Here is a 57297-nt window from a genome sequence, read left to right on the forward strand (position 1 = left end):
ACCACGTCGACATCGAGGATGGCGCCACCAATCCAGCACCGCGAGCACCGACCAGGGGGTCCTCAGCACCCCAGCAACGTTCGTGGCCAACGCACTAGGTCACTTTGGATCCCATGCGGATCCGTTCCGAGCGAGCGATCGCTCCCGCCGATGGTCAGACCTCATGGGTCCTGGTTGATGAGCACTACGAGCTCCATCCAGAGGGATGTGCGTTCCTAGCGGGCCTTCGTGGGCTCGATCGTTCGATCAACACCGAACGTGTCTACGCCGGTCGTGTGGCGCTGTACCTGTCGTGGTGTGACGAGGGTGGGGTCGATTGGCGGCGAGCAGGGGTTCTCGACCTGGCTAGATTCCTGCGGTGGCTGGTGAACGAGCCGTTGCCCGCGAGAGGGAGAGTGCCCTCGGAGCCGCGGTTTCGGTCGAAGAAGACCGCGAACGCAGTGATGACAGCGGTTATCGAGTTCCTGCGCTTCGGTGCGAAGCATGGCTGGGTGGATCCCATCGCAGTGGCTCGGCTGTCGGAGCCGAAGTACCTGAGGTGGATGCCGGCAGGTATGGAAGCTGGCGAGGATGGCGAGTTCAGGCAGGTGCGGAGCCGGCTGATCAAGTTCGGAGTAGGGGAGGACTCGCTCGAATGGCTACGGCCTGATGAGATCGACCAGCTCATCGAGGCGGCAACGCATGACCGGGACCAGCAAGACCCTGATCCGCACCGATTCCGGCGGCGGCACCCACGAGTTCGTGGCCTGGCTCGCCGCCCGCGGCCGGTGGCTGTCGTACTCGGTCGGCATGACCATCACCGAGCAGATTCACCAGGCCGTACTCAAGGTGCCGGCCCCGGCCTGGACACCGGCCGTCGAACCAGGCGGCGAGATCCGCGACGGCGCCTGGATCGCCGAACTCACCGGGAACATCCTGACCGGCTGGCCGAAGGGGATGCGGCTGATAGTCCGCAGGGAACGACCGCACCCCGGTGCCCAGTTGCGCATCACCGACGCCGACGGCATGCGCCTGACCTGTTTTGCCACCAACACCGCCGACGCTCCGATCGCCGCCTTGGAACTGCGGCACCGCCGGCGGGCACGCGCCGAAGACCGCATCCGTGCCGCACGGGCCACCGGCCTGCGCAACCTCCCCCTCCACGACACCGCCCAGAACCAGATCTGGCTGGAGATCGTCCAGATCGCCCTGGACCTGCTCGCCTGGATGCCGATGCTCGCCCTCACCGGGCCCACCCGGCTCTGGGAACCCCGCCGACTGCGGCTCCGGCTGTTCTCCACCGCCGCACAGCTCGTCACCACCGGTCGCCGCCGCATCCTCCGCCTCGCGGCCCACTGGCCCTGGAGAGACCTGATCAACCAAGCCCTACAACGGCTCGCCGCCCTGCCGAACCCAGGCTGACCAGCAAATTCCCGCCCCTACGAACAGCACCACCGCCTCGAACCGTGGAACCCGGCGCCCACCCGCCGCGACAGCCGGGCCCACACCGTCTGCCGCAATCAAGCCCGAACACGGAAACGGCCCGCCAGAAGAACCGACGGACCGTCACGAAACATCGAGGTTAGAGCCGACCAGGGCGGACTAACTTCGATGAGGCGGCCCCGGGTGGACGACACTGCTCATCGAGGGTCGCCGACCTGCGACGACTGGATTCGTTGAGATGAACCGGCAACGACTCGGTTCGTTGAGACAGGACACTGGCCGGTCGCAACAGGGCGGGAGGTGGTCGATGCCGGGTCAATTTTCACGGCGGGATAATCGGCGGAGGGCATCGGCGCGTAGTCCCCCGTGGTTACGGATTGCGCCATCCACCGCTCACATAGCCTCACAGGCCGGGTCCCTGCCCCATCGCAGGTGCTGCGGTGACTGAGTCCCCGGGGGCGCAGGCGAGGCGGCCAGCACCCGGTTGCGGCCCACAGATGGTGGTGCTTCGCTTGTTGTGTACGCGCGCGCATCCGGGTTTGGGATGCGTGCCTGACAGTCGCCCGCTGCCACCTTCACGGCACGGCGCCCCGGGGGATTCTCTTTGCCGTGTCTGGACCTTGACGCGCGGGCCAGAGAAGAAAAGCAGATGATCACCATGGTGGAGCTCGTGCAAAATTCCCTCAAAATACATGGTGGCTCCAACGAAGGCGACCCCACGTACCACTTCAACATCACGTACACGGCATCGTTCGACTCCGCGGAGATGACTGACACCTTCACAGAGTTCTCGAGGCTTCTAGAGCAAGACGGCGGGCTCACCCTGGACGACGACAACCTCACGGTGGTGAATCCCGACTCTGGACCCACCTTCATACCGAACAACGTCCCCGGCCGCCGCCCCGACAACCGGCCCGGCCACGAGGGGATGACCTTGCTCGACAGGACCATCCCCATCAACCTCCCGAGGGAAGTAGCGGACACTGAGGGCGGAATCCACGACGCGGGCCACGAAGAGATATACGGGCAAGTCTGGCTGCGTTCCTCCGGGAATCTCGCCAGTACCGCTCCGGACGGCTCGGACAGCGGACTGGGGACGACGAACATCGGCGACTTCGACCCCTGAACCAGATCGCAGATCACGTGAGCGGCATCGGCCGAAGTACCGGCCCCGGCACAGGCGTGGACCCACTGGGACTGGTGGCGCTTCCCCCTCTCATGGCTCGGACTTCAGGCCTGCGCTCCACACGGGTCGGGCTCATCGACGGACACGTCCTGCCCACTCACCCAGGCCTCGCCGACGCACACCTGGAGTTCCTCGCCCCGCCGGACGACCCCGCCCCGCCGCCGGACGACCCCGCATCCCGTCACGCGACGTCCGTGGCCGGCATCCTGGTGGCCCGCCGCGGATCGGGCGCACCGGCCATCTGCCCCGACGCCACCCTGGTGGTGCGCCCCATCTTCCCTTCCGCGTCGCCGCACCACGGTGACACCGCCCCGCCCGGGGCACTCGCCTCCGCGATCGTGGAAGCGGCCGACGCTGGCGTGCGCATCCTGAATCTGAGCCTGACGCTGACCCCACACAGCTACGACGCCGACAACACACTCCAAAGGGCGCTGGACTACGCGGCGCACCGCGGCGTGATCGTCGTGGCTGCCGCAGGCAACCATGGGGCGGTCGGCGGCTCGGTCCTCACTTGCCACCGGTCGGTCATTCCCGTCGTCGCCTACGACCTCAACGGTCACCCCTCGGGGGTTTCGAACCTCGGACCCACGATCGGCCGACGCGGCGTCGGCGCGACGGGCGCGGGAATCCTCAGCCTGGAGGCGGGAGAGGGCTTGCGCCCCTTCGGCGGCACCAGCGCCGCGGCGGCCCTGGTGACAGGGGCCATCGCCCTGCTGTGGTCGGAGTTCCCCCAGGCGGCTCCTGCCGATCTCATGTTCGCTGTCACCCGGTCCCCAGCGCGCCGCGCATCCGTGGTGCCGCCCCTGATTGACGCCTGGAGGGCATACGAGACGGTGCGCGCGGCGCGCTACGGATGACCCCGCCACGGAGAGGGAGGCACAAGCCATGCCCGACGAGCGCAGATCCCGGGACCCGGGCGCCGAAGCCAACGGGAAGCCGGCCACACCGCCCAACCCGCCGCAGCCGTCGCGCGTCCGTCTCCCGGGGTTCGTCACCGACGACGACATCGGGCTGGGTGACGTGGCCAAGCGGGTAACCGGCGCCGCCGGTATCCGGCCCTGCCGGAAGTGCGAACGGCGCGCCGCGGCGCTCAACCGCTGGCTCGTGTTCTCCGGCAGGAGCAACCGGTGGCGGTAGCGACGCGACGTTCAGTACGCCAGTACGCGCCAGAAAGGAGCACAGACCTCATGGAGGAGAACGGGCTGTCCCCGCAGGACGCAATGGAATCACCGTCCCTCGACGCGATTCCCGACCCCCCACCGGTGGCGGAGAACGAGGTCCACCACCCGTGCACGACATGCGGCCACGGCGCCGTCATGTCCGAGGCGGTGAGCCATGGCGGCGAGGTGTACCCGTCATTCGTGTACATGGTGGGCCGGATCGAACCGCGCATGCCGAGCCTGGGGGTGGAGAAGGAGTTCGCCCAGGCGACGGGCCGCGCCGAAACCGCCAACCTGACCGACCGGCAGGCACTGCTCGCCGTGCTGTCCGAACCGCAGAACCGTTACCTCGCCCGGCAGTTGTGCTACGTGGTGACGATTCAGGGGCTCGACACGTACTTGCTGCGCCCGCGCGACCCGGGAGACTTCCCGCAGCTCATCGAGGCCCTCCACGAGGCGCCTCGGTCGACGGACCTCCATGTCGTCATCGGGCTCCGAGGCCCGATGGCTCCGCCCGACTACTGCAACGGTCTGATGCTGCCGCTGGTGGCCTTCGAGCAGATCTACACCTTCAGCCCCACCACGTTCATCGAGTCCTTGCCCAGCCCGGAGAACATCGGAGAGGAGCAGTTCCGGGCGACGGCCGGGGAACTCTTCGATCGGGTGATCCAGATCGCCGACAACGCGGGTTCCTCCGATGAGCACCGCGCGGTCAACTACCTGGCGGTGCGCTATCCCAGCATCTACGCGAAGTGTGCCGAGGCCCATGCAGCCGGTGCCACGCTGACGGCCATCGAAACCCGCCCATCCCGTCTGAGCGGGGTGCGCAGGGTTCTGGACGTCATCTTCTCGTTCACCGACCGGAAGACCGACGTCACGGAGAAGTTCTTCGTCCGGGTGGACGTCGAGGAGGTGTTCCCCCACCTGATCACCAAACTGTCTCCCTACTACGATCGGTAGCACGGCCGGGAGAGTGAGGCGCGCGATGTTCGTGCCGGTGGCTACGGCGGAGAGTGCGCTGTACCAAACCACGAAGCAATACCGAGCGGGCGCGGGCGGTACCGGCATGGGGTTTGGGGTCCGGCTCGCGGACTGCGAATCCGAATGCATGGCCGAGTGTATGGGCGGCGAAGGAGGTGGGCTGCGCTACGAATGCGAGCCGATGTGCCGGCACCGGTGCAGCTCGCCGCCCCTTCCACGGTGCGAACCCTTCATGGTGGACGGGAAGGAGTACTGCTGCTACGAGGGCACCGAGCGGTGCATCGGTCCCGTGCGTCCGGACGGAGGCCGCAACGTTAGCTGCCTTCACCCCGGAATGCGCTGCTGCGAAGGCATCTCGTACTGGACGGACATAGAGGTGTGCGTCAACGGCACCGTCGAACGCTGCTGGCCCAGGCCGACCTGCCCGCCCTTCGGGTGCTGCAAGATGGACGAGGTGTGCACCGACGAGGGGTGCGTTCCGCAGGATCAGATCTGCCCCCGGTCGAACCGGCGCTGCAAGGCGCACGAGGAATGCACCCACGACGAGGGCTGCCTTCCTCGGGATCAGGTCTGCGGACCGTCGAACCGGCGCTGCAAGCCGCCTGACGAAGTGTGTACAGGACAGGGCTGCTGCGACCAGGACAAGGCCACGGCCTCCCGTTCGCGCTGCTGCACGGGAGGGAAGACCGCGTGCGGCGATGACTGCTGTGACCAATGCTGCCCGGGTGGCATCTGCTGCAACTACCCCGGGAAGTGCACGCAAAGCGTTCTCGAACGCGGCAAGCCCAGTGTATGGGGGTGCTACTAGCCTCGGGCTTTCACGAGGCGGGGCGTCCGGTGGGTGATCAGAAACGCGGAGAGTGCTCCTGACCTGCAACGATGGGACTTGTCTAGGGTCCAGGTCGCATGAAAGAAGCACTCACCGTCGGTGAAGAAGCGTATCGGGTCCTACCCGCGTGTCCGAACCGAAGGCGGTGGTCGCGCGGTGGTCTCCCAGGCCGGCGGTGTGCTGCTGGTGGAGACGATCCGCAAGACCGGCCTGGATGAGGCGATATCGACGGCGCTGGCGCCGTGGCGCAAGCCTCGGGCGGTGCACGACCCGGGCAAGGTCTTGCTGGATGTGGCGCTTGCGGTCGCGCTGGGTGGGGACTGTCTGGCAGACGTCGGGATGTTGCGGGCCGAACCGGCCGTGTTTGGGCCGGTGGCCTCCGATCCGACGGTGTCCCGGCTGATCGACACGCTGGCGTCGGGCGGGAAGCGGGCGCTGACCGCACTGCGCCAGGCCCGCGCTCACGTCCGTGAACATGTATGGACGTTGGCCGGCGACGCGGCGCCGAACCCTGCCGGGCAGGTGACCGTGGACCTGGACGGAGTGCTGGTGATCGCGCATTCCGACAAGCAGGACGCGGCGCCGACGTGGAAGAAGACCTTCGGCCACCACCCGCTGATGGGGTTCGTCGACCACGGCCCGGGCGGATCCGGCGAGCCAGTCGCCGCCCTGCTGCGGCCCGGGAACGCGGGCAGCAACACCGCCGCCGACCACATCGAAACCGCCCGGCTCGCCCTGGCCCAACTGCCGAAGAAGCATCGGCGAGGACGGCGGACGCTGATCCGCACCGACTCGGGCGGGGGCACCCACGAGTTCCTCGACTGGCTGTCCGCCCGAGGCCGGTGGCTGTCGTACTCGGTCGGCATGACCATCACCGACGCCATCCACCAAGCGGTCCTAAAGATCCCTGCATCGGCCTGGACGCCGGCCGTCGAACCGGGCGGCCAGATCCGCGAGGGCGCCTGGGTCGCCGAACTCGACGGCGACTTCCTCAAGGGATGGCCGACAGGGATGCGGCTGATCGTTCGGAAGGAACGGCCGCACCCAGGCGCCCAGTTGCGGTTCACCGACTCCGATGGGATGCGGCTGACCGCCTTTGCCACCAACACCGCCGGCACCCCGATCTCCGAACTGGAACTGCGGCACCGCCGACGGGCACGGGCCGAGGAACGCATCCGCGCGGCGCGGGCCACCGGCCTGCGTAATCTCCCTTTCCACGACGCCGCACAGAATCAGATCTGGCTGGAGATCGTCCAGATCGCCCTCGACCTGCTCGCGTGGATGCCGATGCTCGCCCTGACCGGCGACGTCCGTCGATGGGAACCCCGGCGGCTCCGGCTCCGGCTGTTCTCCACCGCCGCCCAACTCGTCACCACCGGACGACGCCGCATCCTCCGCCTCGCGGCGCATTGCCCCTGGACAGGCGTCATCACCGACGCCCTGGAACGGCTCGCAGCCCTGCCGAACCCAGGATGACCAGCAGCTTCCCGTCCCTACGAGCAGCACCACCCACCGGAAACGTGGAACCCGGCGCCCACCCGCCGCGACAGCCGGGCCATCACCATGCCCGAACCCGCCCACCACGCGAATCAGCCGCCAGCTCGCACCGCCGGCCGATCACGAAAGATCGAGGCTAGTCGCTAACCTGAGACGAGGTGCTCTTTCCGGAGGCGACGGGGTCCGTCAGGGCATCCTCAAGTGCATCAAAACTGGCGTCGCTGCCACGGAGGAAGGCGGCCACCAATCGGCGCATCCGCGCGGAACCAGCACGCTCAAGTCCCATACGAGTAACGGCAGCACTGCTGAGGTCTCGCTGATGCACTAGCCTCTCGAAAAGTAGGAGATCCATCTGCCGCGGCAAAGCGCGTGCCACGGGGGCATCGCTCTTGAGCCGCCAACAAATCTCCGCAAGCGAATCCGCGTAATCTGGCGGTTCAGGAAGAAAAGCCCCGATCGCATCTGTTCGGATCTCAGGTGACACCTTGGCGGCGGCCAGGATACCCGCCACGAACTTATCGATCGAATCCGAGAGCTTACGCATCTGGTGCATAGGAACTGTGCCTTCCGCTGAGCGCTCAGACACCAGAGCATCCCAGTCTCCACGGCTCAGCGACAAGGCGGCACCTGCGGCCGCAACGAGATGAAGCGTCAGCAGGCTTGCCGCTTCCGCCGCCAACCACCTAACTGCCAGCGCTTCCTCGTCCTGAAGTCGAGGCGTCCAAAGCTGGCCGATTCGGCGTAGCAGCTCGATAAGTTGCTTGATGGCCAAGAACGGTTCGAGGAAGAACACTTCTCCACGCAAGAACCAAAAGGCTCGCTCCAGGTCTGGCTGCCGGCGGCAGACTGCCTTAACCTGACGCTCCAGAACGAGGGCCTGAACGCCTTGAGACCCAAGATCCATAAGCGAGCCAACTGCATCCGCCTCACGCCGTTCGAAGTCCGCCACGTTCTGGGCCGATACGTCCAGACTTTGCCCCAGCGCGCGAATTCGATCGTTCACTCCAGTGGCGATCGTGAGTTCAGCCGAATCCGCCCCAACGAGTTCCCGAATGCCACGGAGCCAGATAATTCGGTCGAGAGGCTTGGGCGCTGCCTTCCCGGTGCCTGACTTCACTTCTCCGATGTACTTCGTCATACCAAGTTGCGGATTGAAGTCGAAGGCAAAAAGATCAAGGTCGGTGATCGTCAGCGGCTCTTGATAGTGGCGCTGGAGGTTTACTCCATGTCGAGAATAGAACCCCTCCCAGAACCACAGCTGTGAGACTCGTGCCTCCAACTGCTCCCCTGCAGTGGGCGCCTTGGGGGCGCTTGTCGCACTACCTGCCGAATGGGCTCTGGTGCCTGACTGCACGCTGGGCCTCCTTCCTCAACTCCAGGACTGCAGAACTCACGATCTCATGACTTGCCGCATCATCGGGCAATTGGGAACGGTCCCGCTCGGGATTGACGAAAATTCCCGGCACATGCTCAAGCTTGGGTACGTCTGTGCTTCCCTCGGGCGCATTGCCAAGGCTGGCGTTGAGCCAATCCAGGCCATCGCGCACAATGTCCTCTTTGATCAGCTTCAGGAAGGCTTTGCCGCTTCCTGTTTCCTCGACACGCACGACTCCATGCGCTTCGAGCATGTGGTAGTCCGTTGCAATGTTGGTAGCCGGCCCAACTGCACCTGTGTTGAGAAGCTTCCGAACGATGGCTACTGGGCTGTGGATCCTGCCGAAACCGAGTTGCGCCATCTCCTGCCCGAAGAGGATATGGGCCAGAAAGAGCTTTCGCAGGTGGAGAGCTTCGGTCGTAGTTGCCTGGTCGTCCTCAGTTTGGATCAGGGGCGAGAAAACGTACGTCTGGCTGAGGTTGCGTCCAGACGCGCTGGACTTGACCGTTGCCGCTTGAATCAAGCCCACTTTGCGAGCGCTGGCCACAAGCGCCGAATCGCCGCCCACGCGTTCGAGCGTCGCACCCGGCCGCTTCGTGGCCACTTCGCAGATCCCGAGGAGAGAGTCCCGCTCGTTGGGAGGCAAAGCGCGAAGGAACGAGGCAATCTGCACCTGCCCAGTCCCCCACACGTGAGGATTGAAGATCACTTGCTCGTTCAGGTCACGGGAGTAGATGCGACGGTTGATCCCAACAGCGAGTGAATAGTTGACGCCCTTCTCAGCCTCCGCTTCCGAGAGTCCCCGCCTTACGATCTGATCCAAGTGTTGGGTCATCGCGAGTGGGGCCCAAGATGCGATCTCGATGCTCTGGAGCAGGGCCAGTTCCTCGTTGGTCGGGCCAAGAACGTCCAGTACCCGAAAGGTCTGCGCGATGACGTTTCCCGTTAGGCCTACGAACTCTTCGAGGTGAGCCAGACGGCGATCGCTGTCGAGCGAGTAGTCGATCACATCGGCCTGCTTGAGCACAGGAAGAACATGGCTGATGAGGTCACGCTCAGAAACGCCTGACTGTAGCGCAAACTGACGCAGCAGTTCAGCGCTGCTGATCCTTTGGAATCCCTTGAGTCGCGAAGCCAAGTCCATTGCCTGGCCGGCGAGAAGCAAGGTTCCGATGGAAGCCCTGACCACCGCGTCCGTGATCATCGGCGCCTGCTGCTGCAGAAACAGGACAGCACGACCAAGGCGTCGCTGTGCTGGATCCGGGCTCGCGTAACCAGACTTCGCCATCGTTAGACAGCCCCCTCAACGTCAGGTGTGACGGATCATCGTAATGTATGCGAGGCGTCGCGTTTCGTAATAATTGGATGATCAACCGCACACTGTGGGGCAGCTTCTGGTCTCGTTGACGCGGTCGCTACTGGCCGTCGCCCGGCTCAGTCCAAGCTGGGTAGTTGGGCCCAACGACCCCAGAGTTGCCAGGCCCCGTCGCTCCGCTCCTGCCAACCATCCGGCTCAGGCCCGTGCTCCAGGAAGCGCTGCAAGCGAGACTCGGCCCACTCGGCGAATGCGGTACGCGCTTCGCCGACGAGCCCCGGCCGGACAACGATGTTGGCTCGGATGCCGTCCTCCACCGACTCTGCCAGCAGGCAGCCTCCGATGTCGGGCTCGTCCTCACGCCCGAAGTCGGTCTCTTCAAGGGCCACGCCAGCAGCAGCGAGGCGTTCCTCGGCGTCCATGGCGGCCATCTTAAGCGTGTACGGGAGTCACGTGCCTTATATGGCTAAAGGCGTGGAAGCCGGCCTAGCTGCGGAAAGGCTCAGAAACCCGAGATAATGATCGCGCCGAGCACTGTCACGTGATAGATCACGCGCGTGGTGCCCTCGGTGTACTCCGGCAGCAGCACGTGGCCCACGCGGGTGGACCGCTCGGCTCCGATCATCGGGTCGGTGGGCGAAAAGGGCCGCTCAAGGGGGCTTCTACGGTGCTCAGGGTGTGAGGCCCTCGATCGTCACGGGGAGGTGGCGGGGGCCGCGGAGGACGGCGTTGGCGCGGTACGGCGGCGGGTCTTCGAGCAGCCCGGAGAACGTGACCCGGCGGAACAATTCAGGCACGGCCAGATGTAGTTCTATACGGGCGAGCGGGGCGCCGAAGCAGTAGTGGATGCCGGTGTAGAAGCCGAGGTGTTCGTTGTCCTTGCGGTCGGGATCGAACCGGTCGGGGTTCTCGAAGCGGTTGGGGTCGCGGTTGGCTGCGGCCAGCATGAGCCAGACCGGGGAGCCCTTGGGGATGGTGGTGCCGGCGGCGTCGATGTCGGCGAGGGCGGTGGTCCACGGGACGAACTGGACGGGGGGCTCGTAGCGCAGCACTTCTTCGATGAGCGGGACGGCCAGGTCGGGCTCCTTCTGGAACCGCTGGAGGACGTCGGGGTGGCGCAGGAGGGTGAGGGTCGTATTGGTGATCGCGTTGACGGTGGTTTCGTGGCCGGCGACCAGGAGCAGCAGCGCGGTTGCCTCCAGGTCTGCCGGTGTCATGTCGGGGGCCAGCGCGCTGAGCATCCCGGGGCCGGGGTGGCGGCGTTTGGTCTCGATCAGTTCGGCCAGGTAGCCGCCCAGCTCCTGGCGTGCCTGCTGTCCCTTTGCCTGGCCGGCCTCGCCGGCCTGGGGATCGAGTGACGACGCCAGGGCATCGGCCCAGCCGTGGAAGCGCGATTCGTCGTCGCGCGGGACGCCGAGGACCTTGCAGATGGCGGTGACGGGAAGGGGATAGGCGAAGTCCTCGACGATGTCGACCTGGTCCTTACCTTCGAAGGCGTCGAGCAGCTCGGTGACGACTTTGGTCAGGTCTCCGCGCAGGCTGTCAAGGAACCTGGGGCTGTGCGGTGGACCGAACGGCCGGTTGATGGTGTCGCGCAGCCGGTCGTGCACCGGTGGGTCGGTGAAGATGAAGCTGGGCGGCAGGTTCGTGTCGCCTGCGGACGCCGTGCGGGCGTAGCCAGCAGGCCGGTTGCGCGTGTCGTTGCTCAGCCGAGGGTCGTTGGCCAGGCTCCGCACCTCGTAGTACGTGCTGACCACATAGGTGCCGTCGTCCTCCCGCCTGACCGGTGTCTTGCGTAGTTCCTCGTAGAGCGGGTAAGGATCGGCCCGGTTGGCGTAGTCGGTGATCTGCTCGATGATGGTGCCGGGCGTCATGGCGTCTCCTAGGGGCTCCGGGCGGCTCAGGGCCGATCAGGCACGCGACGGAGTGAACGCGACACGCCGATCGCTCGGAGAGTGACCCGTCAGCGTGACCGTGGCCCCGTGGGTGGGCAGATGGGGATCCGGGAAGGCCGGGTCGACCGGCCGCGAGGTCTCGGAGCGACAGTCGACCGCGCGATACTGCGGCGGGAAGGGTGCGCCAGCCGCGATCTGCTGCTCGTAGAACCCCAGCCACTTGGCTCCGTCGAAGGACACCGCGGCGATGACGCGGCCGCGGTAGCCGTACACCGCGACGAACCGATCCTCGGCGAGGGCCCCCTGGGCAACGACCAACTGGTCGCCCAGCGGGGGCACACCCACGGACTTGATGTTGATTCCGAACTGGGAGGACCAGAACATCGGCAGCCACAGGTGGGGCCGGCGCTCGGGCCCCGCGCAGATCATGTTGTGGGCGGCGATCTCGGCCTGCTCGACCGCGTTGCCCCAGTGTTCCAGCGACAGGAACTGGTAGTCGAACAGCGGGTGAGGGCTGCGGGCGACGTCGCCGGCGGCGTAGATGTCGTCGGTGACGATGCCGTTGACGTCGAATACCCGGCATCCGGCGTCGCAGGCGATGCCCCGGGGACCCGCGGCCACCCCCGAGCCGGCGAGCCAGTCCGTGTTTCGGACGGCGCCCAGCGAGACGACCGCCACCTCCACGTCGATCGCCGTGCCATCGGACAGATGGGCGCGCCTGAGCCGCCCCACGTCGTCGCCCTCCAGTGCGGTGATGCTGATGCCGCAGCGCAGGTCGACTCCCCTCCTGCGCTGCATGCGGTCCGCGACGGCGCCGATCACACCGCCGAGCGCGCCCACCAGCGGTGCCGGGCCGCGCTCGGCGACCGTGACCTCGATGCCGAGCTCGCGGCAGGCGGAGGCGACCTCGGAGCCCGTGAAACCAGCGCCTATCACCAGCACCCGGGACACGCCCCCGGTCAGCTTCCGGTGCAGGCGTACGGAGTCGTCGCGGGTTCGCAGCACGAACACCCCGTCCAGCTCCGCCTCTTCCGGGTGGATCCAGGGGCGCGCTCTGGTCCCGGTGGTGATCAGCAGGCGGTCGTAGGGGACGGCGTCGCCGTTCGCCAGGCGTACCTGCTTGGCGTCCCGGTCCAGGCCCTCGGCGGCGACGCCCAGACGCCATTCCGCGTCGATGTCGCGCCGCCGCGGCAGCGCGGTGTCCTCGGGCCGGGCCCGCCCCAGCAGCGCCTGCTTGGACAGCGGCGGGCGGTCGTAGGGCTCGTAAGACTCGTCACCGATCATAGTCAGCGATCCGGTGAAGCCCTGCTCGCGCAAGGTCTCCGCCGCGCGCAGACCGGCCAGCGAGGCCCCAACGACGACGATGCGGCCTTGGCGCCGCAGGACCTCGACGTCCGTGTCAGCCGACACGAGGCTCCACTCCCCTCGTCGGCTCGTCGGAGTAGTCGACAAGGATGGCCTGGACCGGGCAGGCGGCAGCAGCCTTCTCCACCCGGTCACGGTGTGCCTCGTCGAAGCGAGGGGAGAACAGCAGCGCTTCGTCCCCGTGCAAGGAGAAGACGTCTGGGGCGAGGAAGACGCACTGCGCGAATCCCTGGCACCGGTTGAGATCGACGACAAGCCTCATCTGGAACCCGCTCCGTAATCAGGCGCGCTCGCCGCAAGCTCCGCTGACCTCGCGCTCAGTCCACGATCGGTTGGCATGCCTCTCCTTCAGCATCGACTCTTTCGGAGCGGCTCGCAATCAGGGAGCGGAAGTCCGAGAAGGGGATCGGTTGCCAGCGGGAAGGCTAGGTCAGGCGGTGTTACCGCTTCGGGTAGGCCAACCCGTACGTCGGCGGTCGCCCACATGAGCGGCGACTAGCTCGCCGTCGAGGTGTTCGGCGTGCCGAATCGCCGTTCGCCGTACGGCGACGATGGCGGCATCGTCGCCGAGGGACCCGCCAGTGTGGGCGAGGAGGTCTCGTCGGACGAGTTCGATGAGTTCCTCGGGACCGTACTTGGTCCATCGGGCGAGTCGCTCTTGCAGGGGGTGGAAGGCGCCGCTGCTGTCGCGGGCCTCTACAGCGGCCGGGCTACGCCGTGGGCACGTGGTCAGGCCGAGGCCCGAACGTGCGTGTGCAGCGCGGGTGGGAGATCGGCCACGCCGCGGCGTCCTCGACGGTGCGCAGGTTGCTGGTGGCCTTGTCGGGGTCCTTGTGGCTGGTCCAGCCACATCCGGCGCCGTCGAAGACCTGCATCCACTGCACGCCGGCCTCACGGGCCCGGTTAAGGGCGCCCGCGTTGTACGCCACTGCACTCTTGGCGAGCGTCGCCGCCTCCGCCCACGCCTGCACCGGGTACCGGGCACCGTTGCGGTAGATCACGTAGGCCAGCTGGTGCTCGGCGGCGAGCCAATCGGCGAGGGCCTTCGCGGCCTGCAGCACCGTGGTATTCCCTGCGGCCAACAGCGGCACCTCGCGGCGTGCCGCCTCACGTACGGCCCGGTAGAACGCGGCCGCCATGCGCTGCTCCTCCTGGGAGCGGCGCAGGAAGTCGGCGTAGGAGTCAGCAGCCAGCGAGTGCAGGGCCTCGGTGTGGATGAGGGTCCACGTGAACCGGCCCCCCACCGCCTCGGCTGCGGCCTGGGCGCCCTGCTCGTACAGGTGGGGCAGCTGGCGGCCGACGAACGCTCTGGCCTCGGCGTCCACGCGCTGCTGGAAGTCGGTGATGGCCGCCTGGAACTCCGCTGTACGGGCGACGATGTGCGGGACCCGGCCCTGCTCGACGAGCGCGGCCAGGACGGCGGCCTGCTGGTCGGCGAGGCGCTGCCAGGCGTCCTGCAGCACCGCGGCGACCCGGCGGGCCACCAGGCCGGCGTCGCCGGGCACCAGCGGCGGAAACTCGTAGGCCACGACTACATCCGTCCCCAGCAGCCACGGTGCGCGGGCTGCAGAGGCGCGATGACCACCTCGTTGCCGCCGCCGATGTCGTCGGGAGCCTGTGCGGCCTGCACGGCGTCGATCTGCCGCTCCAGGCCGGTTAGGTTGTTGGACTGGTCGAGGGTGACGACGCCGTTGACGGTCAGCTGCAGCGGCTCGGCGAGCAGCTTGGCACGCCGCTCGGACAGTACCTCCAGGGCGACAGCCCTCGCGCTGCCCAGGCGGCCGTAGCGGGTCTGCAGGTCGCTCTGGTCGGTGGCGGGGCCGAGCTGCGCCAGGAGCCAGGCCAGGACTGCGGGGTCCACGGGCGGGTCCTTCCGGATAGCGGCACGACCCGGCACCCCGCAGCGGGTGCCGGGCCGTACCGGGCTTGGTTACTTCTCGTCGGCTGGCTTGCGCGCCCGGGTCCGGGGCTTCGCCTCGGGCTCGGGCGCGGCCTTGGCCTCGGGGGGCTCGGGCGCCGACTCGAGCTCCGGTGCGGGCGTCGGCCCCGGGTCGTCGAACGTCGGCGTGTCCGGCTGCTCCCCGATCAGTGCCGGGTCGTCGAGCGTGGGCGTCTCCGGCTGCTCCCACGCGTCCGGGTTGGTGATGGCCTCGGCCACCACCGGGTCGACGTCCTCGCCGGGCAGGAGGATCAGCAGCTCATGCGTCTCGGGGTGCTCCACGTGCACCGCCGCAGCCAGGCGCGCCATCACAGCACCTTCGCCACGATGTGACAGTCCGGCGTGAACAGCACAGGCATGGCCACGGCCGCGCCCTTGGTCCACACCTGCGGCGGGTCGTCCTGCGTGCCCTTGGTGATGATCAGACCCGGAGCGTCCTCGCGGGTGATCTCCGGGGTTGGTGCCACGGGACAGCACCAGGGACTCCGCCGTGGTGCCGTACATGGTCTGGCCCCACTTGGTGCGGTCCGGCGGCACCATCACCCACCGGTCGTCGGGCAGCGGCCGCACGTTCGCGCCGTCGACCCGCACCTGCCCCTTGTACAGCTGGATCGGAGGCAGGTTGTAGTTGCCGCGCACCACGTTGACCTGCTGCGGCGTCAGCGTCGCCGTCGGCGTGTTCGACGGGTTCACCGACCCGTAGTACGCGGCCCGGTAGGCGTTGTTCCTCCCCAGGTACGAGTTCGCCCGCCGACTGGTAAGGACCAACTCCGGGAACGGGGCGCTGATGGAGTCGAGGTAGTCCAGCCACCCCAGCTCGTCCTTGATGGGGTCCGACGTCGGGTCGGACCACGCCACCGGCGCGGTCGGCATGTTCGCCGCCGACACCTGGTAGTCGAGGTCCATCGTCAGCCCGTTCTCCCCCGACAGGGAGAACTTGCCGTCGGTGAGAACATCGCCGGCGGCCAGCTCCAGACGGGAGTTGACGGCCTCGACGTGCCGCTCGACGTCGTCGTACAGCAGCTCGATCAGGCGGTCCTGGTCGGCGCCGCGGGAGGCCTCCTGCAGCAGGATCTCCATCTCGCCGACCAGCAGCTTCTGGCCCAGGGCGGGCAGCATGCCCTGCGTGCTCGTCGTCCACGCCTGGCGGTCCGCGAACGGCACGCTGGAGTCGTAGCTGCGGTACTTCGCGGCGTTGACGTAGCGGCCCTGGTTCTTGATCCGCCACATCACGTCGCCGACCTTCACCTTCGGGAAGATCGTCTGCGTGAGCAGGAAGTCGGCCGGGGTGGGGATGGCACGGGCGAACGTCGTGAGGTCCTTGACGGTGACGCCCTTGATCAGGTCCTGGATAGTCATGAGTGTGGGCCTCCTTTCCTTACACGAAGCGGATCTGGCAGGTGGCGGACGGGGCGACCGGCGCGACAGCGACGGGGAGCTTGGCGGTCTTCACCGAGCCGTGCCACAGCATCGCGGCCCCGACCTTCGTCTGCGCGGGCGCGAACAGCACCTCGGCGAAGACGAACCCGGCCAGGGTCTGTCGGCCATCGGCGGCCCCAGTGGCGTACAGCCCGTACAGGCCACTGGCGGTGATCTTGCCGACGGGGATGCCGGACAGGAACCGGCTGTAGGGGATGTTCGTGTCGGTGCTGGCGATGTAGTGCGTGCCAGCCACGAACGTGGACATGTCGAGGGTGATCGAGTCGACGTCGCGCGTTCCGTGAAGGCTGGCGAGCCAGGACCGGTCGGCCGTCAGGCTCTGGGTGGTGGTGACCGGCGGAACGGTCATGAGTCCTCCCGTGGACGATCAGACGAGTGGGGCAGTTCGTCCGCTCACCGACCGGTGGCGTCGTCCACGAAAGGGGTGGGGCGTGGTCCCCGTAGGTCCGGCCTTGACCCGCCGGTGGGAAGTTCAGTCGCTGGTGACGTAGCCGCGCCGGCGGGCCATCGCCTCACCCTGCTGGCCAGGCTTGGGCACGTTGCCGCCACGCGGCGGCGGACCGCCCGCAGGGGAGCCACCGGGCGCAGCAGGAGCCGTCAGGGCTGCGGCCGAGCCATTGAACAGCTCGGGCCTGCGCGCCTGCAGAGCGGCAGCGGCCTCGGTGATGGCGTCCTCGTCGGCGTCGTCCTCGACGGCCAGGAGCCGTTCGGCGTCCTTGAGGTCGTCGCCGGTCGCACCGAGCGCCACCAGCACGGCGCGGCGTACCGCGGCACGCTCACGCGCCACGGCCTGCGCCACGCGCTGCTCTGCGGCGGACGTCGCCGCGGCGGCGGCCTGCTCACGGCGCTCGATCTCCGAGAGCTGCGCAGCCTGCGCGTCACGCTGCGCCTGCACGAACGCCGTCAGGTCGTCGGTCTTGGAGAAGCCCAGCTGCTCGACGAGCTTGCGGACCGCAGCGCGTTCGCCCTGCTGCTTCTCGCGGGCCAGCACCCGGTTCAGCGCCTCCTGGTCGACCGGCTGTCCGACCGCCGGCGGGCCGGCCGGGTCCGTGACCGTGCCAGGCATCTGCTGGCTGGACGGGTCCGTGGGGTCCGCGCCCAGGATCGGGAAGATCGGGCGACCGTCAAGCCGGTAGCCAACGGGCGTACGGGGGGCGGGCAGAAGCCTGTCCATGCGGGATCCAGTCCTCCAGCAGCAGCGCCCCCGCGCCGACGATCAGTGTAGCCACAGCCGCAGCTATCCGACCCGTTGCGGCCTGCCGGGAGCCCCCTACACGGGCGGCCCATGCTCGATCTTTGGCTGCCGCGTTCCGCAGCTGTCCCTTGGGCGTGGATGTCATCCAGTGATGTCAACCACGACGGCGTCGGCGCGTGGCAGGCGCTTCGTGGGCGGCTGGGGGCTACGGGCGAGCCGTTCGACGTCGCCGGATGAGGGTAGGCACCTGCCAGCATCTTCTGAGGGGTGCTTCCCGTCCCGCGGGGTCCGGATCTCGTTCACCGGGTCCGCTCGCCCCGGGCCCTCGCGGCTCTAGAGAGGAATCGTCACTCGGCTCCGTCGGCCACGGTGCCGCCGTACGGCACGACGAGCCTGCCGCGGCAAGGATGATCGCGCCATGTGGGCGCGCACCTGTCCTACGGATGGGGGTGCAACGGCTGCGGCCAGTTGGGCGACGGGGGACGATCGGGCCATGGCCATACAGCTCGGACTCGGGATACCGCAGATGAAGTGGTACGACCTGTCGCGCGATCCGGCGCGGGTGGCACAGGCGGCGGAGCAGATCGGTTATGAGAGCCTATGGGTGTTCGAGCGGGCGCTGTTCCCACTGCAGCCCCAGCAGGGCCTGTACGGAGTGCCCGGGCTGGCCTGGCCGGACTCGTACCGCTCGGTGGCCCACCCTTTGACGGTGCTCCCGCTCGCGGCGGCGGCGACAGAGCGGGCCCGGCTGGGCAGTAGCGTGCTGATCGCGCCGCTCCACGTGCCCTTCCAGCTCGCCCGCACCCTTGCGACGTTGGATGCGGCCAGCGGCGGCCGGGTGATCGCAGGACTGGGCACGGGCTGGTCGCGGGACGAGTTCGCGGCGGCCGGTTTCGCCCCGTTCGAGGAGCGCGGAGCGGTGCTGGATGAGCTGTTGGATGTCTGTACGGCGGTGTGGGGACCGGATCCTGTGTCGTATCAGGGCCACTACACCGTGATCAACGAGGCCGAGGTCGGACCCAAGCCCGCGCGCCCCATCCCGGTCTACTTGGCGGCGACCGGCGGAAAGGCACTGGACCGGGTGGCCCGCCGTGCCGACGGCTGGCTGCCGACCGGCATCCCGGCGGAGCAGGTCGCGTCCCAGTGGCGCGAGATCACTGAGCGGGCCGCCTCGTACGGGCGCGACGCGAGCGCCCTGCGGATGTGCGGGAGGGCTAACATTACTCTCACCGATGCCCCGGTCAGCAGCGCCAAGCGGCAGCCTTTCGTGGGCACCGTCGAGCAGATCGTGGAGGACGTGGGCGGCTACGCGGCCGCGGGCGTCGACGAGCTGCTGCTCGAACTGCAGGCGAACGTCCGTGACAGCGACGAACTCACCGACCTGGCGGCGCGGCTGTACGACGACATCCGCAAAGCGGGGATCTAGGGGCCGCCCTCCCGGCCCGCGGCTTACACGTCGCATCCACCCGCTGACATCGATTCCTCATGCCAGTGAGGCCCTAGGACCACCTCGTGCCTGCCCCCGTTGTCCTCGTCACCGGCGCGCTGACCGGCATCGGCCGCGTAACGGCGCTCGCCTACTCCCGCCAGGGTTCCGACGTCGTGGCCTGCGGACGCCACCAGGACGCCGGCGACGCGCTCGTCGCGGAACTCGAGAACAGCGGCGGACGCGCTCTGTTCGTGAGGACCGACGTGCGCTACGACGCCGAGGTTCGGAACCTGGTCGACCGCGCGGTGGACCGCTTCGGGCGCCTGGACGTCGCCTTAAACAGCGCCGGTACCGAAGGCAAGCTAGCGCCGGTCACCGAGGTGACGGAGGAGGACTACCAGGCCACCTTCGACACCAATGTGAAGGGCACGCTGCTCAGCCTGAAGCACGAGTTCCGTGCCATGCAGGCACAGGGCGGCGGCAGCATCATCAACGTCAGCTCCACCTACGGATTGATGGGCTATCCCGACTACAGTCTCTACGTCGGTAGTAAGCATGCCGTCATCGGAATCACCAAGGCCGCTGCCCTGGAGGGTGCCAGGCACGGTATCCGCGTCAACGCCGTGGCTCCCGGCTACACGCAGACCTCCATGTACGAACGCGCCACCGGCAGCGACGCCAACCGGGACGCGATCAACGCTGTGCTCCCCATGGGCCGGCCCGGCACCCCGGAGGAGATCGCTGCCGCGGTCCAGTTCCTCGGCTCCGACAAGGCGGGGTACGTCACCGGCCAGATCTTCGCCCTGGATGGCGGCCTGATGGCCGGCTGGCCCCTCTTTTTCGACTCCTGATGCCCCCCGCCCATGGGGGACTCTCGGCGGCCTGAACCGCGTCGGTGCCGCAGCCCCCGCCGACCCCCACAGGCAAGCCCCTGAGGCGCAGGGGGTGCCGGGGCGGCTATGCCACACGGATCTTTGCCGCCTGGGGAAAGGTGGAGCTGTCGCGTGGACCGTCGTGTGCCTGGCCTTCGCCTACCTCTCCCTGCAGCGCCGCGACATCACCGGAGGCTGACCCATGAACCGCACTCGTCTGCTCACCGGCAGCCTGACCCTCGTCATCGCAGCAGCCGCTGTGACCGCGTCTACCGCCTTCTACAGCGGGCAAGACGTCACGAAGACCCGTCTGGAACAGTCGCTCGCCCCGACGTTCGCGAATCTCTACGTCCAGCAGGCCGCCATCCTGCACATACCCGGTATGGATCTGCATGGTCACCTTCCACGACGACACCCACCACGTGGAGATCGGCAAGTTCGAACCGCAGGTCAAGGCAGACTCCACCTACGTCGCGGGCGGTCCGTCCAAACTCATCGGCCTGGCCACTATCACCGACAAGACCGGAAAAGACGTCCCCAACTCGGTCTTCGAATTCGATGGCGCCTTCGACCCGAACAGCTAATCCCGGCCACAATCGCGGGGCCCATTACCGGTCCGGGAGCGGTCTCATCGAGGCGGCATTGCCGGGCGACCGGCCGCGCCAGGGGGTGGAAGCACGCCCAACCGGACCGGCACCGTGAGTGCGCGGACCCGCGGCTTCGCCAACGGCCCGGCAGCAGCCCTTGAGGCGGCCGGACCAGTGGTGCGCGCCGCAGCTGGCCGCGGGCCGCACGCTGCTGCACCCCTCCGCGATCGACACCATCGCCCGGCTGTCCGGACTGCGCCTGATCGCCACCTACAGCACCGCAGTCGGCTCATCATCGCGGCTTGGAACCCGGCGGTGGGCTCCCTGTATGACTCGAGGGCCTGCACGAGACCTTGCGGCCGCCATGGGGGCACCTTGCCGGACTCCGGGCGGCCTGCGCCACCACGCTGGCCGCCCCGAACCGCACCGGCCACCCGCACCGGCGCCATCGGCGGCGGCGACGGCGTGACTCCAGGACTCCAGGCCACCGGGTACCCGGGCGGGGTATCCTCGCAGCGGCCGCGTCTTTAGGCGCGCGCCCAGGTGGTGTGAGTGAAAGGGGCCGGCTGTGGCAGGCACCCGGCGGACCAGCAGGCGGGGCATCGCCCGGCTGCTGATGGTCTGCGCGGTCCTGGCCGGCCTGTTCCTGATGCACGGCGCCCCGGCCACTGCCGCGGAAGGCTGTCATGGCGCTGTATCGGCGTCCATGCCCTCCCTCATGCCCATGGGGGAGAGCGGCGCCGCGCCGGCCTCCCCGGCTGTCGGCGCGGACAAGGCGATGGCGCATCCCGGCAGCGGATCCGCCGTGCAGGCCGGGGTGCCGTCGATGGCGCACGCGGCGATGTGTGTGTCCACCCCGGCCCGCGAGCGGGCTCCGTTGCCTGTGAACGCGTTGCTGGTCCTCACGGTGCTGGCCGTGGTGGTCCTTGCCGGGCGTGCGGTGGTGCGGGGCCGGGCGAGCAGGCGTGGGCCGCCGCCACCGGGTGGTCGCAGTCTCCTGCTCCACGTGAGCATCGCGCGGACCTGATCGGGGCTGTGCCGGACCGGCCAAGACGCCGGACCGGCTCCGTCGGCCCTGATCACGTTCGCGCGCCAGTGTGGCGCGCGCCCACCCGGAAAGACCTGACTGCCATGTCTGCTTCCCCCCGTTCTCCCCGTTCCTCTCGTTCTGCTGTGCGCCGCCGTGTTCTGGCCGCTGCCGGTGTCACCGCCGGGCTTGCGCTGACCTTGGCGGCCTGCGGCGGCTCGTCCTCCCACGACTCGTCGATGCCGGTTATGAACCACGGCGCGATGCCGTCGGCCACAAGCGCGTCGCCCACGACCTCGGCCAGCGGTTCCTCCCACGAAGACGCGTCCATGCCGGGCATGCCGGGCATGGACAAGGCGGTTGGCGGCAACGGCCTGTCCGACTCGACGGACGGCTACCGCTTCACCAGCACCGACGACACGCTCCCGGCAGGGAAGGCCGCCTACCGGTTCACGGTCACCGGTCCGGACGGAAAGCCGGTGACCGCGTTCGCTGTCGACCAGACCAAGCGGCTGCACTTCTACGCCATCCGCTCGGACCTGACCGGCTTCCAGCACATCCACCCGACCATGGCCGCGAACGGCACCTGGACTGCGAACCTGAGCGCGCTCGCACCGGGCTCCTGGCGGATGTTCGCCACGTTCACGCCCGACAGCGGCACGGGCAAGGGCACGGCGTTCGTCCTGTCCCGCACCGTCACAGTCCCCGGCACGGCCACCAAGACCCCGCTGCCTGCGGCCGCCGCCTCCACGACGGTTGACGGGTACACCGTGACCGTCAACGGCGAGCTGATGGCCAACATGGAGCACCCGCTGACCGTACGCGTCTCCAAGGGCGGCAAGCCCGTCACCGATCTCCAGCCCTACCTGGACACCTACGCCCACCTGACCGCCTTCCACGAGGGCGACGCCGCGTTCGCTCACCTGCACCCGACCACGATGGTCAACGGCGACCAAGGCGGCCCGGACCTGTCTTTCCACGCCGAGCTGCCGAAATCCGGGAACTGGCGGCTGTTCCTGCAGTTCCAGACCTCCGGGACCCTGCACACCGCCGCGCTGACCCTGAACGTGGGCTGAGTCCCACCCACGGGGGCGCCGCCCACGGGTGGCGCCCCCGCGACCTTCCCGGCCAGTCCGCCCCGCCCCGTCGTAAGGGGGCCGGCGCCCGGGACTTCATCCGCACCCGTAGGGGAGGCTGCGGCGTATGCACGCGATCTTGCACGCACTGTCGATCACCGGCTCGATGACCTGGGAGATCACCTGAGCGCTGATCCTGGGCTTCGCCCTGTCCGCGGTGGCACAGGTCGTGGTGCGCAGGTCCACCATCGTTTCCCTGCTGGGCGACGACCGACCCGCACGCTGGCGGTCTTCGCCGACCTGGGGGCGGCGTCGTTCTCGTGCTCCTATGCCGCGGTGGCGCTGGGCCGCTCGCTGTTCCGCAAGGGCACGAACTTGACCCCCGCGATGGCCTTCGAGATCTTCCACCAACCTCGTCGTCGAGCTCGGCGTGATCCTCGCGCTACTCATGGGCTGGCAATTCACGCTCGCGAAGTTCGTCGGCGGCCCGAACATGATCGTGGTGCTCGCCGTGCTGTCCGCCTGCTACTGCGCAACCGGCTCCTGCGCCAGGCCCGTGAACAGGCAGAGCGGGGCTTTGCCGGGTCGATGGAAGGCCACGCCGCGATGGACATGTCCGTCCAGCGCGAGGGCCCCTTCGCCCGCCGGCTGCTGTCCCGCGAAGGCTTCACCTCCACCAGCCACGTCTTCGTCATGGAGTGGGCCGCGATCCTGCGGGACCTGGTGATCGGCCTGCTCATCGCCGGGGCGATCGCGGCATGGGTGCCCGACGCGTTCCGGTGAAGGGGCACGCCGCCTTGCGCGGACGTGCGGGATACGCGGTGGAGTGCCGGTGAGTCAGGGTGCCCAAGGCTGTGCGCGGTGCCGCAAGGTGGTCAGGAACGAGGAGGGCAGACACGTCCGTTCCATCGCGACGCACGCACAAGGCCCGGCGGCCCGCACGACCGTTCCCGCACGGAAGCCGTCCGCGAATGTCCGCCGTTGACGGATCGACCTGAGAACGCGCCCTGTCAGGGGCTGTGTGTACTCACCAGATCCGCACTCGTGGGCAAACAGCCTCTCGCAAGCTCCCGCGCGCTGGGGAGCCTGGGACATTCAGCGCGCGGGTTCGGCGGTGCTGTGTGGATCGGGAGCGCTATTCGTCGTGGAGTTCGGCCTGGATGCGGCGTGAGGGTTTGAAGGTGTAGAGGTCGAGGATGCCGGGTGGTTCGGCGAGGCCGGGGCCGCTGGCTTCGATCCAGGTGGTGATGTCCGCTGTGGTGCCGGGGTCATTGACGAGGCCGAGCCACACCGGGCGTCCACCTCTTCTGCGGCCTTCGGCTGAGGGTTGGACGACGGTGACGTTGGCGTGCTCGCACGCGTCGAGGCAGTCGGTGACCCGGACCTTGCCGCTCGCGGGCATGGCGCGGCGCAGGGCGGCGAGCTGTTCGGCGTGGTCAATGCCGGGGACCTTGAGGGTGCCGCAGCAGCAGCCGCGGCAGACGGTGACCGTGCAGGACACCGGCCCGGTGGGGGTGGTGCCCTTCTTGTGCCGGTGACTCACAAGGCCTCCTCGGGGCGTGCGTTGCGCCAGGCCCGGTCGGCGAGCAGTCGCAGGCCGTTGAGCCCGACGATGACGGTGGAGCCTTCGTGTCCGGCGACGCCGAGGGGCAGCGGCAAGGTGCCGATGAGGTCCCAGGCGACGAGGACGGCGATGAAGGTACCGGCGATGACGAGGTTCTGGATCACGAATCGGCGGGCGCGGCGGGAGAGGCCGACGACGGTGGGGATGGCGGCAAGTTCGTCACGGACGACAACGGCATCGGCGGTTTCCAGGGCGAGGTCGGAGCCGGCGCGGCCCATGGCGATGCCGCTGTGGGCTGCGGCCAGGGCGGGGGCGTCGTTGACGCCGTCCCCTACAACGAGGACCTTGCCGCCCTTGTCCTGGAGTTGATGGACGGCGGTGACCTTGTCCTGGGGCAGCAGAGCGGCGCGGACGTCGCCGATTCCGACTTCGGCGGCCAGGCGTTCGGCTGCGCGGGGGTTGTCGCCGGTGACCAGGACGGGCGCCCGGCCGGTGAGCCGGTGCAGGGCGCGGGTCGCGAGGGCGGCTTCGGGGCGCAGGCGGTCGGCGATACCGAGGACGCCGATGGGCTGTCCGTCCCGGCTGACCAGGACCGCGGTGCGGCCCTCCTCTTCCATGCGCAGTGCGACGGCGGCGGCCGGTGTGCTGGTGCCGTCGAGGATGCGCGCGGGACTTCCGACGGTTATGCGATGGCCGGCGACGGTCGCGGTGACGCCTGTACCGGGCGCGGAAGTGAAGTCCTCGGTGTGGGGGAGGAGGATGCGCCGGTCGCGGGCGGCGTCGACAACGGCGCGAGCCAGCGGGTGCTCGCTGGGGTGTTCGGCCGCGGCAGCCAGGCGCAGCAGGCCGGTCTCGTCCAGGCTGCTGGTGGCCAGGGGGCACAGGTCGGTGACTCGGGGGGTGCCGTCGGTCAGGGTGCCGGTCTTGTCCAGAGCGACGGTGTCGATCTGGCCGAGGCGTTCCATCACAACGGCGGACTTGATCAGAACGCCATGCCGTCCGGCGTTGGCCATGGCGGAGAGCAGGGGCGGCATGGTGGCCAGAAGCACGGCGCACGGCGAGGCGACGATCATAAATGTCATGGCGCGCAGCAGCGTGTCCTGCAGCTCGGAGCCCATCAGGAGCGGGATGACAAAGATCAGGACGGTGGCGGCGACCATGCCGAGGCTGTAGCGCTGCTCGACTTTCTCGATGAACAGCTGAGTGGGGGCCTTGGTCGCGGACGCCTCCCCGACCATGGCGACGATCCGCGCGATCACGGACTCCGCCGGGTCGCGTTCGACCTTCACCCGCAGGGCACCGGTGCCGTTGAGGGTTCCGGCATACACCTCGTCGCCCGAAGCCTTCGCGACCGGCAGGGGTTCGCCAGTGATGGTGGCCTGGTCGACGTCGCTGACGCCGTCCAGGACGCGGCCGTCGGCGCCGATCCGCTTGCCGGGGCGGACCAGGAGGATGTCGCCCACCGCGAGCCGGTCGGCGGGGACGGTCTCCTCACAGCCGTCGTCACCGATGCGGGTGGCGGTCTCCGGGGCCAGGTCCAGCAGGCCACGCACCGAGTCGGCGGTGCGGGCGGTCGCGATGGCCTCCAGGGCACCGGAAGTGGCGAAGATGACGATCAGCAAGGCGCCGTCGAGCACCTGCCCGATCGACGCGGCACCCAGAGCCGCTACGACCATCAGCAGATCGACGTCGAGCGTCTTGCCCCTGAGAGCCTTGAGCCCCTCCCACCCCGGCTCCCAGCCGCCGGTGACGTAAGCAGCGGCAAACAGCACTCCCCACAACCAGGCCGGGCCGCCGAGTAGATGGACCGGCAGCGCGAGCAGGAACAGCACCAAGGCCACCAGCGCCCAGCGTGCCTCGGGCACGCCGAGGAGGCGGGTGCGGCGGCGCGGAGCGGTGTCGCGCTGCCTGCCGGCCTGCGGCTCGGTCAGGACAGAAAACATGACAAAACAACCCTTCACGGGCGGAGGAAGGCAACACGTCCACCATACAGGAACATATGAACAGGTCTTCATTCGTCATCAGTATGATGGAGACATGGGCCACGGATCGGACAGCGCTGCCACCACCAGCCGCGAACGCCTGGAGACCGTCGGCATCGCGGATGTCGCCGCGACTCTCCAGGCCCTGGCCACGCCCTCCCGACTGCGCATCCTGGCGCGACTCCAGGAAGGGCCTTGCTCAGTCAGCGAGCTGTCCACGGCCGTGGACATGGAGGCATCCGCCTGCTCCCACCAACTGCGCCTGCTGCGCAACCTGGGACTTGTCAGCGGAGAACGCCAGGGCCGTTCGATCATCTACGCCCTGTACGACAACCACGTCGCCGAGCTCCTCGATCAGGCCCTGTACCACGTGGAGCACCTGCGCATGGGCGCGCGGGACGTGCCCGCCACGCTCACGCAGCCGGCGAACGCCGTGCAGTAGGCCGCCACCCATCACCCCCATGCCTCATCGGGGCAGGGAGTAACTGGACTTGGCCGGACGCGCCCCGCGCAACCGCGAGACCGCCACACCGCGCTGATGAGCAATCATCAACTCGCCAGGTCTGGGGAGCCCGCATGTCGATCCTCTGTGGATGTCCACCGTTGAACGGCCCTGAAGCGAGAACCCCTCCCCTGCCGTCCACCACTACTGATCGGGGGCAGGACCGTTGACGGTCCTGCCCCCGAACCCTGCGTCTTCCGGGGTCAGTTGCAGTGAGCCGTCACGGCGGCGGCGACCCGCGGTGAGGCGAACTCGGTCCCGCACACGAAGCGCATCACCGGCCCGAAGGTTGCCGCAGCCGGAAGCCCGGTGAAGTACAGACCGGGGACCGAGGAACCGAAGGTGCGGGACAGCCGGGGGAAGCCGCCGGTGCGGTCCAGGGAGGACCGCAGTTCGGGGGCGAGGAAGTCCAGTGCCGCCAGGTCGACGCGGTAGCCGGTGCCTGCCATGACGTGGTCGGCCTCGATCTTCCGGGTGCCCTCCTGGTGGTCCCGCGTGGTGAGGACGACGCCGTCCTCGGCTACCTCAGCCTCGGTGATGCGGTGGCCCGCGAGGACCGGGACGACGCCCTCCACTCGGGGCCTGAGCCACCAGGCCCCGAGCGGACCCAGGACCTCACGGACGAGGAGAAGCCTGGTCGCGGGCGGAAGGAACGGGACGGCGTTCGCGTAGCGGATGACGGCGTACAGCGACCAGGCACGGCCGAGCGGGGTGTCGGGCTGCCAGTGCCATCCGCTGGTCGGCGAGGCCCCGAAGCCGATGCGCGGGGTGCGGGCGAGCAGTGTCACCTGGGCGCCCGCCTCGTGGAGGAGGGCTGCATTCTCCTGCGCCGACTGGCCGGAGCCGACGACCACGACCCGGCGCCCGGCGAAACGGCCCAGGTCGGTGTGGTGGGAGGTGTGCGAGACGGGGCCGAGCGCGGCGGGTCCGTCCGGTACGGCGCGGGCCAGTTCCTCCGGCAGGTGCGCGAAGCCGGTGAGCCCGCTGGCCACCACGACTGCCCCGGCGCGCAGCTCCTCGCCGGCGGCGGTCTTGATGCGGAAGCCGTCGGAGTGCCGGTCCACGGTCAGGACCCGGACGTCCTCGACGTCGAAGTCCTGCTGGCCCACGAACCACAGGCCGTAGCGGACGAACATCTCGATGGGGACCTGGTCGTGCTCGCCGAGTACGGGCTCGCCCGCTTCGCGGGAGTAGTCGTGCAAGGTCTGGCCCGGTACGGGCGACGACAGCGTGGAGGCGCTCGGCGGCGACTTCAGGAGCATGCCGGCCGGCATGCTCTGGCTCCAGCTCGCCATCGGCGAACCGAAGATCCTCACGTTCAGGCCGCGCCGGCGCAGGTGCGCGGCAGTGGACAGGCCGTACGGGCCCGCCCCGATCACGACGACGTTCTGGGACATGGGTGTTCCCCCCTCTGGGCTGCGGTGCGATGGGTACGCCGAAGCCGCGCGCCGCCAGGGCGAGTTGCCGGGTGTTGTCAGACGGCGGGCGGGGGGAACAGCGGGGGGCCGCGACGGATGACGGCGTGCGCACGCAGCAGGTCGCGTGGTGCTCTGCTGTCGGCGGGTACGCGCCACTGCCGCACCGTGACCGCGTTCAGTCAGGCCACGTGGGGAATGGGGACCGGACGGAGCAGCCGGTGCAGGAACGCACACAACCCTCGCCAGGGAGGTGCGATCAACCGGACCGCCCTGGACAGCACGCTGTCGGCGCTGTGCAGGAGGCATCCCACAGCGAGCGTCGCCACCAGATGGTAGACGCTCGCGATCCATCCGGCCTCGACGACGTACCCCGAGGTCGCGAAGCAGCAGCTGATGACGGCCTGCGCGCTGAGCACCATCAGCAACTGGCTTCCAGGCGTGGACGGTCGGCGGCAGCCGGGGAGCAGGAGCAGGAAGGCCAGGCTCACAGCGAGCAGCCGCCGGCCCCAGGACGGTGTCTGGTCGAACGAGAGATGGTGCACGACGACCGCGAGCGCGGTGCCGGTGGTCGAGAAGACCGTCGCGCGGACAGCACTTCCCGACGTCGCAGGTGACACCCAGCCCCTGCGCCGCGAAGCGCGCACTCCCCCCAACGCCGCCATCACGGACCATGATGGGGCAGAAGCGGACGTCTTGTCATCAAGGTCTTCGGGCGGGCGCTTTCTATCCGGCGCCTCGTCGGCAAGCCGCGTAGCCAGTGGCCATCAGGCGGGACGCAGGCCCGGACGAGTTGCCGCGCAAACGCGGCCAACGGTGCGCTCCCGCAAGACTCACAGAATCGGCCTCACAGCGTGCACAGGCCTGTCACGCTGGTGGGGTGGTGTACGTCGTAACCGTGGATACCCGCATTCCCGCCGGTGGTGCGGAGATGGACGCCCTGCACCGGACCGGGGCGCTGGCACTGCTCAAGCAGGGCTTCGATGCGATCGAAGCAATCGAAGGACCGGACGGCATCGAGGTCGCCTTCCTCGACAGCATCGTCGCTGTCTACCCCGGCGGGGCCATGGTGAAGGTGTTCGTGGAGGCGCCGGCATTGGAGTTCGCCGAAGAATCCGTGTCCGCGGCAGTCGCCGAGCTCCTGGACAGGTCCGAGCTCCTGGCTGACTGGACCATCGAGCGGTGTGCGGTCGAGCTCCACCCAGATCTGGCCCGTGAGAGCCTGGAAGCCGCGGATGGACCCGACGCTCCTCCTGATGACCCTGCGGCCCGACGGGCAGCTCTCGGGCACTCACTTCAGGCTGGAGCCGAAACGGAGCCGTTCAATGCCCAGGCAGACGCCGAAGAAACTGAACGGTCAATACGATCCATGGCGCCCGAGCTTCGGGCATTCGGGCCCGGGATGTTCGGCTTCCTGACCGAGGAGGACCTCCAGGACGGCGATCCGGAGTCGGCCTGCGCCGAGGATTTCGGCACCAGCGCCAGCGACGCCGAGCTCGCGGCCGGGGCCCTGGTGTACGGCACGAGCCTGCTGGTGGATGAGCTATTCCAGGACGCTGAGACCTTGAGCCATGAGAACAGCAACGTCGCCGAGTGTGAGGGAATGATGTGGCTGCTGGATGAGCTACCTGGCCGCTATGCCCTCCAGTACGACGCTCAGTTCACCCGCCGTTTCCTGGTGACAGCCCTCGCCATGACGACCCGCTTCACGGAAGGCACCTTTCAGCAGCTCAGCTGCGTCGCCGAAGAGCTGGCCCTGAAGCTGTTGCTGCGGGAGGCAAGCGTCGTTCTCGACACGCACGGCCTTCTGAGCTCGGGAGTGTCGTCGGCACTCGACGCGTTCGCCGACGGCGTCTACGAGGACATGGACTTCGAGTGGCTTTACGACGACTCCACGGACGGTATCGACGAGGCTCCGGAGACAGGGTCCCTGGGCATCGCGCCGATGGATCTCGACTCCTGGTTCACCCCGTTCAACAAAGGCAGGTACGTGCACCCGTACGCCAGCAGCTAGAAGAGCCGCTGGGGCGATTCGGAACGTGATCCGCCGGAGTCGCGGTGCAGCACCGTCAGCGAACGCTGGGGATGAAGGAGAGCCGCAGTGCCGTCGTCTCATGCCGGGTCGACGGGGACTGGGAAGTTCGCCAGAGAGTCCGGCCGTACGGCGGAGAGCCCTTGGCGCCAGCCGGGCCAGCCGCCGTACGTGGCCGGGACACCCCGAATTGGGCACGTCCCGATCCGGGCTGCCTTGGCTGCTCAGCCCGTCCCGTGCGACGCCTCTTCTGGGCCGAAGACGCACTCCAAGAGCTGTGCATGCTCCTTGGCAGCGTTTACAGACCCAAGGCCGAGCGCGCCCGCCAGCATCTCCCATGTCTGTCCTGCCCCGAGAGCGTCCCGGATGCCCTCGTGTTCCTGCTGCAGCAGCCACCAGCGCATGATCGACTCCACGACCATGGCGTCGGGACGGGCGCCGAACGCCTGGCCGGTCACGTCCGGCACGAGGCGCAGCCGGTCGGCGCCGGCGTCGAAGGCGATGGTGTCGCCGGGCAGTTGGAAGTGCACGGCGAGGTGCGCGCTGGCGGTGTAGGCGTCCAGGCCCGCACGGCAGTACGCCACCATCTCGGCGGGCAGGGCGTGAAGGGGTGCCCAGTCCATCGCGTCGCAGACGTCCGGCTCCGCGATCTCGGGCTCGCCCGTGCACCGCTGGACCTCGAAGAAGTACCCGGTACGGGAGGCGCCTCCTGGGCTGCGGTGGTGCACGGTCACGGCGGCTCGCACGTCGACCGGGTCGATGACGACGCCGGTCTCCTCCCGCGCCTCGCGGATCAGGGCGGTGACCACGTCCTCGTGCGGACCGTCCAGATGTCCCGACGGCAGGCGCCACAGGCCCGCGGCGTACACCTGCCCGGCCCGCCGTGACAGCAGCACCTGCGGTCCTGCGGCGGTCTCCCGGCGCAGGATCAGGTGGACGTCCACCGGCTCGGTGTGTCGCTGCCGGCCGTTCATCGTGCACCTGCCGGACGCCGGGCGAGCAGGACCGTGAACTCGGTCTCCTCCAGCAGCGATCCGCCGTCCGCGAGGTCGTCGAGCAGCCCCCGGGCCTCGGCCTCGAATGCCGCGTGCCGGTCGGCGAAGAGGTCGGCCCCGGCGAAGGATGTGGTGCGCAGATAGCCGAGCACGCTCTCCGGAGTCCAGGACCGCGTGAGGGGGCAGCGGTGCTCGCTCACGTCGCTCCAGGCCGAGTCGGCGAGCTCCTGCTGGAAGGGGCGCATGGGCTTGGGGTACTCGCCCAGCGCGCCCGCGCGCCGTCCGGGCCCCAGGTAGCCCTGGATCAGGTCCCGCAGGGCCCCGGTCCAGTCCGCGTCGTAGGTGCAGAGGCTGCCGTCTCCCATGATCGCCAGCGAGGCCCGCGGCGCGGCGATCCGGTGCGCCATCGCCAGCACGTCCGGGCCGCTCATCCAGTGAAAGGCCCGGCAGCAGGTGATCAGGTCCGGGGTCCACCATTCCTCCCCGCGCAGCGGTGCGAGGGGCGCGTAGACGTCGGCCGAGGTCTGGACGAGGCTGAGGGTGGAGCTGCCGAGCACAGGCGTGAGCGCGGCCCGGGCCTGGTCGAGCATCTGCCGACTCCAGTCGACCCCTTCGATGTGGGCGAGGGAGGGCAGAGCCTTCAGCAGGGCCTTGGGGGCCTGCCCGGTGCCGGTGCCCAGGTCCAGCAACGTCGGATCGGGAAGATCCGCCAGGGTGTCGGCCAGCAGTCTGGCTGCTTCGGCCGGCGCACCGGGGCGGTAGCGGTCGTAGCCGGCGGCGGCCGCGGCGAACAGCTCCACCTGGTCTCCGCACGGGTTCGGGACGGCATCGTCGAGATAGGTCATGCGGCTGGTCCTTCGTCGAGCGGGCGGAGGGCGGGAAGAGGCCAGGACAGGCGGCCGCACGCCGATGTGGCTCGCTGGCCGCCGTCCGGATCGATGTGGAGGCGGTAGCGGCTGGGGCTGCCGGCCGCCCGCCACCGGGCCGCCAGGTCTTGAACCTCCTTCCAGATGTCGCGCGGCCCCCGCGTGGTGATGTTCCACCGCCTGTCGCTCACCGGCTCCACGCGCAGCCACGAGCCGCAGCCGGGCGCGCCGATCACCAGGTGCTCGGCGCCGAAGTCCCTCACCAGTCCGCCGAGGAGATGGTCCGCGGCCAGCCACAGGCCCCGGTCGGCATCGGCCGGCGGCGCCAGCATGCTCCGCTGAGTCCAGGTCCCCGGCTCGGCATTGATGCGTCGGCGGAACTCCTCGCTCAGCCAGATCCGCTCTATACCGTGCCCGGCCCGGTGGGCGAACTCCACGGCACGCAGTTCCGCCGCGATCCGCCCGCCGGCAGTGCGCTCCACGACGGCAAGGCCCGGCCACGACGGCGACGCGCTGGTGACGTGCACGAGGAGCCGGCCGCCGGGGGCGAGCTGCTCGACGAGCGCTGTCGGTACGTGCTCCATCGCGTACGACACGAAGATGCGGTCGAACTCCGCCCCGGCCACTCCCTGTTCGCCCGAGCCGCACACGATCTGCGGGCCGGAAGCCCAGGTCGGCCAGCCGGACCGCGGCCGCGTCGGTGAGATGCCGGTCCCGGTCGAGGGTGACCACTCCACGGTCGCCGCAGATTTCGCACGCGACCGCGGCGGTCACCTCCGCACCGGTGCCGACGTCCAGAACCCGCTGCCCGGGGCGCAGTTCAAGCTCCTCCAGCAGGGAGGCGGTCAGGCCCATCACCGTCGACATCGACGTGATCGACGCTCCCGAGCGCGACCCGCCGGCCCGGCCCAGCAGCGGTTCCCCGTCGTGCTGGACGAGCACACTGCCCCCGCCGTACAGCAGCCCGAGCAACTCGGGGCGGTCCTGCGGCGCCGACCAGTCCAGCAGATCCCACCGCGGCGGGTCCTCGCCCGGCGCGCTGCGTCGCACGTACGCCTGTGGCATCAGGACCTCGCGCGGCAGTGCCAGCAGCGCATCACGCACCGGTCCGGGCCGCAGCCCGTGCCTCGCCTCCAGCTCAGCCACCATCGCCCTGCGCGCGGCAGCCGGGTCCACCGCGCCCGAGAGCGGGTCGCTGCCGGGGGTCGCCGGGCTCGTGTCTAGGGTCGTCATCGCCTGTCCCACCCCCGCTGTGAGTACAGGCGCCCGGCGAGCACGCCTTCGATCGCCTGGCGGGTGTAGGGCACGACGGCGTCCGGGAGATCCTTCGGGTTCCAGAACCGCCACTCGACGCACCGGTCGGGCTCCCGGACGGTCGGCGTGCCTGACCAGGTGCGGGCCCGGAAGATCAGGCCGATCCGGGGGCGGGCGGACGGTGAGTCAACGAGGTGGACGAGGTGCACGAGTTCGACGTCGTCCGGCTCGATGACCAGCCCGGCCTCCTCCTCGGCTTCCCTGATCAGGCAGCTGACCGCCTCCTCGCGCTCGCAGTGCCCGGCCAGGAAGTGCCACGTGTTGCCCGCGTACGCCGAGTCGGGGTGGCGCAGGCCGAGGAGGATCCGGCCGTGGGAGTCCTCCAGGTAGAGGTGGACACCGACGATGTGGAGCTCGGTGCCCTGCGGCGCCTCGCCTTGCAGCAGCCGGATCGGGGGCGGCGGGCTGCTGGCGGGGGGATGCTCAGCGGCGTGCCGTCGGATGAGGTCACCCAGCCCAGGGCTGAGGTTCAGCCGCCCGAGCATGTCCGGGGCGAACCACCGCAGCAGCACGCCCTCTTGCAGGTCCACCGTCTCCGGGTTGCCGCTCCAGCGGGCCTGGAAGACCTGGATCGGCACCGCGAGGCCGTCAATGCTCGTCGCCTCCTCCAGCGCGTAGGGCGCCAGATGGTCCACCTCCAGCCCTGGTGTCTCCTCCGCGAGTTCCCGCCGCAGGGTCGCCTCCAGGCTGACGTCGTCCCGCGTGCGGCCGCCGCCCAGGAGCGCGAACGTGCCGGGGGCCCAAATGCCTTCACGCTTGTCGCGCAGGTGGAGGAGGTATCTGCCGTGGCCGTCGTGGATCAGCGCGGAGGCGTTGACGGGCTCCGGCCTCCCGTCGAGACCCTGCTCGCGGGCGTCCAGGAGCTTGGCGCGCAACGTCGAGGAGCGGACGTCGGCGAACTCGAGCCAGGAAGCGCCGGAGACCTCCTCGTCCTGCAAGGCGAGCCGGGGGTGCTGCTCGGGCACGAGGTAGAAGACGAAGCGGAAGTCGAAGTGCTGGTGGGCGCCTTCGCCCTTGGCGGGGTTGGCGTCGATGTCGTGGACGTCGATGTCGATAAACGGGATGAGTTGCATTGGATGCAACATTCCGTCCGGCAGTGAGGACGTCATTCTGGCTGCTCCGGTGGGTCGACGAAAGGGGAGCGGTAGAAGCGGCATGGCATTGACCTGGGGTGCTACGTATTGATTCAACAATGTTGCACCTGATACAACAGCGGCGTGAGTGCGACAGCGCCGGGTTCGGCCTCCCTTGTCCTCGCCCGGAACGTGGTTCATCTGGACCCGGCGGCCGCGGTGTTCAAGGCCATGCTCGATGGGTGGGCGAGGCAGCAGTCGGCTCGTCTTCTGAAGAGCTCGACGATCGACCCGCGGCGGCGGCTGATCGAGCGGTTCGAGGAGTTCACCGGGCTCTACCCGTGGCAATGGACGCCAGCGGAGGGCGAGGCATTCATCGCCGACTTGCGAGGTGGCCAGACGCCGATCCAGATGTCGACCGCCCGTGGATACGAGGTCATCATCAGCCTCTTCGTCGAGTACCTGAGGGACAGCCGGTACGACTGGCTCAAGGTCTGCGATGAGCGGTTCGGCGAGGTGCCTCAAGAGGTCTTCCACGAAGGCAACTCGGTGATGCACACGGTCGAGTACGAGGGAGACCCTCGGCGCCGACCGCTGACATACGACGAGGTCCAGGCCCTGTTCGACGCCGCTGACGCCCTGCCGTCCAAGATCCGCGGGCAGGGACGCAAGGGCGCTCTGACAGCGATGCGAGACGCGGCCGTCATCAAAACCGTCTACGCCTTCGGCATACGGCGAACCGAAGCGTCGCGTCTGGACCTCGTAGACCTGCGGCGCAACAGACAAGCGCCGGACTTCGGGAACTTCGGCTCGATGATGGTGCGCTTCGGCAAGTCGTCGAAGGGCGCTCCGCGGAAGCGGCGGACGGTCCTGACCGTCCCGGAAATGGACTGGGTGGTCGAGGTCCTGAAGCACTGGCAGGCCGAGATATGCCCACATCTGGTCCCGGGACGCCACCCGGCACTGTGGGTCACCGAGCGCGCGGGGCGCTTGTCGCCTCGGTCGATCAACTCCGCGTTCACCACCGCGCGCGAGGCGGCCGGGCTGGATCCGGATCTGGATCTCCACTGCCTTCGCCACAGCTACATCACCCATCTCACTGAGTTCGGGTATCCGGCGCGATTCGTCCAAGAGCAGGTCGGGCACTCTCACGCATCCACTACGGCGATCTATATGGGAGTGTCGAACGAGTACCGCAACAACCTGCTGGAGGCGGCGTTGAAGAACCGGCTGGGCGACGTCTGGGACGTGACCGCGTGATCAAGAAGATGGGATACCACTGGCAGCTGCGTCAGCTGATGGCCGAACGCGGCATGTTCCAGACCACCGACCTGGTTCCCTTGCTTGCCGAACGCGGCATCCAGCTCTCGCGCGAACAGGTCTACCGCCTGGTCACCCAGCCCCCGCAGCGCATGAGCATGGACACCCTGGTGGCCCTCTGCGACATCCTCGACTGCACACCCAACGACCTCATCAAGCCCGAAGTCGTCAACGTTCAGGTCCGCAAGACCGCGGGCGGTGACTCCGACGTCGCCCCGCCCGCGCAACCGCGCCGGACGGTCGTCCGCCGCCCGGGCACGTGAGTGCTCCTGTGAGCCGGCCCAGCCGGGCCAACACGCGAGCCGAACTGGCAAGTCGCAGAGCTGACTTGGTACGCCACGTCCAGACCGTTGCCGGATCACAACTCACCTCCAGCGACGCTCGGCGCATCCTGGAGGCAGCCAACGCCTGGGAGCCTCGGCCCGCCCGAGCTCTGGCCGCCCACCTGGCCGAGCACCCTGACGCGCTCACCGCACCGATATCCCACAGTCCAGCAGCTCTTCCCAGGCTCCTGCTGGAACTGGCCGCGGCAGGCTTCGCCGTCACGAGGCTCGCCTGCGCACGTTGCGGACGCACCGACGACCCGTTGCCTCGCAACTCGCCCGTCGGGCGTCTCTGCAACTGGTGCGTCGAACGCGATCGCCTTCAGCAGTGCACCCGATGCGAAAGTCAAACTCGCATCCATAGCCGTACGGCAGACGGCCCGGTCTGCCGCTCCTGCTTTCAGAAGGACCCCGTCAACCACCGTCAGTGCGACCGCTGCCAGCGACTTCGCCCCACCAGCCGGCGTCCGGACGGCACGAACCTCTGTTCCTCCTGCAGCCCTCGACCCAAACGCTCCTGCGTCCACTGCGGCACCGTCGCCCGCGCCAGCACCAACACAGACGCTGGCCCGATCTGCCCCCGCTGCTACGAACGGCCGACGCGCCCATGCGGCATCTGCGGACAGACCACGCCCATCAAGATCCGTGCCACCGACACGAGCCCCGACATCTGCGAGCCGTGCTCGCGCCAGCGCATCGCGGTCTGTGAGGCGTGCGGCCATCAACGCCGAGGTGCTGTTCGCAGAGGTGGCACCTTCCTCTGTCACAGCTGCCGGCCACGGACGCCTCAGACTTGCGCTGACTGCGGGAAGTCCAAGCCTGTGACCGCGACCTACCCGGTTGGCGTCCTCTGCAGCACCTGCTACCACCACCGCCGGCGCAACCCCCGAACCTGCGCCGAATGCGGCAACACTCGCATAGCCGCGGGACGCACCTCGGAGGGCGGGGACCTCTGCGGCCCCTGCAGTGGACGCCCTGACCTGCACACGACCTGCAGACAATGTGACTACCCCGGAGACATCTATGCCAACGGCCGATGCACCCGCTGTGCTATCACCGATCGAGTCACCCAACTTCTCGCAGGAACCGATGGCACGATCGCCCCACCGTTCCAGCCCCTTGCCGACGCACTCACCCAAGCGGAGAAGCCCTGGTCGGTCATGAGCTGGCTGCGGACCAGCGCCGCGGCTGGACTCCTCGACGAACTCACCACGGAGCACACCGAGATCAGTCATGGGCTTCTCGATCGGCTGCCTCAGAGCACGGTCACCCGCAATGTCCGGCACCACCTCGTCATGACCGGAGCCCTCCCCGAACGCCACGAGACCTTCGCCCGGCTCGAACTGTGGGCGAGAGCCACCCTCGAAGCCTTGCCCCCACACCAGTCCCGGATCGTCAGTCCCTTCGCAGAATGGCACGTCATCAGAGATGCACGCCACCGAGCGGAACGCGGACGCTACACCCCAGGCGCCGCCACCGCAGACCGCGGCAACATCCGAGCCGCCATCCTCCTGCTGAACCGGCTCGACCAGCACCAACTCACACTCCCGGACCTGCGCCAGGAGGACCTGGATCTGTGGCTTGCGCAGAACCCCACCCGACGAAATGCCGTCCATTCCTTCGTCCGATGGCTCACGAAGCGAAGACTGACCCGGCCGCTCGTGGCGCAGCTCGTTCGTAAGGGATTCCCTGCGAATTTCCAGACGGACGACGAGCATGAGCAACAGCTGCGGAGATGCCTTACCGACGAGGCTCTGCCCCGAGAACTCCGCATCGTGGGAGCCCTGATCCGTCTCTACGCGCTTCCCATCTCGCGCATCAAGGAGCTCACTACTTCCCAGTTCCACCAGAACGACGCGGGTGCCTTCCTCACCATCGATCGCCACCCCGTGCTGCTGCCGCCGACGCTGGCCCGGCTCATCAAAGCCCACATAGCCAGCCCGCAGGCCAGCTCGATGCTCAAGTCCCGCGCGTCCTCCGGACCCGACTACCTTCTCCCGGGTCGACACGCAGGTCGCCCCCTGAGCGCCAGTTACCTCATCAAACGGCTGCGGAACCACGATCTGCCCACCCTTGCGGCACGCAACACGGCGATGATCACCGCCATCACCGAGCTGCCGCCGATCGTGGTCAGCGACCTGTTCGGGCTTTCGGCCTCCACGACCTTCCAGTGGGCCAAATTCGCCCAACAGAACTGGACCGACTACCTCGCGCTCCAGGAGTAGTGCAGCCATCACGTCCCTTGTGACCTTCAGCGGTAGTTGACCAGGTGCGTTCAAAGACATTTATCCAGTTTGCTCAGAATTGACCACCGCAGCTCGACGTCAATGCGGAGTTGCGCTGAAGCAGCCGCCGCGTTCCACCTCCTCTCGTGGGTAGCGTTGCCACGACTCAAGGAAGGGATGGCCATGGCTTCGAAGCAGAGCCGTTGGGGTGTGCTGGTGCAGCGGGATTTCCGCCTGCTCTGGATCGGCGAGACAACGAGTGGCCTGGGAAACGGCATCACCACGGTCGCTCTGCCTCTCGTGGCCGTCCTCGCATTGCGAGCAGACGCCCTGGATGTTGGCCTGCTCGCCGCGGCCGTATGGCTTCCCTGGCTGATCGTCGGGTTACCGGCTGGCGCTTGGGTCGACCGGCTATCCAGACGCCCCATCATGATCGTCTGCAATCTCGTGTCCGCGGCAATGTACGCGAGTGTGCCGGTCGCGGCCTGGCTCCACCAACTCACACTCGCCCACCTCTATATCGCGGCGCTGGCATGTGGCACCTCGGCAGTGTTCTTCAACACCGCATCCCACGCATTTGTACCCACCCTCCTCGGCGGCCAGGACCTCGCGGATGGAAACGCCAAGTTGCAAGTCAGCGAGGCTGCGACACGCGTGCTGGGGCGCAGCGTGGCTGGCTTCGTCGCCCAGGCTCTCGGTGCGGCCACGGGGCTGCTCATGGACGCTCTCACCTTCCTCGTCTCCACGGCCTGCCTGCTCAGGATCAGAACGCGTGAGGACAGGCCCGTACGCCAGGAGAAAGGGGCCAGCCTGATCCGAGAGATCGGCGTCGGCCTGCGCTTCCTCGTTCACGATCCCTACCTGCGCCCCATAGTGATCTATGGAGCCACCCTCAATCTCCTGCTCATGGGCTACCAGGCCGTCCAGATCATCTTTCTCGTTCGGACGGTAGGCGTAGGCGCCAGCGCCGTGGGCGTGCTGGTCATGTGCGCAAGCCTTGGCGGGACACTGGGCGCCCTGATCGCCACGCGTCTGTGCCGTCGCTGGGGAACGGGACGGACGATGATGATCACGCAGGCGCTCGCCTGCCCGTTTGCGTTGCTGTTGCCACTCACCACGGCCGGCGCCGGCTTGTTGCTGTTCAGCGTAGGAGCCTTCGTGCTCGGCGTAGGCGTTGGAGTGGGCAACGTCGTCGTAGGCACCTTTCGCCAGAACTACTGTCCGCCAGATATTCTCGGCCGCGTCGCTTCCGCCTCCATGGCCACCAACCAGGGCACTATCGCCATCGGCTCTGCACTGGGCGGCCTTCTGGGCTCGGCCATTGGCATTCGTCCCACGATGTGGGTGATGACGGTACCCCTGGCCGCCTCCTGGCTGCTCCTTGCGTTGAGCCCCGCAGGCAAGGTGCGCGAACTGCCGCTCACCGTTGCGGCAGGCCGTCCTAGCCGGACAGGCGATACAGCTCCGCTGCCGGAGGTAGCCGGAGGATAGCCCGCCGGCCGCTTCCCTCACTTGCCCGCGGAAGTCGGAGAGGATTTGAGAGTCGATCACGTCACTCGCCCCCGAATACTGCAGGGTTGGAACACTGCCTCTTCCCCAGTCCGGGGCGCCGAGGAACTGCGGGGTGAGACAGAGGTCGGCCGGCCGCAGGCCGGTCTCCTCGCACACTTCCCGCAGTGCCGCGGCCAGCAGTGTCCGGTCCCCTTCGATGTGGCCGCCTGGGTTGAGGAGTAGCCCTGTGCTCCGGTGGCCGATGTGCAGGACGCGCTGTTCACGGTCGATGACCGCCGCGCTGCACGTGACGTGGCCGGGGAGCGTGGCGCGGTGGGCCGGGTCGGCGGCGCCGTCCAGGAGGGACATCAGCCCGGCGAGGGAGTCCCGCTCGTGCGGATGCCGGGCCAGGTACGCCTCGGCGGTCGTGCGGATGTGGGAGCGGGTGAGCGTCACGTCATCACCTCGGGACGGCGGAAGAGGGGCGGAGAGGTCCGCGGCGATAAGGGTGGTCGCTTCGGCGGGGCGCGCGGGAGTGGCGCGGGGGGCGGCTCACGCGGGGGTCTCGTGCTTGTCACCGTCGGGCTCGGACGTGATCTGGTAGGACAGCAATTGCTGGAAGAGACCGGGCTGTTGGGAGAGCTGGGCGTAGGTTCCCTCCTGGACGATCTTGCCTTCGTCGAGGACCACGATGCGGTCGGCGATGGCGACGTTGGTGATGCGGTGGGTCACCAGCAGTACCGCCCGGTCCCGGGCGAGGGTCCGCAGCCGCTGGAAGATGCGGAATTCGGCGCGGGGGTCGAGGTTGGCCGTCGGCTCGTCGAGGACCAGCAGACCGGCCGGGCGGAAGAACGCCCTGGCCAGGGCGATGCGCTGCCACTGGCCGCCGCTGAGTTCTTCCCCGTTGAGCCACTCGCGGGCCAGGAGGGTGTCCAGGCCGGCGCCGAGCTTGTCGACGACTTCGTCGGCGTCGGCCGCCTCGCATGCCTCGCGGACCGCTTGGTCGCCGCGGGCGGTGGGCTGTCCCTGGGTGACGTTCTCGCGCACGGTCAGCGGCCAGTGCGCGTAGTCCTGCGGCACGAGGGCGACTTGGCGCCACAGGGCCTGCGGGTCGGCATCGCCGGTGGGGACACCGTCCCACAGGACCTGACCGTCGGTGGGCAGGTAGAGGCCGCTGACCAGCTTCGATAGTGTCGATTTGCCCGAGCCGTTGAAGCCCACGAGCGCGGTGACCTCGCCGCGGCGCAGGGTGAGGGAGACGCCGGACAGGGCGTCGCGGTCCTTGCCGGCGTAGCGGTGGGTGACTGCCTTGATCTCGATCGTCTCCGGGGCCGTGGGGTGGTGCGGGCCGCGGCGGATGCGGAAGCCGCCGGCCTTGTCGAGGAAGCCGGTCCAGTCGTCCATGTACAGCCCGGTCCGCACCGCGCGGGCGCCGACGGCCACCAGGCCGCGGACCGACATGCCGACGGTCTGCAGGGCGAAGACGGCCGTGCCGGCATGTCCGACGGTGATCCGGCCCGTCGCGAGCAGCCACACGACCGCCGCCCACACCACGGCCGATCCCAGGCCCCCGCACATCGCGCCGACCAGGGACATCCGGGCGCCCTGGTCGGCCGCGGCCCGGTCCTCGCGGTTGATCCGGGCGACGGTGCTGCGGTAGCGGCCGGAGAGGAAGTCGGCCATGGTGCCGGCGCGGATCTGGTCGGCGGCGTCCTTGGTGTAGATGTGCCAGCGCAGCACGGACAGCATCCGGTTGTCGCCGTTGCTGCGGAGGTTCGCCAGGTAGCGGACGCGCGCGGCGCTGACCTGGGCAAGAGTCTGCGGGAGGCTGGCGGCGACGAGGAGGGGGAGAAGCACCCAGTGCACGCCCGCCAGGACGATGGCTCCGGCGAGGAAGGCGGCGGCCGAGGCGATCAGGTCCTGGCCCTCGTTGATCAGGTCGCCGGTGACCTGGGCGCCGCGATCGGCGGCCTCGCGGTCCCGGTTGAAGTCGGGGTCGTCGTACGCGCACAGCTCTACCTCGGCGCAGCCGGTGAGCAGCATCTGCTCGGCCTCGCGGGACATCAGCGGACCCAGCCGGGAGGAGAGCGAGTTGACGGTGATGCCCAGGAGCGCGCGCACGCCGGCGGCCCCGGCGAGCAGGGCGACGGAGGGCCACGCCTGAAGGAGCCGGTGGTGGACGTCTCCGTCGCGCAGCAGGGCGGTCAGGGTGCCGGCGATGGCGACCAGGCCCAGCGCCTGCATCACGCCGGTGACCAGCTGGCACAGCAGGAGGCCGACGGTCGCCCGCCGGTCGACGCGCCAGGCCAGGGCCAGCGAGCGGCGGACCAACTGCGGCAGGCGGCGGGCCATGTCCCGCATCCGGATCGAGCGGCCGGCCGCCTCGCGGCTGCCGGTCAGGTCGATGTAGCGCATCTGTCCCTCGGGCGTCGGCGCGGTGGCCGCCGAGGGGGCGGCCCGGGAGGGGGCAGGGGACGGCGCGGTGGTGGTGCGCGGTCCCGGAACGCTGTCGGCTGATGCATCGGTGGGCTCACTCATGCCGCCCACCCCGTATCCGGGCGTTCTGAGGTGCGCGTGCCGTCAACGCCGTGGGTGGGGTGGCCGAGTCGCCGTTCGATTCCGGGAGGCTGCTGCAAGGGGGTGAGGGTGGGGTGCATGGCGTCCTCCGTCTGGGCGTCGGTGTGGCACTGATGCTCTAAAAACGCGGTGGATCTGGTCCCGTCACGGCCCGATCGGAGGGCATTTGGTGAACGCGAGTTCGAATGCCGGGGTCGGGCCGTGCGGGCTCTGGGCAGTCGCCGCTCAAACTCGTTCGATCAGGTCGAGTCACTCCTCCGGGGGATTGCGGACAGCACGGACCGGGCCGGGGCGCGCGACGGCGGCGGCCCGGAGGCAGCTTCTCGGGGCTGGAAGGGCTGGAGCGCGGGGGTCAGGTGTCGAGGACGGTGAAAGCGACTGCCGGGAAGCGCCGGCCGTTGACCTGGAGAGCGAGGGAGTAAGAGCCGGGGGAGACCTTCCATCGCGCGGTCGAGCGCAGCGGGTGCGCCTTGGCGAGCTTCAACTCCTGGCCCGGCTCGGCGGTGGCGCGGCGCAGGAAGGCCACCTTCTCCCGCGGTCGGCCGCTGGGCCCCGTGGTGGCGATCACGATCATCACGTGCACAGGGGCGGTCGCGGTGGCGGTGAGCGCGGCGGAGAAGTTCAGGGTGTCGCCGGCGCGGAGGGCGGTGCGTTCCAGGGCGATCGGGGTGAGGGAGATGGGTGCGTCGTGGGCGTAGCCGAGGAGGGCGTAGGCGGGCGGCCAGCCCTCCTTCAGCCGGTTGCTCAGGGCGTTGCGGGCGAGGAAGGCGAACTGCTCGCCGGTGACCCGGCCCGAGGCTTTCCACCGCTGGAGGGTGGCCAGCGCGAGGTCGGGCTGGGTGGCGGCGATGTCCCCCAGGTGGTTGGCCACGGAGGTGCGGACGTAGAGGTGCGGGTCGTCGTAGAGGGTCTCGAGGACGGGCAGGCCCGCGTCGGCGGGGAGCGCGATCCGTGGGGCCCAGGGCAGTAGGGGCCGGGTGGCCTCGCTTGCCAGCCGCCGTACGCGGAAGTCCTCGTCGCGGCTCCACGCGTCGACGGCCTTCATCGTCTCGTCGGGAAAGTCGGCGAGAAAGTGCCGCACCGGGAGCTCGGCGGAGAAGTACCCCGTGATACGGGCCAGCGCGGCGAGCGACCGTTCCAGGTGCTCGGCGGTGCGCAGGTAGCGGGAGACGTAGTCGGAGTGGGGCGAGTAGAGGTGCAGCCCGAAGTCGTTGGTCACCCCGGCGGCCGCGGGCGTCGGCGGCAGCGAGCACAGCAGGATGTCGAGCGCGTCGGGCCCGGTGACCGGGAGGTGGTCGTGCAGGCCCTGGCTGGTCCGGGCGATCCGGGCGCTCAGCTCCAGCCGGGGAAGGTCCGCCATCACCGACGCCACGAACGCGTCGGTGTTGAAATCGGGGCACACGGCGTGGACTTCGCGGCCGATACGGGCGATGCGCTCGGCGTTGAGGGCGGTCTCTTTCAGGGGAACCTTCGCGGTCATGGGCAAACCCTAGGGCCGGTACAGGGGCATCCTCGTGTTCTCGCCGCGGGTCATCCATCGGTGTGAACGCGGTGGCTTCGGCTTATCGGACGGCGGCGCGATAGAGCAGCCGGCGGTGGTGGGAGCTGTCACAGGGAGAGGCGGTGTGGAGGGTGGCGAGGTTGTCCCACACGACCAGGTCGCCCTGCTCCCAGCGATGGCTGTAGACGTACGGCGCGCTGGTCGCGTGCTCCAGCAGCTCTTCCAGCAGCGTGCGGCTCTCCTGCTCCGCGAGCGTGCTGATGCCGCTGATCACCATGGAGGCGAGCAGCAGCGAGCGGGCGCCGGTTACGGGGTGGGTCAGCACGAGCGGGTGCACGACCTCCGGAGTCGCGGCGCGCGCACGGCAAGGAGCCGAGGAACTGCCAGGACTGCGCCACCATCCGGAAAAACCGCAAGAAGTCGGGGTGGGACATCCCGCCACGGCGCTGGCCGGCCTGGGGACCCCAGCACCGGCAGGCACCGAGAAGCAGCCGTACTGCTCGTGTGCACGATGCCTGTTCCCCACGACCATCGGCGCGATCATCCGGGGCACCAGGGAAGACGGTACCCCCGAGCCGATCGGCGCCGCCGTCGGCTTCTACACCCCATGCCCTCGTGACGACTACACCAGCCCTGTGGTGCCACGCGAACAGCGGCCCTTCGCCTGGGCCACGCGGTTCCTCACCGAGGCCGGCTGCCTGGTCCTGGACAACCGCGAGTGCGTCGGACTGTGGCCGGTTGGGGTCCGACACGACGACGCCCTCTTCGCCGAGACCGGTCTGGGCGGCGTCGACGACCTCACCGACGATCCGGAGGAGGAAGGGGGAGAGAAGGAGGACGGCTTCGGCGCCGACGAAACCCGCACTGACCTGGGATCCCCCGTTGGGGGGTCCGCCTGCGCAGACACCAAGCGGGCCGATACGGTCATTGTGGGCGCCGCCGCCGGCCGCCAGAATCAGGAGGAGGGTCGATGACCACGCCGAACGTGCTCACGGTCCTGCCGCGATGATCTGGCTGACGCGCAGGTGGCTGTGCCGCTCAATGCCCTTCATGAGCGAGACGATCACGGTGTCGGGTCCGATGAGCGGTGCCCATGCGGTGAGGCCGGTCCTGATCGTTTGGGCAGGGACGGAGAGCGCCAGGATGTCGGCACCGGCCAGCGCGGTGGCAGGGTCGGTCGTCGCGGTCAGGTTGGTGGGCAAGTCGACGTCGGGGTGATAGCCGGGGTTCCGGTGAGCGGTGTTGATCGCTTCGGCGATCTCGCCGCGGCGGGCGTGTACGGTGACGTCGGTGCCGGCGTCCGCCATGATCTTAGCGACTGCTGTGCCCCATGAACCGGCAGAGAACACCGCCGCGCGAGCAGCCGGGTGGCGCACTCTGGGATCCTCTCGCCGGCCGGACCGCCGCCCTGTGGCGAGCGGAGCCTGGACATCCTATGGGGGGCGGTACGGGCAATCCGGGCCACGACAGACCGCAGGCGGCGTGTCAGGCGTTGAACATCCGATGCATGAGGAATGCCCACGGCGAATCATGGGCCGTCACCGCCGACGAGATGCGCTGGCTGAAAGCGTCGTAGGCAGCGTCCTGTGCTGAATCCAAGGCCACGACCTGGCCGGTCAGTTCGTCAGGGATGCACGAGAGCAGGAGATCGTCGGGCTTGATCTGCAGCACGTTCAGCGCGCGCTCGAAGCCGTCGACGCACTTGGTCGGTGAGGACATCCCGCCGGGGCTGGAGGGCGTCAGGTCTTCCGCGATGCGGCGCAGACTGTCCACGAGCTCTGGATCGGTGTCGCGCTCCACTGCAGTCTGCAGTCGGTGGAGCAGACCCGCGAGGGCGCTCAGGTCCTCGGGGTCCACGTGCAGGACGTAGAGCTGGACGTGCCGGTCGCCGCGGGGGCTGTTGAGTGTGTATCCGCCAGCGGCGGCATCGGGGAAGAACACCTCGCCGCGGCCGACGCGCAGGGCCAGTTCCCGCAGTGGGCCCGGAAGGGCGCGGAAGACCCTCTCCCAGGCGCGGTAGGCGTGTGTGACTAGCACCGGCCAGTCGAGGGCCTCGTACATCGGTGAGGGGTACAGGGCCTGGGCGTCGAGTTCGAGGGAGTGGAGGAACGGGTCCTCCATCGCCATGAAGTGGGCGAGCCACACCGCGTCGGCGGGCACGAGCCTGCGAAGCACAGTGCTTCCTTTCGGTGGGACCGTGGGGATCGGGCCTTGAGGCGACGTCGCGGTGACGGCGCCGGCAGTGAGGACTCAGCGGCCCGACTCCGGCGCCCGGGGTAAGGAACCCTGGGGCCCACTCGTGAACAGGATCGTCACCAGGCGGGCGCCCGGTGCGGTGTCGAGGTGTGCGGTCATGAGCTGTGCGGTGCCAAGGCCGTGGACCGGGTGACGGAAAGGCCGGTGCGCCTCCTCCTGTGCGCTCGGCATCTCCGGCGCGTTCCGGAGCGCCTTCTGCAGGCGGTCGTCGGACTCCAGCTCGGCCTGTAACGAAGCCAGTTGAGGCGCATACGGGCCGTTCGTGGCGGCGACATCGAGCCGGGAGACCAGGTAGGGCGCCCAGGCGGTGTCCCAGTCAGCGAGCACGTGATCCCGGGCTTCAGAGTCCAGTAGCAGCCACCGCCACATGCTGGAGGGCAGTTCACCGCGGGAGAAGAGGGCCTTGAACGCCTCGTTGCTGGCGGCGATGTCACCGCCGTGCTTGACCACGCAGGACATCGAGGCTTGACCGTCGACCACCCGTTGCCACAGGGATGAGACCTCGTCGCTCGGGTTCAGCACGTACGGAGGCCTGATGCCGGGGAACAGGTCCTGGTGTGCCCGGTAGTAGTCCTCTTCGCTGAAATTCAGCAGCGTTGCTACGCGACGCACGTAGGCGGGCGAGGGGACAAGGGCCCCGGATTCGAATTTCTGGTAGACGCCGGCACCGCCCTCAAGGGCCTCGTCGAGATCCGCCTGTCGTAGCGGCTTGCGACTGTTTCCCGCATGGGGGAGGGCCTTGAGTCCGATGTCCGGTCGCGTCAGGCTTCTGCGGTATTGCCGGAAGAGCACCTGGTACTCACGCCTGGCAGCCCCTGAAGACACGAAACGACCTCCTTTTCCGTCAATAGGTCCGAATGGCCCGGCTCATTGCTCGGGCATGCGAGCAGCGGGTACCGTGCGATTCCCCTGACGCAGGGACGCAGCAGTTCCGATCAAACCACGCACCTGGTTGGTTTGGTGAGAGGGTCTTGGAATCGCGTCCCTTTGATGCCGAAATGCCTCACCGCAAGGCATCCGAATACTGGTACGCCGTCACATTGCCGCTGGGCACCACGCCCCGAGGGGGTGGAGGTCTGACGCGGACCCTGTGTTCACGCGCCAGACCAGCCTGCGGCTCACCGCCAGGGTCGCAGGGCTACTTCTCCGGCCCCGCTTCGTGTACGTGGGCAGGGCCGAGGGAGGCGGCCTTCACCAAGCGTGCGCCCCGGTCGTTGGCGAGGTCGAGGCGCCTCATGGTCTCCGGGGTTGCGACTCCCCGGGCCAGGGTCTGGAACATGATGGCGACCTCGTCCTCCAGGACGCCGGGGGTCCGCTCGTTGCGGAGCATGAGGTCGATGCCGGTGAATGCGGCGACCCAGACGCGGCTGGTGTTCTGGTAGTTCACGTCGGGGAGCAACTCGCCCAGTTCGTCGGCCTGCCGGAAGAGGTCGGCCACCATCGGGATGTAGCCCCTCCAAAGGGCCCCGAAGAACTCGTGATCCTGCTCGGTGGCCAGTCGCGCGGCCGCGCGCACCTCGAACTCGCGGGGCGTGCGGTAGGCCAGGACCATGCCGGCGTCCACGATGTCCTGGAGCCTGGGGACTTGCCCGGCGACGGACTCCTGCTCGAACCCCGCCTCCACCACCGCGGCGGCAATCGCAGCCTTGGAGGGGAAATGGTGGTAGAGGGCCCCCTTCTTCACGTCCGCCGAGGCCTGGATGTCGCGGATCGAGACCTTGTCGTACCCCCGGTCAGCGAACAACTCGGCAGCACCGCGGATGATCCGCGCGCGCGTCGCGATCCCGCGCGGCTGCGGTCCCCGTCGTTCTACCACCTGCATGCTTTTCCTCCTGCTGCTGTGCTGTGCATTGCGACCCACCGGTGACCGGAGGGAACCGCACGACCGGTCGGCACCTACTGGGGTTCCACTCGGTCGTTCAGCCCCACGGTGACGACACAGTGCGAACCGAGCGCGGTGACACCGGAGTCGATCGGCTAGTCGCCATTATCCGAACCCGCGGTGTGCACACCACATCAACATTGCAAATCTGTGCCCTCCCATGAATCATGATCTCGATCAAACCACGCACCTGGTCGGTTTCGCGAGCGTGGACAGGTTCCGACTTCATGTGACGGGGGTCACCATGGCAAGTCGAACGGCACCGCAACGCAGTCTCCAGCCCGCAGCACGTGCGGGCTACCCCATGGTGCCGCGAACGCAGCACGCCGCGGCGACTGCGGCGAGAGCTGGTCCGGCGCGTGACGCGACCGCGCTCACCCTTCCAGACCTCCGTTCCCGCGCCCGTCAGCCAGGCACGCGCCCGCTCACTCAACCCCGGAGCAAACCAGCCGGCAGGCTAATCAACCGCATCAACACCCTGCGGTACCGCGGCCCCACCTTCCCGCCCGCGAAGGCCGACGCAGCCGGACAGGGCTCGGGTGCTGACGGACACGCGGCGCCGGCGTCTTCCCTCCGGTCCGGCTCACCCGAGCGACCGGTACGTCACCGTGAACTGCTGAAATGTGCGACGCGATGCCCTTGTAGGTCTGGCGCCCACGCGCGGGCCGACTCGCCGGCGCCTGCCGCCTCTGCCGCGTCGAACAGCGCCCATCAGGCGTCCGTTGCCGCACAGGCCGCTCGGCAGCTGACATCAGGAGCGTGCGCCTGACCAATCTCTAAGTTGCCGCAGAACAGCGCCCTGCCTTGGCCTCCAGGCCCGTACCGCCCGACGCGGCGCCACGGGTCCATGTCGCGCTACCCAGAAACGGATCCCTCGTGCCAATCTCCCCAGGTGCCGCCCGCGGTGGGCAATCCGCTCTCGAACCGGCCCCCCTGCTGCTGCCCGAGGGCCAGCAGTGGCTGTCGACAACCTCAAGCCGCATCGCGCCCGACCCGTACTCCTGGATGCAAGCCGTCTGCTGGGCACGTCTCGCATCGGCTTACCGCCCGGTCCGGGATCACGGCCCGAAGCGCATCGGGGAAACGACTTTGCGGGTTGCCGCCGAACTGGCCCGTCTCTCCCCATGCCGCCCCAGCGTCGACCACCTGGTGCAGGCACTCGGGCTGTCCCGACGCACCGTGCAGTACCACCTGGGCATCCTGCGCGAGTCCGGCCTGCTCACCTACCGGTCCAAGGGGACACGCGTCGCCGGCATCGGAGGCCGGGCCTCCGAATTCGTGTGGACGATCCCGGAAGCCTTCGACACCGCCCTCGGTCTGATCACCCGCCCCAGCGACCGCTACATCCGGGCTCTGACCGGGGTAGCCGACAGCGGCCGCGCGCTGATGCGCCGCCTGGCGAGGATGGCGCGCAGCCTGACCCGGCGTGGCCGTCGGCGCCGCGCCCCAAGCCGCTCTGCGGTCCGATCCTCGGCGACGTCGCCTTGCACCCCAATGGAGGGTGGCTCAAGTCGTCTTGAAACTGCGGGTACTACCTCCTCTCCCTCTGAGAGCAAGCTCCGTCAGGGGAAGAACACCTCGCGATCACCTCGCAAAGGCGGCCGACGACGCCCGCTCAACAAGGTGGGCCGTCGCTACCAGCTGGCCCGCGAGCTCATCGCCCGCATCGCCTGGCTGCGCGGCTGCTCGGTCCCGCGGATCGCGTGGGTGATCCGCTCCGTGGCGGATGCCGGATGGAGCGCGGATGAAGTGTGCGCCTGGCTCCATCTGCGGGGCGAGCCCAACCGGGTGCACCGCGCCTCCGGCCTGCTGGCCACGCTGCTGGACGGGGTCGCATCCATCCTCGACACCCCGAGCAGACGCGCCCGGGCCGTGGAACGGTGGCACGCCGCCCTCGAGGCCGCCCGACGACACGCCATCGTGCGGGTGCGGGACCGCGGTGAACGGTTCGACGGGGACTGGCAGATGCCCAGCAGTCTCGCCGTCCGTCGTAGGGTCGCCCTGGCGGTCATGGAAAGTGCTGCCGCGGCTACCGGCGGGGGAGAGGAGCTGCCTGCCCTTGCCAGCCCGCAGGATCTGACCAGCGAAGAGTCGCAAGCGATGCGGCGCGCGGCATGGGCCGCTTTCCTGTCCGGCGACGGCTCCCTGGTCACCTCTGCCGTTCAGATCCTCGGCCGGCTAGCCGCCGAGGCCGTCTACGGGCCGGAGCTCGTTCACCGGACCTTGCAGGTCTCTCGGGCGACGTCGCTGACGACGGTCGGGCGAGGAATGAGCAGGTCCCGATGACGTGGGCGGCCGGGGCGGGGGTGGGTGCAACGGTGCATCCACTGCACGGTAAGCTCGCTGACCCGGTATCACGGATATGCCCAGCGTCCGGTGCGACACAAGTCGCGTACGCCACAGGCGCGTTGCGCATCAGCGCATATTCCGCGGGTAGATACCGCCATTCCGGTGGCGCCAATCGTGGTGATCATCATGTCGGTCAGGTCTGATCGTTTCGAGTCATCTCCGATAGCGTTCCGGAGCGTGAAACTCCAACTCTTGCCTGATCAGAGCACGTCGTCCATCGCAGCGCTCACCCAGTCACTGTTCGGCGACCGGTTCACCCAGGACCACGAGGGCTGGCGCGAACTGTTCAGCACCGACGCGTTCCGCTTTCAGGAAGGCCTCCTCCCCGACGAACGCATCGCGCTCTCCTACGCCCGTCTCCGGCGAATCAACGCAGCCGTCACGGACCCGGAGACCTTCGTCCAGGACGTGGAGCGACTGGCCGCCTTGCACGAGTGGGCCGGACCAGCCGACGCTGGAATGGCGACGATCGCTTCCATCCACTACAACCTCTTCCTCGGCAGCCTGGTCGATCACGACAACCCGCGCGATCTGCGGCCGTTCACCGACATGCGCCGGATCGGCACGTTCCTGTGCACCGAGGCCGGACACGGCAACAGTGCCTCGCAGATGGAGACCACCGCCACCTACGATCCGGCGACCCGCTCCTTCACCCTGCACACCCCGACGCCGGCCGCGCGCAAGTACATGCCGAACACGAGCTCCGCCGGCGGGAGCAAAGCGGCGGTCGTCGCGGCCCGCCTCATCACCGGTGAGGGCACCGACCGGGGCGTCTTCTTGTTCCTGGTCCCGCTGAGCGAGGCCACCGGCCGGCCGCTGCCCGGTATCCACATCGAGCGGCTTCCGCAGACGGCGACCAGTCCCGTGGACCACTGCGCCACGACGTTCGACAACGTCTGGCTCCCTTACGAAGCGCTCCTGCAGGGCGACCACGGCCGACTCACCCCGGAAGGCGAGTTCAGCAGTTCCATCGGCAGCTCCCGAAAACGGTTCCTCACCTCCGTCGGGCGGGTCACCACCGGCAAGCTGTGCATGTCCGCCTACAGCCTTGGCACGATGCGTCACGCCGTCACCGTCGCCGTGCGTCACGCCCACAACCGGCAGACCTCCGGCGCCACTGGCGGCAACAGCGTCCCGCTGTTCGCGCACCGCAGCCACCACGCGCCGCTGCTGGACGCCCTCGCCACCACCTACGCCGCGAACTTCCTGCACCGCACGGCTCTGCGTACGTGGGCGCAGGCCGCCACCGCCGAGCAGCGCGAGGACGGCGAGCGGCTGACCGCCATCGCCAAGGGCTGGATCACCTGGAAGGCCCGGGAGGTGATGACCGAGTGCCGGGAGCGGTGCGGCGCCCAGGGCCTCCTGTTGTCCAACGGCATCGCGTTCCAGCTCGCGGCCAACGAGGGGACGATCACCGCAGAAGGCGACAACCTTGTCATCTGGACCAAGGCGGCCGGTGAACTCCTTCTCGGGCACTTCACACCAGAACAACCCAGCCCGACGCTCCCCGAGGACCGAGACCTGGCAGACTCCGGCTTCCTCCAGGACCTCCTCGCAGACCTCGCCCGTATCTGGCACACCCGGGCCCGGACCCGCCTGCGCAGCGGCGCGGCCGGCGGTCCCCTCAACCGATGGAACCGCACCGTCGGCTCAGCTTTGAAACTGGTCGACGCCTACGCCCACCACACAGCCGCCGCGGCGCTCCGCGACGCCGCCCAGAACGCCACCCACCCCGACGCCGACTACCTCCTCCACCACCTGCACCGGCTGTTCGCGCTGCGCCGGATAGCCGCCTACAGCGGCGACCTGCTCGCCGACGGCCGCCTGACCTGTGCCCAGGTCCAAGAACTTCCCGACGCGATCGAGAACGCCATTGAGGACCTCGCCCCGCACGCGATGACGCTCGCGGCCGGCTTCGCGGTGTCCGAGGACGCCCTGCTCGACCACCCCATCACCACGCAGGGAAGCGGCCTGCTGCCCGTGTGACGTCTCCATTCCCCGGACAGGCCCCGACGTTGCCCGGGAGAGCAATCAGTCCGCCGCGGAATCCTGCGGCGGACTGATGACGCTGCGACGGCTGCTCATCCCGTATTGCGGTTCGCCGTCCGGGTCAGGTAGCCACTGATGACGCCCGCGGTGTCCATCACGGAGTACACGTGCGTCTCCCGCCCGCCGGGGGACAGGACCGCAACGGAACCGACGACCGTCGTGCCGCGCCACAACGGCGCTGCCGTGCTGTGCCAGCCCGGCAGAGGGGACCTCTCGCTGGCGAAGCCCTGCCTGCGGATCTCGCGCAACGCCGCGTCGCCGAGCTCGTCCAGGCACGCGCGGATGACCAGCCCGGATGCATCCGGATCGGTCTCCAGCGTCGCCCCCCACAGCATGTCCCGCCGCCCCACCGGCGCCACCAGCAGATCCCTTCCGTGCCCGCCGAGCAGCCGACGCGTGCACAGCCGCATCATCGGCATCCCGACCAGCGAGTGAAGCAGCACGATCTGTCCCGTGCGGGCCTGCAGCGACGACAGCGCGGCGCGAATCGCCGGCGGTGTCCTCCCCGGAACCCGCAAAGGCAGTTCCTCCAGTGCGCCCAGCCCGCCGGACGGCGCCGCATCGGCGCACGCCACGTAATGCCCCTTGGGTTCCTCGCACTTGCGGACCCTGCCCTCACGCACCAGGGCCTGCAAATAGCGGTGCGTCGTCGACACCGGGAGCCCGGCGCAGGTGGCGATGTCGATCGGGCCGTGCGAACCGGGCCGCCGCACCGCGTTCAGGACAGCCATCGTGCGGGACACGGCACTGGCACGCTCCGGCGTCGGAGCCGGAGCAAGGGTTGTGACCACCAGGAGACCCCCTTTATCAACCTGTGGGCAGGAAAGATCAGTCTGTCCAGGTGCTCCGCGCCGGTGGCGTACACCGCAGAGCGCCCGGCGCCCCGGCCGCGCGCGGGCAGGGCGGTCACGCAGGCCGGCTCAGCGTCAGGGACCCCGTCCGCATGCAGCCAGCCACGCCGTAAACCAACCCGGTGCGTGGTTTGGTGATCTCATCATTCACGGCAGCCACAGGAAAAACAATGTTGATCTGCTGTGCACACCTCAAGTTCGGACCCTACGGTTCCGGACTTCGGGCCCAAGATCTCGCCGCGATCGAGTCCCATGCCAGTGGGCGGAACCGAGACGCCCACCGTTCCAGCAGGTGAGAATCCTGGCCCCGAGGTCGCCGCAACGGTGGCGGCAAACGGCTTCCTACCTGTACCTATGAAGTGCCTCCGATCGCCCGGCTCGCATCTCCGGGCGGCCTGCAGGCGTCGTTGCAGACCCCCGACGACGCCCAGGGCCGGGTGGGGCGCCGTCTCACCCCCGTCGACGGCACCCCACCCCCCATCGACGGCCGGGCGCATCCCACCACCAGGAATCCAACACGCTCAGCTTCCACTCAGTGAGATTCACCCGCCCGTCGGCCCCTTGCGCATTGGTCACGGCGCGGCCGACCGTGCACCGTATCCAGGCAGCAGCTGCCACGACAGGAGCACAGCCCTCGCGTCGGCTCGAGGCGGTACGGCAGGACATGTAGCAGCCAGGTGGGATTCCCCATCCCGGCTTCGCTGTTCTACTGCCGAGCTCCGAGGCGATGCGAGAAGATCACCCCCCCTTGGACACAGCGAAGGAGAACAACGATGGTCGGCAAGGGCACGAGGGTCACCGGAGCAGAGCGCGGCAAGCTCGCAACCGAGTTGAGCGCGGCATACAGCAGCGGCGCCACCATCCGGACGCTGGCCGAGAGCACCGGCCGGTCCTACGGCTTCGTCCACCGTCTCCTCACTGAAGCCGGCGTCACGCTGCGCAGCCGAGGCGGAATCACCTGCGGACAGCGAACGGCGTAAGGACGCGCGTACCACTGCGCGTTGAAGTCACGCCCCGCTCTCGTCCTGGTGAGTCGTCACCCAGCACGCGTCAACGCCCCGCCGCACCGACCCGCGCTGTCGTCAGTGAGCACGGTTCCACCAGGCCTCGCTCGCCACCGCCAGGACCGCGCGCTCCAAGGCCCTGGCCTCCTGTCCGCTCGCGGCAACAGCCCAGCAGACATGCGGATCCGCCCAGGACAGCGCAGCCTTGCCCCAGTCGGTCGCCCGCATCGGCCGGCCGGCCTCGACTTCGGCGAGGCGCTCGCGCAACCACGCCGGGTCGGCCAAGGCCCGGTCGAAGACCGCTTCACCGAGGCCTGACGCCAGTGCCCTCCCGCTGGTGTACCGCTTGAGCCGGCCCCGCAGCCCCTCACCCTGACGCTCACCCGCCATGCCCGTGTAGACCATGGGACCGTTCGCGCCCTGCCGCGCGAGGTAAACCCCGGGCAGTCGCGGAGGCTCAGCGCCGTTCAACGGCACCCACGGCGACCATGCCGCCAGTCCGTGGATCTCATCGCCGATCACGACCACACCTTCTCGCACCATCTCTGGGGTCGGCCACTGCTGCCTTCAGGAGGCCGCACCCGTTGCGCGCTCCAAGTCCCCGCAGGGATATGCGGCCGCGTTGCGGTCGCGATTCCGGTGAGTGATACCAGCACCTCCAGGATTCCACTGGGTGAGAAAACCTGGCGCCTGAAGGCCTTCGTGATTGCCACTGGCGCCGTCAACAGGATCGAGTAGAGCCCGAGCGATGCCGCGTCCATCACGCCGTCGCAGCGTGCCTTGCCAAACCCTTCTCGCTCGATCGCGGGTTTCGAACGCCCCGAAGCACTGCACCCCTTTTCGACTGATGAACGGAACTTGCACATGAAGATTGCACGGAATCTGGCTGCCGTAACCGGGGCTGCCTTTGCCCTCGCGCTCGTCGTCGGAACGGGCACGGCCCAGGCCACCAGCACCCACACCTACAGCCGGGGCATCGTCAAGTTCACCAGCGCCACCGACACGATCTACGTCAAGGACACCAAGAACGACGGCTTCGGTCTGACGGTGTGGGTCTGGGACCAGACCGCCGACATCTCCTACCTCGCCGAATGCGGCATCAGCGGATACGGCAAGTCCATCAGCTGCAAGCACCCCAACTACATCGAGAAGCACACCCTGCGCTTCGACGTGTACGGCTACGGCCCGAACTCCAAAGTCATCAACATCGGCCACTTCACCGACAAGGCGTAATCACCGGCCGCACGCACCCGAATTCGCCGGGCACCGCTCGCCTCATTTCCTCGTGCCGTCTTTCCATGTGGGGGAGTTCCTGCGATGACGCTGCCGACAACGGCACCGCTCCGCGCCGCCAGCCACCGCAGGACGCTCGGCTACGGCGCGGTGCTGCGCACCCCGCAGGTGGCCTTCCTGATGCTGGCCACCCACATCGGCCGGTTGCCCGGCGGAATGACACCGCTGGCGGTGATGTTCGTCGTGGCCGCCGACGGGGGAGGCCTGGCGCACCGGGGGATGCTCGCCGCCGCGTACGGGCTGGCGGCCGCGCTGGGCCAGCCGCTGCTCGGACGCCTCGCCGACCGGCGTGGGCAGACCCTGCCGCTCACCGGGGGCGCTGCCGTTTCGGCAGCAGCGCTCACCGCGGCGGCGGTACTGGACACCACGACCTGGCCCGGGGTGGGCTGCGTCGTGCTGGGGGGCGCGGCGAGCCCGCCGCTGGAGTCCTGCCTGCGTGCGGTCCTGCCGGACCTTCTGTCCGACAGGACCGCGGTGTTGAAGGCCGCCTACGCGCTGGATTCCAGCGCCCAGGAAATCGTGTACGTCGTCGGTCCGCTGCTGGTCACGGTGCTGGCGACGACTCTGTCGCCAAAGGCCGCGTTGCTCGCGGTGGCCGTGGTGGGGCTGGTCGGCTCGTTGCTGGTCGCCGCGTCCAAGCCCTTGCGCCGCTGGCGTCCCACTCCGCGGCGCCGTGACCTGGTCGCGGCGCTCCGTCCGCGCGGCATGCGGCTGGTCCTGGTCGCGTTCTTCGCTGTCGGGATCGTGCTCGGCGGCCTCAACGTGGCCGCGGCGGCGGCCGCAGACCGGCACGACGCACTGTGGATGACCGGCGCTCTACCGGCCGCGCTGTCGCTGGCCGGCGTCACCGGCGGCCTGGTCTACGGGCGCCGAGCCTGGCCCGGCAGCCGGACCGTCCAACTGCAGACCCTCGCCGCGTTGTTCGCGCTGGCCTGGCTGCCGCTCCTGCTGATGGACCCGCCGCCCGTACTCGCCCTCGCGCTGATCACGGTGCCCGGCGGGCTGTGGCTGCCGCTGCTGACCGTCGGCTACCAGGTCGTGGACGACCTCGCCGTGCCCGGCACGGTCACCGAGGCCTTCGGGTGGCTGGTCGCCGTGGTCAACGTCGGCCTCGCTGTCGGCACTGGCCTCGGCGGCCGGATGGACCACGGCTACGAGCTGTGCGCGCTCGCGGCCGCGGCCGCCGCGCTCACCCTCCTCGCCCACCGCACCACCACACCTGTCCCTTCACCACACCCCAGGGAGACCTGACATGCGTTTCCGCACTACGACTGCCACCCTCGCGGCGGCCTCGGCCCTCCTCGTCGGCGCCGGCATCGCCCTGGCCCCGACCGCGTCGGCCGCCGTCGGCTCCAGCGCCTGCACCGTCAACATCCGCGACCAGGACGTCTGGCCGTACACCGATGGCCTGCGGCTGCGGACCGGCCCCGGCACCAGCTACAGCGCCCTCGGACTGCTGTACAGCAAGGACCGGCTCACCGCCCGCTGCACGAAGGGCTCCTGGTACTACGTCTCCACCGACACCAAGACCCGCACCGGCCTCAAGGCCGGCACCTACGGCTGGGTCAGCGCCGCCTACCTCGACACCCAGACGTGCCTGCCCGAGAACACGGCGTGCCCGTACAACCGGTGATCTGATCCCGGCACCCCATGAGCCGGGGCCGCCGGCCCGGACGACCTGACCCGGCCGGGCCGGCGGCCCCGCCCCGAGCGCCGCCCTGTTCGGGCCGCGCCCTCCACCTTCCTGATCCGGCGTCCCGTCGCGGGGCGGCGGCATGTGCAGCAGGAGAGATGCAGCATGACCGCGCTCCACCTCGTCATCGGAATCACCGGTGCCGGGAAG

52 protein-coding genes and 5 pseudogenes (1 of these 57 only partly in view) are annotated in these 57297 nt (G+C 68.9%); 26 read left to right on the forward strand and 31 right to left on the reverse strand.

From position 1 onward, the window contains the following. Window positions 1-696: 696 nt before the first annotated feature. From PV364_RS25840 to PV364_RS25865, 6 genes and pseudogenes are all read left to right on the forward strand, one after another. Window positions 697-1401: pseudogene (locus PV364_RS25840) on the forward strand (transposase); the annotation flags it as partial. A gap of 670 nt (window positions 1402-2071) precedes the next feature. After that, window positions 2072-2548 (forward strand): hypothetical protein, encoded by a 477-nt coding sequence (locus tag PV364_RS25845; protein ID WP_319662708.1) that lies wholly within the window; start codon window positions 2072-2074, stop codon window positions 2546-2548. A 92-nt stretch (window positions 2549-2640) separates the two neighbouring features. Beyond that, window positions 2641-3465, forward strand: a complete 825-nt coding sequence (locus PV364_RS25850; RefSeq protein ID WP_319662709.1) for a S8 family peptidase — start codon at window positions 2641-2643, stop codon at window positions 3463-3465. 28 nt (window positions 3466-3493) lie between these two features. Beyond that, on the forward strand, window positions 3494-3745 hold the full coding sequence (locus tag PV364_RS25855) for a hypothetical protein (RefSeq protein ID WP_319662710.1): 252 nt from the start codon (window positions 3494-3496) through the stop codon (window positions 3743-3745). A 179-nt stretch (window positions 3746-3924) separates the two neighbouring features. Then, on the forward strand, window positions 3925-4728 hold the full coding sequence (locus PV364_RS25860) for a hypothetical protein (protein WP_319662711.1): 804 nt from the start codon (window positions 3925-3927) through the stop codon (window positions 4726-4728). Between the two features lie 949 nt (window positions 4729-5677). Next, the gene (locus PV364_RS25865) at window positions 5678-7054 is read left to right on the forward strand and encodes an IS1380 family transposase (protein WP_319662712.1); all 1377 of its coding nucleotides are present in this window, start codon (window positions 5678-5680) and stop codon (window positions 7052-7054) included. Window positions 7055-7211: 157 nt separating this feature from the next. On the opposite strand, the gene PV364_RS25870 is transcribed toward PV364_RS25865, so the two are convergent. From PV364_RS25870 to PV364_RS25925, 12 genes are all read right to left on the reverse strand, one after another. Beyond that, window positions 7212-8354 (reverse strand): hypothetical protein, encoded by a 1143-nt coding sequence (locus tag PV364_RS25870; protein WP_319662713.1) that lies wholly within the window; start codon window positions 8352-8354, stop codon window positions 7212-7214. Between the two features lie 40 nt (window positions 8355-8394). Then, a complete protein-coding gene (locus PV364_RS25875; RefSeq protein ID WP_319662714.1) occupies window positions 8395-9738 on the reverse strand; it encodes a hypothetical protein in 1344 nt (447 codons plus the stop codon). A gap of 146 nt (window positions 9739-9884) precedes the next feature. Beyond that, the gene (locus PV364_RS25880) at window positions 9885-10187 is read right to left on the reverse strand and encodes a hypothetical protein (protein WP_319662715.1); all 303 of its coding nucleotides are present in this window, start codon (window positions 10185-10187) and stop codon (window positions 9885-9887) included. An 80-nt stretch (window positions 10188-10267) separates the two neighbouring features. Next, complete coding sequence (locus PV364_RS25885) at window positions 10268-10390, reverse strand: hypothetical protein (RefSeq protein WP_319662716.1); 123 nt, start codon at window positions 10388-10390, stop codon at window positions 10268-10270. Between the two features lie 46 nt (window positions 10391-10436). Continuing rightward, window positions 10437-11639: a cytochrome P450 gene (locus tag PV364_RS25890; RefSeq protein ID WP_319662717.1), complete on the reverse strand. Its 1203-nt coding sequence runs from the start codon at window positions 11637-11639 to the stop codon at window positions 10437-10439. A gap of 36 nt (window positions 11640-11675) precedes the next feature. Beyond that, window positions 11676-13070 (reverse strand): NAD(P)/FAD-dependent oxidoreductase, encoded by a 1395-nt coding sequence (locus PV364_RS25895; protein ID WP_319662718.1) that lies wholly within the window; start codon window positions 13068-13070, stop codon window positions 11676-11678. Then, window positions 13060-13287, reverse strand: a complete 228-nt coding sequence (locus tag PV364_RS25900) for a ferredoxin (protein ID WP_319662719.1) — start codon at window positions 13285-13287, stop codon at window positions 13060-13062. The genes PV364_RS25895 and PV364_RS25900 overlap by 11 nt, the downstream gene beginning before the upstream one ends. Window positions 13288-13735: 448 nt before the next feature. After that, on the reverse strand, window positions 13736-14554 hold the full coding sequence (locus PV364_RS25905; protein WP_319662720.1) for a hypothetical protein: 819 nt from the start codon (window positions 14552-14554) through the stop codon (window positions 13736-13738). Window positions 14555-14556: 2 nt separating this feature from the next. Continuing rightward, entirely contained in the window at window positions 14557-14886 is a 330-nt protein-coding gene (locus tag PV364_RS25910; RefSeq protein ID WP_319662721.1) for a hypothetical protein, read from the reverse strand. 69 nt (window positions 14887-14955) lie between these two features. Beyond that, window positions 14956-16323, reverse strand: a complete 1368-nt coding sequence (locus PV364_RS25915) for a major capsid protein (protein ID WP_319662722.1) — start codon at window positions 16321-16323, stop codon at window positions 14956-14958. Window positions 16324-16342: 19 nt separating this feature from the next. Then, complete coding sequence (locus PV364_RS25920) at window positions 16343-16753, reverse strand: head decoration protein (protein WP_319662723.1); 411 nt, start codon at window positions 16751-16753, stop codon at window positions 16343-16345. A 123-nt stretch (window positions 16754-16876) separates the two neighbouring features. Beyond that, window positions 16877-17578 (reverse strand): hypothetical protein, encoded by a 702-nt coding sequence (locus PV364_RS25925; protein WP_319662724.1) that lies wholly within the window; start codon window positions 17576-17578, stop codon window positions 16877-16879. Window positions 17579-18092: 514 nt separating this feature from the next. Here PV364_RS25925 and PV364_RS25930 point away from each other — a divergent pair. The 4 genes from PV364_RS25930 to PV364_RS25945 all read left to right on the forward strand — a co-directional run bounded on the left by PV364_RS25930 (window position 18093) and on the right by PV364_RS25945 (window position 21514). Beyond that, window positions 18093-19025, forward strand: a complete 933-nt coding sequence (locus PV364_RS25930) for an LLM class F420-dependent oxidoreductase (RefSeq protein WP_319662725.1) — start codon at window positions 18093-18095, stop codon at window positions 19023-19025. A gap of 86 nt (window positions 19026-19111) precedes the next feature. Continuing rightward, complete coding sequence (locus PV364_RS25935) at window positions 19112-19879, forward strand: glucose 1-dehydrogenase (RefSeq protein ID WP_319662726.1); 768 nt, start codon at window positions 19112-19114, stop codon at window positions 19877-19879. Window positions 19880-20292: 413 nt separating this feature from the next. Next, on the forward strand, window positions 20293-20484 hold the full coding sequence (locus tag PV364_RS25940; protein WP_319662727.1) for a hypothetical protein: 192 nt from the start codon (window positions 20293-20295) through the stop codon (window positions 20482-20484). Window positions 20485-21055: 571 nt separating this feature from the next. Beyond that, window positions 21056-21514 carry a hypothetical protein gene (locus tag PV364_RS25945; RefSeq protein WP_319662728.1) on the forward strand — a complete coding sequence of 153 codons (459 nt, stop codon included), beginning with the start codon at window positions 21056-21058 and terminating at the stop codon, window positions 21512-21514. 52 nt (window positions 21515-21566) lie between these two features. Here PV364_RS25945 and PV364_RS25950 read toward each other — a convergent pair whose 3' ends face one another. Then, window positions 21567-21854: a hypothetical protein gene (locus tag PV364_RS25950; RefSeq protein ID WP_319662729.1), complete on the reverse strand. Its 288-nt coding sequence runs from the start codon at window positions 21852-21854 to the stop codon at window positions 21567-21569. Between the two features lie 7 nt (window positions 21855-21861). Between PV364_RS25950 and PV364_RS25955 the strand changes: the two genes are divergently transcribed. Further along, window positions 21862-22590 carry a hypothetical protein gene (locus PV364_RS25955; RefSeq protein WP_319662730.1) on the forward strand — a complete coding sequence of 243 codons (729 nt, stop codon included), beginning with the start codon at window positions 21862-21864 and terminating at the stop codon, window positions 22588-22590. Window positions 22591-22717: 127 nt separating this feature from the next. Continuing rightward, window positions 22718-23367, forward strand: a pseudogene (locus PV364_RS25960) (permease); the annotation flags it as partial. Between the two features lie 358 nt (window positions 23368-23725). Here PV364_RS25960 and PV364_RS25965 read toward each other — a convergent pair. After that, window positions 23726-24133 carry a (2Fe-2S) ferredoxin domain-containing protein gene (locus PV364_RS25965; RefSeq protein ID WP_319662731.1) on the reverse strand — a complete coding sequence of 136 codons (408 nt, stop codon included), beginning with the start codon at window positions 24131-24133 and terminating at the stop codon, window positions 23726-23728. Continuing rightward, on the reverse strand, window positions 24130-26097 hold the full coding sequence (locus PV364_RS25970) for a heavy metal translocating P-type ATPase (protein ID WP_319662732.1): 1968 nt from the start codon (window positions 26095-26097) through the stop codon (window positions 24130-24132). Before PV364_RS25970 ends, PV364_RS25965 begins: the two co-directional genes overlap by 4 nt. A gap of 94 nt (window positions 26098-26191) precedes the next feature. On the opposite strand from PV364_RS25970, the gene PV364_RS25975 reads away from it, so the two are divergent. Continuing rightward, the gene (locus PV364_RS25975) at window positions 26192-26578 is read left to right on the forward strand and encodes a metalloregulator ArsR/SmtB family transcription factor (RefSeq protein ID WP_319662733.1); all 387 of its coding nucleotides are present in this window, start codon (window positions 26192-26194) and stop codon (window positions 26576-26578) included. Window positions 26579-26841: 263 nt separating this feature from the next. Here PV364_RS25975 and PV364_RS25980 read toward each other — a convergent pair whose 3' ends face one another. Beyond that, window positions 26842-28035 carry an NAD(P)-binding domain-containing protein gene (locus tag PV364_RS25980; RefSeq protein WP_319662734.1) on the reverse strand — a complete coding sequence of 398 codons (1194 nt, stop codon included), beginning with the start codon at window positions 28033-28035 and terminating at the stop codon, window positions 26842-26844. A gap of 200 nt (window positions 28036-28235) precedes the next feature. Beyond that, the gene (locus PV364_RS25985; protein ID WP_319662735.1) at window positions 28236-28673 is read right to left on the reverse strand and encodes a hypothetical protein; all 438 of its coding nucleotides are present in this window, start codon (window positions 28671-28673) and stop codon (window positions 28236-28238) included. A gap of 260 nt (window positions 28674-28933) precedes the next feature. Here PV364_RS25985 and PV364_RS25990 point away from each other — a divergent pair, with 260 nt between their 5' ends. Beyond that, complete coding sequence (locus tag PV364_RS25990) at window positions 28934-30067, forward strand: hypothetical protein (RefSeq protein WP_319662736.1); 1134 nt, start codon at window positions 28934-28936, stop codon at window positions 30065-30067. Between the two features lie 242 nt (window positions 30068-30309). Here PV364_RS25990 and PV364_RS25995 read toward each other — a convergent pair whose 3' ends face one another. The 4 genes and pseudogenes from PV364_RS25995 to PV364_RS26015 form a co-directional block, all read right to left on the reverse strand. Further along, window positions 30310-31059 carry an NUDIX hydrolase gene (locus tag PV364_RS25995; protein WP_319662737.1) on the reverse strand — a complete coding sequence of 250 codons (750 nt, stop codon included), beginning with the start codon at window positions 31057-31059 and terminating at the stop codon, window positions 30310-30312. After that, the gene (locus PV364_RS26000) at window positions 31056-31925 is read right to left on the reverse strand and encodes a class I SAM-dependent methyltransferase (RefSeq protein WP_319662891.1); all 870 of its coding nucleotides are present in this window, start codon (window positions 31923-31925) and stop codon (window positions 31056-31058) included. Before PV364_RS26000 ends, PV364_RS25995 begins: the two co-directional genes overlap by 4 nt. After that, window positions 31922-33179 (reverse strand): annotated as a pseudogene (locus PV364_RS41325) (protein-L-isoaspartate O-methyltransferase family protein). Before PV364_RS41325 ends, PV364_RS26000 begins: the two are co-directional and overlap by 4 nt. Then, window positions 33176-34333 (reverse strand): NUDIX hydrolase, encoded by a 1158-nt coding sequence (locus tag PV364_RS26015; protein WP_319662738.1) that lies wholly within the window; start codon window positions 34331-34333, stop codon window positions 33176-33178. The pseudogene PV364_RS41325 and the gene PV364_RS26015 overlap by 4 nt, the downstream one beginning before the upstream one ends. A gap of 231 nt (window positions 34334-34564) precedes the next feature. Between PV364_RS26015 and PV364_RS26020 the strand changes: the two genes are divergently transcribed. The 4 genes from PV364_RS26020 to PV364_RS26035 all read left to right on the forward strand — a co-directional run bounded on the left by PV364_RS26020 (window position 34565) and on the right by PV364_RS26035 (window position 39692). Then, window positions 34565-35593, forward strand: coding sequence for a tyrosine-type recombinase/integrase (locus tag PV364_RS26020; RefSeq protein ID WP_319662893.1), 1029 nt, complete (start codon window positions 34565-34567; stop codon window positions 35591-35593). Further along, complete coding sequence (locus tag PV364_RS26025) at window positions 35590-35916, forward strand: helix-turn-helix transcriptional regulator (RefSeq protein ID WP_319662739.1); 327 nt, start codon at window positions 35590-35592, stop codon at window positions 35914-35916. Before PV364_RS26020 ends, PV364_RS26025 begins: the two co-directional genes overlap by 4 nt. Before the next feature lie 1220 nt (window positions 35917-37136). Next, complete coding sequence (locus PV364_RS26030) at window positions 37137-38201, forward strand: hypothetical protein (RefSeq protein ID WP_319662741.1); 1065 nt, start codon at window positions 37137-37139, stop codon at window positions 38199-38201. Between the two features lie 183 nt (window positions 38202-38384). After that, a complete protein-coding gene (locus tag PV364_RS26035; RefSeq protein WP_319662742.1) occupies window positions 38385-39692 on the forward strand; it encodes an MFS transporter in 1308 nt (435 codons plus the stop codon). A 189-nt stretch (window positions 39693-39881) separates the two neighbouring features. On the opposite strand, the pseudogene PV364_RS26040 reads toward PV364_RS26035, so the two are convergent. The 4 genes and pseudogenes from PV364_RS26040 to PV364_RS26055 form a co-directional block, all read right to left on the reverse strand. Further along, window positions 39882-40061, reverse strand: a pseudogene (locus tag PV364_RS26040) (NUDIX hydrolase); the annotation flags it as partial. Window positions 40062-40244: 183 nt separating this feature from the next. Beyond that, window positions 40245-42107: an ABC transporter ATP-binding protein gene (locus PV364_RS26045; protein WP_319662894.1), complete on the reverse strand. Its 1863-nt coding sequence runs from the start codon at window positions 42105-42107 to the stop codon at window positions 40245-40247. A 514-nt stretch (window positions 42108-42621) separates the two neighbouring features. Then, window positions 42622-43749, reverse strand: a complete 1128-nt coding sequence (locus PV364_RS26050; RefSeq protein ID WP_319662743.1) for a hypothetical protein — start codon at window positions 43747-43749, stop codon at window positions 42622-42624. 82 nt (window positions 43750-43831) lie between these two features. After that, window positions 43832-44314: a TauD/TfdA family dioxygenase gene (locus PV364_RS26055; RefSeq protein ID WP_319662895.1), complete on the reverse strand. Its 483-nt coding sequence runs from the start codon at window positions 44312-44314 to the stop codon at window positions 43832-43834. Between PV364_RS26055 and PV364_RS26060 the strand changes: the two genes are divergently transcribed. Next, window positions 44196-44744, forward strand: coding sequence for a hypothetical protein (locus PV364_RS26060; RefSeq protein WP_319662902.1), 549 nt, complete (start codon window positions 44196-44198; stop codon window positions 44742-44744). The two genes, PV364_RS26055 and PV364_RS26060, sit on opposite strands and share 119 nt — an antisense overlap. Window positions 44745-44774: 30 nt before the next feature. Here the strand turns inward: PV364_RS26060 and PV364_RS26065 are convergent. The 4 genes and pseudogenes from PV364_RS26065 to PV364_RS26080 form a co-directional block, all read right to left on the reverse strand. Next, window positions 44775-45146, reverse strand: a pseudogene (locus PV364_RS26065) (2-dehydropantoate 2-reductase N-terminal domain-containing protein); the annotation flags it as partial. A gap of 109 nt (window positions 45147-45255) precedes the next feature. Further along, entirely contained in the window at window positions 45256-45945 is a 690-nt protein-coding gene (locus PV364_RS26070; RefSeq protein ID WP_319662744.1) for a hypothetical protein, read from the reverse strand. Between the two features lie 75 nt (window positions 45946-46020). Beyond that, the gene (locus tag PV364_RS26075) at window positions 46021-46851 is read right to left on the reverse strand and encodes a sulfotransferase (protein ID WP_319662745.1); all 831 of its coding nucleotides are present in this window, start codon (window positions 46849-46851) and stop codon (window positions 46021-46023) included. Window positions 46852-47164: 313 nt separating this feature from the next. Further along, window positions 47165-47848 carry a helix-turn-helix domain-containing protein gene (locus tag PV364_RS26080; protein ID WP_319662746.1) on the reverse strand — a complete coding sequence of 228 codons (684 nt, stop codon included), beginning with the start codon at window positions 47846-47848 and terminating at the stop codon, window positions 47165-47167. 936 nt (window positions 47849-48784) lie between these two features. Here PV364_RS26080 and PV364_RS26085 point away from each other — a divergent pair. Both PV364_RS26085 and PV364_RS26090 read left to right on the forward strand, forming a co-directional pair. Next, complete coding sequence (locus tag PV364_RS26085; RefSeq protein ID WP_319662747.1) at window positions 48785-50194, forward strand: helix-turn-helix domain-containing protein; 1410 nt, start codon at window positions 48785-48787, stop codon at window positions 50192-50194. Window positions 50195-50449: 255 nt separating this feature from the next. Further along, window positions 50450-52243, forward strand: coding sequence for an acyl-CoA dehydrogenase (locus tag PV364_RS26090; protein ID WP_415924605.1), 1794 nt, complete (start codon window positions 50450-50452; stop codon window positions 52241-52243). A gap of 95 nt (window positions 52244-52338) precedes the next feature. On the opposite strand, the gene PV364_RS26095 is transcribed toward PV364_RS26090, so the two are convergent. Further along, window positions 52339-53049, reverse strand: coding sequence for a helix-turn-helix domain-containing protein (locus PV364_RS26095; RefSeq protein ID WP_319662748.1), 711 nt, complete (start codon window positions 53047-53049; stop codon window positions 52339-52341). Between the two features lie 881 nt (window positions 53050-53930). Here PV364_RS26095 and PV364_RS26100 point away from each other — a divergent pair. Further along, window positions 53931-54137 (forward strand): helix-turn-helix domain-containing protein, encoded by a 207-nt coding sequence (locus tag PV364_RS26100; RefSeq protein ID WP_415924606.1) that lies wholly within the window; start codon window positions 53931-53933, stop codon window positions 54135-54137. A gap of 102 nt (window positions 54138-54239) precedes the next feature. Here the strand turns inward: PV364_RS26100 and PV364_RS26105 are convergent, their stop codons facing one another. Continuing rightward, a complete protein-coding gene (locus PV364_RS26105; protein WP_319662749.1) occupies window positions 54240-54683 on the reverse strand; it encodes a hypothetical protein in 444 nt (147 codons plus the stop codon). A 342-nt stretch (window positions 54684-55025) separates the two neighbouring features. Between PV364_RS26105 and PV364_RS26110 the strand changes: the two genes are divergently transcribed. From PV364_RS26110 to PV364_RS26125, 4 genes are all read left to right on the forward strand, one after another. Next, complete coding sequence (locus PV364_RS26110; protein WP_319662750.1) at window positions 55026-55394, forward strand: hypothetical protein; 369 nt, start codon at window positions 55026-55028, stop codon at window positions 55392-55394. Between the two features lie 84 nt (window positions 55395-55478). Beyond that, window positions 55479-56705 (forward strand): MFS transporter, encoded by a 1227-nt coding sequence (locus tag PV364_RS26115; protein WP_319662751.1) that lies wholly within the window; start codon window positions 55479-55481, stop codon window positions 56703-56705. A 1-nt stretch (window position 56706) separates the two neighbouring features. Continuing rightward, a complete protein-coding gene (locus PV364_RS26120) occupies window positions 56707-57087 on the forward strand; it encodes an SH3 domain-containing protein (protein WP_319662753.1) in 381 nt (126 codons plus the stop codon). Between the two features lie 165 nt (window positions 57088-57252). Next, window positions 57253-57297, forward strand: the start of a protein-coding gene (locus PV364_RS26125; protein WP_319662754.1) for an isopentenyl transferase family protein. The gene runs 699 nt beyond the window's last position; only the first 45 of its 744 coding nucleotides appear in the window; it begins with the start codon at window positions 57253-57255; its stop codon lies beyond the right edge, outside the window.

The sequence above is a fragment of the Streptomyces sp. MI02-7b genome, assembly GCF_033793585.1.
Taxonomy (GTDB): domain Bacteria; phylum Actinomycetota; class Actinomycetes; order Streptomycetales; family Streptomycetaceae; genus Actinacidiphila.

Excerpts from the sequence above, each read along its gene's own strand:
- PV364_RS25845 (WP_319662708.1), top strand. The coding sequence starts at position 2,072 with ATGATCACCATGGTGGAGCTCGTGCAAAATTCCCTCAAAATACATGGT.
- PV364_RS25850 (WP_319662709.1), top strand. The coding sequence starts at position 2,641 with ATGGCTCGGACTTCAGGCCTGCGCTCCACACGGGTCGGGCTCATCGAC.
- PV364_RS25855 (WP_319662710.1), top strand. The coding sequence starts at position 3,494 with ATGCCCGACGAGCGCAGATCCCGGGACCCGGGCGCCGAAGCCAACGGG.
- PV364_RS25860 (WP_319662711.1), top strand. The coding sequence starts at position 3,925 with ATGTCCGAGGCGGTGAGCCATGGCGGCGAGGTGTACCCGTCATTCGTG.
- PV364_RS25875 (WP_319662714.1), bottom strand. The coding sequence starts at position 9,738 with ATGGCGAAGTCTGGTTACGCGAGCCCGGATCCAGCACAGCGACGCCTT.
- PV364_RS25880 (WP_319662715.1), bottom strand. The coding sequence starts at position 10,187 with ATGGACGCCGAGGAACGCCTCGCTGCTGCTGGCGTGGCCCTTGAAGAG.
- PV364_RS25885 (WP_319662716.1), bottom strand. The coding sequence starts at position 10,390 with ATGATCGGAGCCGAGCGGTCCACCCGCGTGGGCCACGTGCTGCTGCCG.
- PV364_RS25890 (WP_319662717.1), bottom strand. The coding sequence starts at position 11,639 with ATGACGCCCGGCACCATCATCGAGCAGATCACCGACTACGCCAACCGG.
- PV364_RS25900 (WP_319662719.1), bottom strand. The coding sequence starts at position 13,287 with ATGAGGCTTGTCGTCGATCTCAACCGGTGCCAGGGATTCGCGCAGTGC.
- PV364_RS25915 (WP_319662722.1), bottom strand. The coding sequence starts at position 16,323 with ATGACTATCCAGGACCTGATCAAGGGCGTCACCGTCAAGGACCTCACG.
- PV364_RS25920 (WP_319662723.1), bottom strand. The coding sequence starts at position 16,753 with ATGACCGTTCCGCCGGTCACCACCACCCAGAGCCTGACGGCCGACCGG.
- PV364_RS25925 (WP_319662724.1), bottom strand. The coding sequence starts at position 17,578 with ATGGACAGGCTTCTGCCCGCCCCCCGTACGCCCGTTGGCTACCGGCTT.
- PV364_RS25930 (WP_319662725.1), top strand. The coding sequence starts at position 18,093 with ATGGCCATACAGCTCGGACTCGGGATACCGCAGATGAAGTGGTACGAC.
- PV364_RS25940 (WP_319662727.1), top strand. The coding sequence starts at position 20,293 with ATGGTCACCTTCCACGACGACACCCACCACGTGGAGATCGGCAAGTTC.
- PV364_RS25950 (WP_319662729.1), bottom strand. The coding sequence starts at position 21,854 with ATGCCCGGCATGGACGCGTCTTCGTGGGAGGAACCGCTGGCCGAGGTC.
- PV364_RS25955 (WP_319662730.1), top strand. The coding sequence starts at position 21,862 with ATGGACAAGGCGGTTGGCGGCAACGGCCTGTCCGACTCGACGGACGGC.
- PV364_RS25970 (WP_319662732.1), bottom strand. The coding sequence starts at position 26,097 with ATGTTTTCTGTCCTGACCGAGCCGCAGGCCGGCAGGCAGCGCGACACC.
- PV364_RS25975 (WP_319662733.1), top strand. The coding sequence starts at position 26,192 with ATGGGCCACGGATCGGACAGCGCTGCCACCACCAGCCGCGAACGCCTG.
- PV364_RS25980 (WP_319662734.1), bottom strand. The coding sequence starts at position 28,035 with ATGTCCCAGAACGTCGTCGTGATCGGGGCGGGCCCGTACGGCCTGTCC.
- PV364_RS25995 (WP_319662737.1), bottom strand. The coding sequence starts at position 31,059 with ATGAACGGCCGGCAGCGACACACCGAGCCGGTGGACGTCCACCTGATC.
- PV364_RS26000 (WP_319662891.1), bottom strand. The coding sequence starts at position 31,925 with ATGACCTATCTCGACGATGCCGTCCCGAACCCGTGCGGAGACCAGGTG.
- PV364_RS26015 (WP_319662738.1), bottom strand. The coding sequence starts at position 34,333 with ATGCAACTCATCCCGTTTATCGACATCGACGTCCACGACATCGACGCC.
- PV364_RS26020 (WP_319662893.1), top strand. The coding sequence starts at position 34,565 with ATGCTCGATGGGTGGGCGAGGCAGCAGTCGGCTCGTCTTCTGAAGAGC.
- PV364_RS26030 (WP_319662741.1), top strand. The coding sequence starts at position 37,137 with ATGAGCTGGCTGCGGACCAGCGCCGCGGCTGGACTCCTCGACGAACTC.
- PV364_RS26035 (WP_319662742.1), top strand. The coding sequence starts at position 38,385 with ATGGCTTCGAAGCAGAGCCGTTGGGGTGTGCTGGTGCAGCGGGATTTC.
- PV364_RS26045 (WP_319662894.1), bottom strand. The coding sequence starts at position 42,107 with ATGCGCTACATCGACCTGACCGGCAGCCGCGAGGCGGCCGGCCGCTCG.
- PV364_RS26050 (WP_319662743.1), bottom strand. The coding sequence starts at position 43,749 with ATGACCGCGAAGGTTCCCCTGAAAGAGACCGCCCTCAACGCCGAGCGC.
- PV364_RS26055 (WP_319662895.1), bottom strand. The coding sequence starts at position 44,314 with ATGATCGCGCCGATGGTCGTGGGGAACAGGCATCGTGCACACGAGCAG.
- PV364_RS26080 (WP_319662746.1), bottom strand. The coding sequence starts at position 47,848 with ATGCAGGTGGTAGAACGACGGGGACCGCAGCCGCGCGGGATCGCGACG.
- PV364_RS26100 (WP_415924606.1), top strand. The coding sequence starts at position 53,931 with ATGGTCGGCAAGGGCACGAGGGTCACCGGAGCAGAGCGCGGCAAGCTC.
- PV364_RS26110 (WP_319662750.1), top strand. The coding sequence starts at position 55,026 with ATGAAGATTGCACGGAATCTGGCTGCCGTAACCGGGGCTGCCTTTGCC.
- PV364_RS26115 (WP_319662751.1), top strand. The coding sequence starts at position 55,479 with ATGACGCTGCCGACAACGGCACCGCTCCGCGCCGCCAGCCACCGCAGG.
- PV364_RS26120 (WP_319662753.1), top strand. The coding sequence starts at position 56,707 with ATGCGTTTCCGCACTACGACTGCCACCCTCGCGGCGGCCTCGGCCCTC.